This window comes from Synergistaceae bacterium, assembly GCA_017450125.1.
In the GTDB taxonomy this organism is placed as follows: domain Bacteria; phylum Synergistota; class Synergistia; order Synergistales; family Aminobacteriaceae; genus JAFUXM01.
In genome coordinates this window covers 1-57,671 of record JAFSWZ010000040.1, presented here as the reverse complement: position 1 = coordinate 57,671, position 57,671 = coordinate 1, and the positions used below count along the sequence as shown (strand labels likewise).

The window sequence follows — 57,671 nt, the reverse complement described above, 5'->3', positions numbered from 1 at the left end:
CGACAAGAAGGAAGGCATCATCTACGGTACTCCCAAGAAGGCGGGACCATTCAACATAACCGTGAAGGCCAAGAACAAGGCCGGCGAAGAGACAGTCCAGCTCTCCATCGTAATACTGAAGGCTGACGACTCGACCGGAGACGATAAGGAGGCTGAAGATGACGAGGGCGACACCTCTGAGAGCACAGGGCAGACTAACACCCCCTCTAACACGGGCTCAGCACCCACAGCTGATACCCCTGACAGCGGCAGCACGTCAGACGCTGTCTACACAAGGCTGTACCTCCTTAGCGGGGACGAGAAGCTCGAAGGTTATGTGCCTGTAGAGGCCGGTGAACCTCTCACGTTCGAGATAGGGCAGTGGCAGGACGAATACGGCCGTAATATTGAGGTCTCAGATGTCGCTGTGTTCGTCAATGACGAAGCCGTGAGCGCGGACATCTCGGAGGACGGAATCTTCACCCTCCCAGCTGAGGCAGTCAACGGAGACTTCATAGTCTATGCTTCGGCTCATGCAGGAGAACGCGAGTTCAGGACGCTCGAAATCAGCGCGGCAGCCGGTGAGCAAGAAAGCTACGTATCCGCTTCGTCGGCGGGTAACGGTGAGCCTGCTCCATCATCACATGGCGGGTGCAGTGCTGGCGTGTTCGGCGTTGCAGGATTGATTTGCGCGGGAATATTCTTGTTCGGAAGGAAACCACGTTAATCAGCAATAACAGCCCGGAGTCATAAGGCTCCGGGTTTCTTCATAATCAGCCCAGAATGTTCTCCAGACCCTCAGCGGAAATCTTGTGCTTCTCAGCGTAACCCGTAAGAATAAGCGTCAACGCTCCGTCTCCCGTAACGTTGCAGGCCGTCCCGAAGGAGTCCTGAAGAGCAAAGATCGTGAGCATCAACGCTGTTCCAGCCTCGTTGAAGCCGAGAACTCCCGTAATCAGTCCCAGCGAAGCCATTACCGTACCGCCAGGAACTCCCGGAGCACCGATCGCGAACACTCCCAGCAGAAGGCAGAACAGTATCATGTTGCCCATCGTCGGATAAGTCCCGTAGAGTATCTTCGAGATCGCCATCACAAAGAACGTCTCAGTCATTACAGAGCCGCAAAGGTGAATGTTCGCGAATAACGGAATGCCGAAGTTCACCATGTCATCACGAAGCGTAGGCTCAGACTTCCTTGCGCACTCGAGGGCAACTGACAGAGTTGCCGCGCTCGACATTGTCCCGACAGCAGTCATGTACGCAGGGCCATAATTCTTGATGATGTTGAAGGGGTTTTTGCCGGAATACACGCCCGCGATGAAGTACAGCAGAGCCATCCAGATATAATGCCCGGCCATAACGATAAGGATTATCGCGAGGAACACGGGGAACTGCTTTGTGATTGAGCCCTCGTACGCAAGCCCGCAGAAAGTCGTTCCGATAAGCCACGGCAGGACAGGAATCAGGAATCTCGTTACGATGCTCAAGACTATCTTCTGGAACTCCTCGAGAACGTTGATGATGTACTTGCTTCTGTTCCACGCCGCCGCAAGTCCTACGGTGATTGACAGGAACAGCGCGGAGATTACCGGCATAATCTGCGGAATGTTGAGTTTGAAGACGACATCAGGAAGACTCTTCAAGCCCTCGACTTCCGTTGCGATGTTCAGGAACGGAATGATCGAGTAGCCAGCGAAAGTCGCCGCGAATGCCGCACCGATTGACGAGACATAGGCCAGCGTCAACGCAAGAAGAAGCATTCTTGAGGCGTTGCTGCCAAGACGGGTGATTGACGGAGCAACGAAACCGATGATGATTAACGGTACGCAAAAGTTGATGAACTGCCCGGAGATGAAGCGTATGGTTACGATGATGTTCAGGAGAGCGGTGCACAACGCACTTCCCTCCATAGAACTGAGGCCGAGACCGGCAAGTATGCCCAGCACAAGTGCCACGATGAGCTTGAAGGGCAGGCTTGACGTGAAAGAGTTACTGCTCATGAGATAGATTACCTCCTGAAAAAATATATTCCTGAAAGTTTACACCATGAATCAAGATTTACAGGCACGAATCAACATCAACACGGTCTATCATGACGTTCAAGATTTCCCTGTCAGTGTCCTTCATGCCTACCTTGCCGATATAGCCCATGTTCCTGATGGTCTCCTCCACGTCGTCTTCAACGAAACCTTCTCCGCCCCTGAACTCGTCATCGTTCATGCTCATGTAGTGCGCGAGAATCGCCGCGTGTACTGATGACGCAATCTTGGCCGCACAGCTGGGCTTCGCTCCGTCGCAGACGATTCCTCCGACGTTGCCGAGTGTGTTGGTGATTGTTCGCCCGACACTGGCATAGTCCCCGCCCGCCATGTAGGTTATTCCTGCGCCTGCACCTGCCGACGCGCTGACTGCCCCGCAGAACGCCGACAACGACCCTATGAAGTGCTTGATGTATATGCTCACGAGGTTGCTCACGGCCAAACACCTCAATAACTTATCCCGCGAAATCCGCCACTGTTCAGCGTACTCGACGACGGGCATTGTTACGGTGATTCCCTGATTGCCGCTCCCTGAGTTGATGATTACGGGAAGAGGACAGCCGCTCATTCTCGCATCACTTCCTGCGGCGGCACGGGCACACGCGCACGAGCGTACGTCATTCCCCCACGTCTCGATGATGGTTTTGCCGATACACGCGCCCCACTTGTTGTCCAGCCCTTCCTGAGAGATGCGGGAGTTGTACTCAATCTGACGTGTCAGCAGCTCTTCAACGTCCTCAATGTTCAGGCTGTCGGCGTAATCCAGAATCGTGCACAGCTTCATCTTGCTCCTGTCCGCTGATGATGAAGGAACTTCCTTCTCTGCCGGAGCTTCCTCGAACACCGTAACTCCGTCCTTCTCGATGCGCGTAATGTCAGTGTGATGGTTCTCAATCCTAACCGCTGCTGTGTGCCCGTCTCCTTCTGCCGTAACCTCAATGTAGAGATTCGGCACGTCCTCAGCCAGCGACACATCGCAGAATCTCTCGCGCACAAGTTTCCGTGTGAGTGCCCGTGCTTTGTCGTCAGCACACGCAATCACCTCTAACGCCTTCTCCGCGTCCCCTCCGACTGCTCCGAGAATCGCCGCCGCCTCAATGCCTTTCTGCCCGCCTGAGTTCGGGACAATTACGCCCTTAACGTTCTTGATGATGTTTCCCGAGCACGACACGTGAAGATGCCGGGCTTCCACTCCGAGAACGGAACATGCCTTCGCGCTGGCGTAGGCTATGGCGATAGGCTCAGTGCATCCCATTGCAGGGACAAGCTCCTCGCGCAGAATCGCCGTGTAGTTGTCGTAAAGCTCCCTCGAAATCATGATTACCCTCCTTAATTTGTGCGAAACTGTCTGATAAGTGCCCGCAATTATATATCACTCAATCTTGACAATGCAGGTTGCATATACTATCCTTGCGCAAGTTCCAAGACAAGAAGGGAAAGATTATCAGTTGAGGCTTTCGACAACAGCACGCTACGGACTGCGCGCAATGTCTGATCTGTGCACACACTCGCGGAACTCCGAGCCCGTGCCGGTCAGCGACATAGCATCACGCCAGAACATCCCGCTAAACTACCTCGAGCAATTGTTCGGCAAGCTCCGCAGAGGAGGACTCCTCGAGAGCGTCAGAGGTGCTCAGGGAGGCTATTTGCTTGCGCGTAAAGCTGACGAAATCTCGATAGCTGATATTCTGCAGGCATTGGGCGAACCGTTCATCTTCGGGTCATGCCAGACGGAGAAGGGCTGTGAGAACGCTCCGACGTGCCCGACGTTCACACTGTGGCGGAAGGTGAAGGGGTCGGTTGATGAGATTCTCAGCAGCACGACGCTTGAAGACATTGTAGACGAGAGAATAACCCTTCTAGAGAACATCAGCACAGACCCTGAACGCGAGGAAGTCAGGGAGAGAGCAATCAAGGCATCAAGGGAGGAAGAAGCATAAATGTTCGTATATCTTGACCACACGGCAACAACCCCGACAAGCCCGGAAGTGTTATCGGCAATGATGCCGTACTTCGGCGAATGGTTCGGCAACCCGTCGAGCGTGTATTCATTCTCGCGGCAGAGCAGGACAGCAATCGAGAAGGCTCGCGGCCAAGTCGCCGCCGCACTGAACGCAGACCCGTCGGAGATATTCTTCACGGCATCAGGGAGCGAGGCCGACAACTGGGCGTTGAAGGGAACGCTTGACCGTGCACTCCTGAAGGGCAAGAACCACCTCATTACGACTCAGATTGAGCATCACGCAATTCTTCATACGGCCGAATACCTGCACAAGTACAGGGGCGTTGAGGTAACGTATCTTCCTGTGGACAGCGAAGGCAGGGTCAGCGTCGAGGACGTGAAGAACGCAATCACCGACAAGACCGCGCTTGTGTCCGTGATGTTCGCGAACAACGAGGTAGGTACGATTGAGCCCGTCGCGGAGATAGGTGCGCTGTGCAGAGAGAGGAAGATACCCTTCCACACCGACGCAGTTCAGGCCGCCGCGCACCTGAAGATTGACGTTAAAGCAATGAATATCGACATGCTCTCGATGAGTGCACACAAGATGTACGGCCCTAAAGGTGTAGGAGCGTTGTACCTGCGCAAGGGCGTGAACCCCGAGAACTTCATTCACGGCGGGGGGCAGGAACGTCATCGCAGAGCGAGCACAGAGAACATTGCGGGCATAGTGGGATTCGGCACGGCGATGGAGATTCTCAGCGGAAGGCTCGAGGCGGACAAGGCCATTAATTCAGCGCGCAGGGACAGGCTTATTGCGGGGATATTCGAGCGCATTCCTCACGCAAAGCTGAACGGAGCAACGGGAGACCTCCGGCTTCCCAACAACGTGAACTTCAGCTTCATCGGCGTTGAGGGAGAGACGCTGCTGCTTGACCTCGACGCTAAGGGAATCTCCGCCTCAACAGGAAGCGCGTGCTCATCGGACAGCCTTGACCCGTCGCATGTTCTGCTGGCACTGGGGCTGAAGCACGAGATGGCTCACGGGTCGCTGAGGTTCACGCTCGGGAGGCTGACGACGGATGAGCAGATAGATTACGTGCTTGAGGTTCTGCCGGAGATAGTTGCACGGAGACGCGCAATGTCGCCGTTGTGGGAAGATTATTTGAAGGGGGAAAAGTAGATTATGGCACTGGATTACAGCCAGAAGGTAATGGATCACTTCATCAACCCGCGCAACGTCGGGGAGATTGAGAATGCGGACGGAGTCGGCGAGGCGGGCAACCCCAAGTGCGGGGACATCATGAAGATATACCTGAAGGTCAACCCTGACACGCAGATTATCGAGGATGTGAAGTTCAAGACGTTCGGTTGCGCTTCGGCAATTGCTTCGTCGAGTATGGCGACGGAGATGATTAAGGGCCGCACCGTGCAGGAAGCATGGGATCTCACCAATAGCGCAGTAGCTGAAGCACTGGACGGGCTTCCGCCGATAAAGATGCACTGCTCTGTCTTGGCCGAAGAGGCGATACACACGGCACTGAACGATTACCGAGCCAAGCACGGGATGGAGGTTATCCCGATGGAGCACCACGACGAAGACTAATCATCACTCAGGGGGACGGTCTAAGGTCTGTCTCCCTTCTTTTATCTGTGGTAAGATACCTGCATCCCATACGCAGGAGGAAATTCATTGATGAATCTTACCAGCGATGTTGTTTACGGTTCTGTTCTGGCAAATAACTCCCCGCCTCCTCTCAGCAAAGGCACTGCCTCAGTGATTCTCAGCGGCAAGCATTCTGGCAGAGAGTCATCCTTCGGGCTCACTGATGATATCCTCAGCCGCCACATCCTCCTGTTAGGCGGGACAGGCACGGGCAAAACTAATCTCTTCTACCACATTGTCCGGCAGCTCAAGGAGAAGATGACTTCATCCGACGTGATGATGATCTTCGACAGCAAAGGAGACTTCTGCGACAAGTTCTACGACCCCAAGAAAGATTCAGTAATCGGCAACTCCGCCAAGTACAGGCAGGCCTCCGCAAAATGGAGCATACACAACGAAATCACCGCAGACGGCTGGGACAACGTCTCAATCTCCCAGAACGTACAGGAAATCTGCAAGTCATTCTTTGCCCGGCGAATGGAGAACAACAACAACCCCTTCTTTCCCGCCGCCGCCTCTGACCTTCTCGGTGCACTAATGATTTCATTCATCAGGAAGGGCTTGAAGTTCACCAACGCCGACCTGAAATACGCCCTCGACACAATGACCGCAAAAGACTTCCACGACACGTTCTCCGCCCACAAAGACCTTCAGACAATCAGCACGTACATTGACCCCAGAGCCGCTAACCAGTCGCAGGGCGTGCTCTCTGAAGTGTACAGCACGATGCGCGACATCTTGACGGGAGTGTTCGCCGACGCGGGGGATTTCTCGATGCGGAGGTTCATCCGCGCGAAGCAGGGACGAACTGTCTTCCTCGAGTATGACCTAGCGATAGGTGATGTCCTTGCGCCGGTGTACTCGCTGCTGTTTGACCTCGCACTCAAGGAAGCATTGGGACGCACGAAGTCGCAGGGCAACGTCTACCTTATCGCCGACGAGCTTAAGCTCCTGCCCAGACTACGCCACCTCGACGACGGAATCAACTTCGGGCGCAGTCTTGGCCTGAAGATACTCGCCGGGCTTCAGAGCATCAGGCAGCTCGACGCGATTTACGACAAAGAGGCTCAGGCACACAACGCAATAGCAGGCTTCTCGACGGTTGCGGCCTTCAGGTCTTCAGACCCGAATACCCGCGAATACGTCAGCGGAATGTTCGGGAAGAATGCTGTTGTTGAACGCCTCGAACATGCCGACGGGACAGCAGAGTACAAGCGTCATGACGGTTTTGTGGTCGAGGACTGGGACATAATTTCGCTGGAGACCGGCGAAGCTGTGGTGGGTATGCCTGAGATTCCGCCGTTCCGCTTCAAGTTCAAGGAGTACAAGTAACATGGATATCTTTGAGAGAGCGATAGATTCCTTCTTCGGCATAGCTTTTGGTGTAGCAACTAAAATAGTCGGTGCAACGTTTTTAGGGGCGTTCACTGTTCTGCGGAAGACTTTATCCCTGTTCCAGGACGGCAAGAGGATACGCCGCACAGCACGAGCCAGCAAGAACAATCGCGGAGTGCGTGTCTCATCTTCTGTCGACAAGAATGCTATCTGCCTCAACGATGACCCGAAATTCGACGACACAGAGACCGTTACTGATAAGGACGCTGAACCTGCATTAGACTACCTGAAAGGAGACAGCAAACTTCCCGAGAGCGTGGTGGTTTCCGGCGGAACAGAGGCGGACAGGTGCAGGACTCTGATGCCGTTCATCTATAGGTCGCAGACCAGCAATATGCCGCTCGTGATAATCCACAACTCCGACTCCACGCTCGAGTCAATGATTGCCTCCAGCTGCAAGGTACACGAGATAATCTCGGCGAAAGGGCTTTACTGCGACATTTTTGCCGGGCTGATACCTGATGACATTGTGAGGCTGATCTCTGACACCATCGGCGAGGATAATGGCACAGAATCTCTCTTGCGCGCGCTGGTCAATGTAGTACTCACAAAGCGGCCTGATGCGTGCATAGAGGACATCGCTTCCTTCCCGCTCGGTAAGCTCAGGGACGGGATAATACGCCTCAACGCTTCGGGAGTGCTGACGAAGAAACAGTATTCTGACTGGCTCGAGGATTACGACGCAGGTTCAGGGGCGAGAGTGTCATTGCGTACGTTCCTGACGAACTTGGCCGATGACTTCAGGCATGTATTCGGCGCAAAGAGAGCCGGACGCTCAAGCATAGTGCGCACGCTGAACCACAACGGAGCTGTGATGATAGACATCGGCAAAGGCACTGCAGAACTCGCCGTGAAGCTGCTCATCAACTACCTTCTTCTTCTAGACAAAAATCACTGTAACTTCAACTTCATCATTGATGATTTCTACATCGCGAAATTCCCGGAGATCAGCGACATCATCAGGGGCAGGACGTACGCTATCAGCCACAGTGATTTTGCCGCGTCATTGTCGTTGTCCCGCTCGAAGTACACTCACGAGAACAACTCCGACGAACTGTTCCGGGACTTGACGCACGATGCAGGGGTTGTGTGCGTTTTCTGCCACCAGAGCGCGGACTCCTGCCGCAGGTGGTCGGAGTATTTCGGCACATACAGGAAGATAAAGACACAGCGCGAGCATTCGAGTTCCGGCGGATGGGCAAGCTATAACCCTGCAGAAAGCCTCAGCGAGCAGGAACATGACTTGCCGCGAGTCAGGGGCAGGAGCATAGAGAGCCTCCCTTCCGGTGTGGCGTGCGTTTACAGGAAGGAAGGAATATTCATCGGCAGCATCTAGCACAAGCAAAGGAGCTGAATTATCGATGTGTGAAGAACAGGAAACATCGGCTGTTGACCCCGTGCAGGCCGAACCAGTCCCGCAGGTCGCGGAGGAGAAACCGGCGGAAGATACGATGATGCAGCACGTGTTCACGGAGCTGAGGGAGATTCACAAGATATGCCAGAACTTCCAGGCCGGAAGAATACGTGCCGCAGAGTCAGAGCTCGAGAAGTACCGCGATATCGACAGAGGCCGTGCGTTCGACGACATTCTCAGGGACATAGCGCGGATATACGTTGACCACGAGAGCCTTCCCGCCTCGATAGAGGACGAGACACTGCGCAAGAGAGTGGGCTACATACTGCTTGACGTTCTGCAGGTGCTGGAGTGTTACGGCGTTCACCCGCAGAAGAGCGAACAGGGCAGTGAACGCAAGCTCCGTCTGACTCACGTTGTGGGTTACGAGGACACGGAGGATCAGGAACTTCACGGGAAGATTGCGGAGAGTGTGCAGACGGGTTTCTGCAGGGAGAATCACCCGATAATACAGGAGCTCGTGAAGCTCTACAGGAAAGTGAACTAATCAGGAAAGGAAGCGTTGAACATTGGCAGAGAAAGTTTTCGGTATTGATTTAGGGACGACGTATTCAGTTATCGCGACGCTGGACAACAACGCCAAGCCGGAAGTGTTCGAGCTCTACAGCGAAGAGGACAGGAAGATAGCTTCTGCGGTGTACTTCCAGCCCGACGAGACGGGACAGCAGCCTCACTTCCAGATAGTCGGCAAGGAGGCCAAGAAGATGGCGGCTTCTGAACCAGACAGAGTTGTGCAGTTCGTGAAGCGCGAGATAGGCAAGGAAGACGTGAGGTATTCATTCGACGGCGTGGACTATGACCCTATCACGGTCTCGTCGCTGATACTCAAGCGCATGAAGCAGGAGGTCGAGGAACAGGGCTACCCTGTCAGCAAGGCAGTAATCACGTGCCCGGCGTATTTCGGCAACGCGGAGAAGACAGCAACCCGTCAGGCAGGAGAGATAGCGGGGCTCGAAGTCCTCGACATAATTCACGAACCTACAGCGGCGGCACTGAATTACTGTTCGCACGAGTTCAGCGAGAACAGGAGAATAATGGTCTACGACTTGGGCGGAGGCACGTTTGATGTTACGCTTCTGGACTTCTCCGTCGATGAGTTCGGGGGCAACGCACAGATAGTGATTCTGGACTCTACGGGCGACGACAGGTTAGGCGGCGTGGACTGGGACAAGATGATGGAAACCTACATCAGCGAGCTTTATGCCGACGAGAACGGCATCAGCACCAAAGACATAGACGCGAGGACAACTGCGCTGATAAAGGCACAGTCGGAGGAAAACAAGAAGAGGCTCTCTCTTCTGCCGACCCTTAGCATAAACGTCGGAACAACGAGAATCACCATAACTGCAGAGGAGTTCCGCGAGCGCACCAAGACTCTTGTTGAGAGAACAACAACGTTCGTCAGCCAGCTTCTGGGGAAAAACGGCCTCAGTGCAGACGACATAGACACAGTGCTTCTCGTCGGGGGCTCAACGCGTATGCCGATGGTGCAGGATGCCGTCAAGGCAATGTTCCCGGAGAAGGACAGCGGAAGCCTGCGCGTGAGGGTAGAGGATCCTGATTATGCGGTGGCGAAAGGTGCGGCGATTGCTGCGGGCATGAAGTACATCGAGAAGTTCAAGGAACGCACGGAGGAAGTAGATACCAACGGTGGCGGCGGCGATGATGATACGGTGCGCGGCCTCATCGAGGCATTCGGTGAGGGCGGAACTATTGAGGTTGCGGATATACTTTCGCGCTCGTTCGGCCCTGCTGTGCTTGTGCCTGCTCCCGGTGCTCCCGGCGGCAAGGAGCTGATGATCGACAACCTGCTTTTCATCGGAGGCCCGTCGCCCGCAGAGGCAGAGGAGACGTACAAAGTTGCTGAAGACAACCTGCCGGAACTCACAGTGCCTGTGTTCGAGAACATCAGCAAGGACGAACGCTACGTTACTCCTCCGTTCAACAAAAAGGGTGAACCTCAGGCGACAGACCCGACGCTCAAGGTGAAGCATCTCGGCACTGTCATCCTGCCTCTTCCTGCGGGAACTCCTAAGGGCGCGCCGATACTGATACGCTTCAAGTGCGGCTCTGACGGTCTCACTGTGTACGCGACCAATGTTACGACGGGCGAGACGGCCGAAGCCAGCTTGAGGTCAGAGTTCCTCAAGACGCGGGAGCAGGTGGAGAGCGACAAGAAACTTATCGGACGAATCAACACATCCGGCACAGTTCAGGGGTAACAGGTCATGCCAATATCGATCGGCATAGACTTAGGCACAACGTATTCTGCGGCAGCGTACGTCAACCCATCAACAGGCCGCCCGGAAATCATCCCCAACCCCGACGGCAGGCACATAACACCGTCGGTGATTCTCTTCGAGGAAGGCAGGCCGATTTTCGGGAGCGAAGCAGAGGAAGCGTTCAGGCTCGGGCTTGGGGGATGTGCGGCGACGTTCAAGCGCAGCATGGGGAAGAACGAGACCTACTGCGCAATAGACGGCAAGGATTACACGGCCGAAGAGCTGTCGTCAATGCTCCTGAGGTACATCAAGGAGTACGCCGAAGCAGGCACAGGCCAAGAAATCGCCGACGCAGTCATCACCGTTCCTGCCTACTTCTACTCTGTGGAGCGGGAAGCAACCCTCAACGCCGCGCAGGAGGCAGGGTTGATTGTCCGCAAGATAATCGATGAACCCAACGCCGCCGCAATCTCCTACGGCCTTAACCACTGGCGCGAGAACGCGAATATTCTCGTCTACGACTTGGGAGGCGGAACGTTCGACGTTACCCTGACGCACATGCAGAAGGACGGCGAGCTTCAGGCCATTGCGGTTGCCGGAGATCATTTTCTCGGCGGGCGGGATTGGGACGAGAGGCTTTCGGAGCTCATTGCGGACAAAGTTTCTGCCGAGACGGACAAGGACATAAAGTCAGACTTTCGGGCAATGAGGACAATACGCGGTCTCTCTGAGGGCGTGAAGAAGAGCCTCTCGCAGCTCATGAGCGTGAACGCTGTGGTATCCCTGCCGGTCTTGGGGAATATCACTGTGCAGGTAACACGCGCAGAGTTCGCTTCGGCGACGGCAGACCTCCTCAAACGCACGGGTGATTTCTGCCTGTCCGTGCTAGATAAGGCGCAGGTCAGCGTGAACGACGTTGCTGATGTCCTGCTGGTCGGAGGCTCTACGAGGATGCCCGCTGTCTCTGAGCATCTCGCGGGAATCTTCGGCAAGAAGCCCATTGCCCACGTGAACCCGGATGAGGCGGTGGCACTCGGTGCGGCGGTTCAGGCTGTGAAGGAGAATCCCGTGTACTCGCGCGTGTCGTTCGTCGTGAAGGACGGCAGGAAGGTTACTGAGAGAGCGCAGTTCACTGGCCTAGTGAAGCCTGAGAGGAGGCTCTCGGGTCTCGAGGTAATCTCCGTACGCGAGACCACAGCCCACGCAATGGGAATGATAGCAGTCAGCCCCGACGGCACAAGATACATCAACGACATAATCATACCCGCCGACCACCCCAGACCAGTAAAGGCAGCAAAAGCCTTCTCGTTCAGGACAACGTCGAAGAAGGCCGCCGATATGGAAATCTATGTTCTTCAGGGCGACAAAGAAGCTCCGCTGGAGAACAAGGTAACGTTCAGGTACGTAGTTACGGGGATACAGCACAACCCTTCGACGAGGGGCAAGACCACAATCCGCGTGCAGTACACCTACGACAACAACGGGATAATTCACGTTGAAGCGCGTCAGGACAGCTCCTCCGTGAACCTTCCAATACGCCGCGAGCCCGTCCCTGAAGACATGTCGAAGTTCTCGAGTCCCGTCGAACGCACGGAAGACCCCGAGCCCGAGACACTGAATCTCGTTATGGCGGTGGATGTGTCGGGAAGCATGTCCGGCGAGCCCCTGCAAGACGCTCAGGACGCGATGTGCGATTTCGTTGACAAGCTGGACTTAGAGTATACGCGCGTCGGAATTATGGCCGTCTCTGACCGTACAAAAATAGTCTGCAGGCTGACGGACGACAAGAGGCAGTGCCTCAGAGCCATAAAGTCCATAAAGTGCGGGCAGACCGGCTACGGAAACTCGGCACATCCTTTCGGGGAAATAATGGACGTTCTTGAGGACGAAGAAGGCCGGAGGTTCGCGATAGTTCTTGCTGACGGCGTGTGGTCGGATCAGAGCAGGGCAGTGAAGGCGGCGAGGCAGTGCAACCGTGCAGGCATAGACACGGCGGGCATAGGCTTCGGTGAAGCGGACATAGACTTCCTGCGAGATATTTCGTCGGACGACGCAAACGCTGTCTTTGTGGAGGGCTCGGGAGAACTCGGCCACGCTTTCGGGACAATAGCGCAAAGTCTCGGAGAGAGTGCGTCGGTGAAGGGCGGAATATCCGGCACAGAAGACGCTGACACATGGGAGGACTGATGCGGAATGCCGGACTATGACTTCTTCGAGCTTACCGGCGTATCACTTGAGGAGGAGAGTGAACAGGCCGTAAAGTCAGCGATAACCCGCAAGGACAGGGAACTCGGCGAGGCGATGAGCACTTCCGATCAGGACAAACGCCGCGAGGCAGAAGCACAGAGGAAGTTCCTTAAGGATAAACGTGAAGAGATGTTCGGTGCTGGCGCGAAGTTCAAGCCGGTGTTTATTGCGATGGTCAAGGCACGTGTTGCGTTCCTGAAGAAGCGTCTTGATGCGAGGGTGAAGATAGAGGCGGCGGCGCGTTCGGTGCGTACTGTTACGACAGGGAAGCTCAAGAGCATACGGAACAACACTGCTGTGAGCGGAGGGCTTCCCCTCGAGGAAATACGGGCTGTGTACGAGGCAAACGGTTTCACGGTCGAGGAGAGTTCTGCTCAGGCCAAGCTGCCGAAGTACCCGACGAACATCGAAAAAATTTACAGTGAGCTCGAGAAGTTCCGCGCGAAGGCAAAGGCTGCTGAAAGCGTAACGGATCTGTATGCTTTCGTGGCGTACATCTCCGATGACATTGCTTCTGCCGCAAGTTACAGGAAGTATCCCTTGAGCCGTCTCAAGTCGGTGTGTGAAGACTACCAGAGGAAATACACCTTGCTTGAGGACGGGACAGCCGAGAAGCTGGCGGCCAACATTGCGGGTCTGGCGGCATCGCACGTGTTCGACAGCGAGGAGCACAGGAAGAGCTATGACCTCTACATACTCTACAAGTCGCCGAACCTTCAAGAACTCTTTACTTACATGAGGGAGCTTGATGATGCCGACAAGAGAGACCCGGAGATCGCCGATTTCTGCATCAAGACGATAACAGCCGTCTTCGGGGACAGTGATATTGCTCTCGCGCTGTACAACTCCGAAGCCCGCATCGTCAATAATCCTTACGTCCCGTCCAATCCTGTCTTCACGGTAAGGTGCGCGCACTGCCGGACTGTGTGCGAGTTTCACAGCGTCGCCGAAGCCCGCAAGCTCAACAGGTGCACGAACTGCGGGGAGAAGCTCTACAAGCAGTGCCCGAAAGGACATTACGTGCTGCTTGACGCGGACACGTGCCCGGACTGCGGACATGTTTTCCCTGAGGCGATGCTCGCTGAATGCCACAGGGATTTCGCGTCGGTTGCCTCTGCCCCGCAGGTACAGAAGGTCAACATGTGCCTTGACATCCTCACCAGATGCGCAGACTTCAAGCCCGCACAGGATTTTCTGTCGCAGACTCCTCCTCTGCCGTGCGCAAGTCTTTCCGCCTCAGCAGACGACGAGAACGTCGCAGTCTCACTCACCTGGAGGCCGACTGGAGAACACGGCGTGAAGTATACCCTCGTCCGCAGAAAGGGAAACCGTGCGCCATCAGCTCCCGACGACGGGGAAGTCATCCTCAGGGGCTCGCTCGAGCTCTCGTACAGGGACAAGAACCTCGAATCGGGCGCGGACTACAGCTACTCAGTGTTCGTGCTTCGTGCGAGGCTGTATTCTCCTCCGGCAAGCGCGAACGTCAGCGTCTTGTCAGCTGTCTCCAACGTTCAGCACACGCAGAGCGGAAACACTCTCCGCCTCTTATGGACACAGCCGAAGAACTGCTCGGGAGTCCGTGTCGTCTGCCAAGCTGGGAACGAAGCTTCCGTTGTCTTGGCCAGATCAGCGATGAACAGCATAACCGTCGATAATGTGAAGTTCGGGAAAAGATACTCCTTCTCGCTGACTGTATGTTATGTATGGGAAACCGGCAAGAGCAGAACCGTGCGCTACGACGTGATACCCACGCCGGAAATCAGGCCGTTCACCATTTCGGCGGCGCGCGTCTCGGATAACGTGTACCGTCTCTCGTGGAGCATCATTGAAGGCGGGGCGGACATTCAGATACTTTCCGGCGATGAAGTTATGGGGAGTGCGCGTTCAGAGATGAGGAGCTGCCAGCTTAGGCTTCAGCCCGACAGGTACTACGTCCTCAGGGGCGCAGTGTCTTCGGGCGGAAAAACTCTCTACAGCAGCAACAACGTCGAGATAAGCACGTTCTCTGCGTGTACGGTTGATGCCAGCGGGACGGAAGTAACCGAAGAACCCGCGCCCTCAGGGGCAACGAGCACAGTCCACATAACGCTTGCTGTGTCGATGCGTCGCAGGCCTTCGCTGAAGAAGTTAGTGTACTTCGTGAGGACTGACGGGACATGGGCGAGCGAACGTGATGTGTTCTCGCAGGCCTCAGCCCTGCAGACAGTCAGTGCCGAATCCGTGCTGAACAGCGGCACTCTCAAGATAGACTTTGGCGTGGGGGCTGATGACAGCTTCAACATAACGCTGTTTGCTGTGTATGAGGCAGAAGGCCGTGAGGTAGTTTCCGCGCCGTGCAGGACGACCGTAAACCGTCCCCTGAACGCAAACGTGTTCTGCAGTGTGTCGCGCTCATGGTTCAAGAACGTGCAGTTCAGCGTCAGGGGTGAAGCCAACAGGCCGGTAAGACGCTGGCCGGGCTTTGTGGTGTGCGTGTCGTCGGACGGAAGGCCTCTCGTGAACTACACCGACAGCAACGCAGAGGCAGTCCTTGAGGCTGAGCCGGTTACGCCGCCGAAGCCCTCGAAGCATCTAGAGCAGACCTTCGAGATCACGCGCAAGCTCCCTAAAGGCACGAGGCTTTATCTGTTCTGGCGGGAGTTGAGGCCGGGAGAGAATTTCGTGTTCAGGTACGACAGGGGCTTCAACGGAACTGTATAACAATCACGGAAGGAGAAATATTCATGGAATTGCTGCAAGATTTATTTGGGCTGGTGATCAGCGGCGGCAAGGGGCTTTTCGGGCTGTCGAAGCGTCTGCTCAACGTAGTTATGAGAGTCCTGAACATCGGAGACGCGAACAGCTTTACGTGCCCGTACTGTATGCAGAAGTACAACAGGAGCGAGATACGGCACATCTGTCCTGACTGCGGAACAGAAGCACATCCGGGAAGATTCACCACCAAGTCAGTGAAATGCGCAAACCCCAACTGCGGAGGCACAGCCACTCTCAGAGTATGTCCTGTAGAAAGCTGTAAGGCAGTGCTTCCTCCAGAAGTGCTGGACACGAAGAATCTTCCTTTCAGCATCGTGGGCATGATAAGCTCCGGCAAGACCAACTACATCACCGTTATGCTCGAGGAGCTGAGCCGCTTTCATGGTATCCCGCTAAGTCTGGCAGCAGCCGATCAGCGAACCTTGCAGATTCACGAGAAGAACAGAAACACTGTCTACAAAGGCTATCCCGTAGAGGGAAATGCAGGAGGCTCAATAATCACGCAGATATGGATGATAAAGAACCTCAGCCAGCGCAGGGGCAGCACTGTACCGGCCTACACCTTCACGATTTTCGACGGAGCAGGGGAAAACTACGAGCAGAATCTTTCGCCGTCATCGCCGGTCTGCCGTAACATCAGAGCCTCGAAGGCAATCATCCTGACCCTCGACCCGCTCATTCTGCCTAAAGTCAGGGAAATAGTCTCGGATGAGGCGCGCATAGCTTCACTCGGAGGCACGGACAGCGAGGCCAAGAATCCCGTGAACATCGTAAATGACATGGCGAGGTACTTGCGCAGTGCTTACGACATCAGCACCGACAAGCTGCTTAACGTGCCTGTCGCCGTAGTGCTGACGAAGTTCGACATCGTGCTGAATCACCCGTCTTTCGCGAACGGTGCGACCGTCAAGAGTACCTCGCTCCTCACGGACAGTTACGGCCATGTGAACGAGGGGGAGTTTGCGGCAGTGGACAGGGAGATTCGCGACTGGCTTATGCTGATAGGCGAGAGAGCGTTCATCACAGCACTGGAGGCGAACTTCAAGGACATGCGCTTCTTCGGGGTATCGAGCTTCGGTTCTGCGCCTGACGCGAGGAATTACATCGCTGACATCAGGCCGCACAGAGTTCTTGACCCGGTGATGTGGCTGTTCAAGAGGTCAGGATTTGTTGACTGAGGAGAATAACGATGTTCTACGAACTTATCTACACGCGCTGCCGGAACGGTATCGACATCCTCAGCGGGAAACCAATAACGAGCGAGGGCTACAAGGTTTACGCCTGCAGTCCCGAACTCCTTGCGCAGAGCGGTTTTGTTGACGCAGAGCTTCTCCTCAACGCCGCGCAGGCAAAACAGTCATACGCTGATGTTTACTCCGATGCGGACAGCGCAAAGCCCTTCATGGATGAAGCATATCTCTACTGCGTGCCGGACTTTGGACAGAGCTTCATAACAGAGTTTCACCCCGTGCACTATGACCCTGAACGCGTGGGGAACTACACCAAGAAGCCGGGCAACTTTCTGAACCAGATTTTTGCGGGGGACTTCGGAAACTTCTACGCGTGGGAACTGTTCGGTGATTCTTCTGTGTGGAACGCAAAGCTGAACGACGAACCCTACTACTACTCCGTGAATCCTGCGCCTCTGCCAATGAGAGAGCTTGTGCCATCGGGGAAGGGTTACACGCTCGACGACATAAGGGAGTTCATCGCGGGCGGCAGGACGGAACTGCTGAAGAAGGCTGTGTCGTTTCTCATTGCGCAGTACGCCCTGAAGCCGGAAGAACGCAGATACCTCGTGATACGTGAGGCCTGCTCGCGAAACATCGAGCTGTGGATTGCCGCGATAGAGTGTGCGTTCTCGCCGCGTATGTCTGCGGGACTGCCTTTCGCGACGCGGCTGGACAATTACCCGTCCTCCAACGTCTACACGGTCAGGGCTCTTGACGGCAAGTACCAGCCCATGATGAACTTCCAGGACCCCAGCCAGCGCATGAGGTTTCGGGCGATGATCGTCGGCGTGAACATGCAGGACAACAGCAACAACGGGCCGGTGATGGCGTTTGCGGCGAAACAGTTTGCGGTGCTCGACGGAGTGAAGATGACTGCGGAGTTCGAGGCAGACACGGGCGCGGGGTACTTCGGCGCGATAACGGGCTTCGACAGCGAACACAGAGAGTTCTGCGCTGGCTTCCTGCAGGCACTGGACATACGGCATCCCTCGCCTGACATGCCGGAACTCTACGAGGCTTTCTGCGGCCTCAAGAACGTTGATGCTCTCACCTCACGGGAACTTTCCGCAGTGGTCGGGAGCTTGTGCAGTTACGGCCTCGCTGATACGCCGGAGGCACGCCGAATCTACAGCACACTTAGGGACAGCTTCGTGCGGGTGGCGGAGCAGGACTTTGACGCTGCCGTTCTCTTGGCCGAATGGGTTGAGCGCAACTCCCGCACAATGAACGACGGCACAGCACGGGAAAACCTCTCTTCCGCGATGTGCGCTCTTGTCCGTGAAAACATGTTCAGCGGCAGGCACGAGCTGCTGGAGCACATACTCTCAAGCAGTTTCGGGAAGGATGCTGCGGCTGTTGCTGTTTCAGCGGAGGCACTGAAGAAGTTTGTGTCGTCGGAGATTGCGCCGCCGGAAGGTCTGTACTTCTGCAAGCTGTTCAACAAATGCGCACGAATGACGGAACACAAGATTACGCAGGATGAAACTAGGGCGTTGGTCTCGCGGTGCATAAGCCTGTGTGCAGAGAAGCGGGACAAAGAAGCGATGTCGGGGCTTATGGACTTCCTGAGCGGAAAGGACGGCAACCGTGCCAGAGCAAGGGATATGGTTTTGACCTGCGCGGGCGGCAAAGGGGAATTTGTGGTGAACTTCATCCTTGACGAAGAACCTGCAATCTGTGCGTCGTTCGCTGAGGCAGTGAAGTTCTGCGGACTGCTCGACGATAAGGGGCTCGGCGATTTCGCGGGCAAGGTGCTTGGCAGGGGCATAAAATCGGCCAAGAAAACCGACGAGCTCATAAGGTTCGCGGAGGAGATTCGTGCGTCCGTGCGTCTCTCTGAGGCGGAGAAGACAGCATTGTTCACGTCGATGGACAGCGACAGATTCTGCAGGGTCTTCATGTCCCGGAAGTTCAGCGCGGACGAGGACAGCGCGTACATGTACAGCCTGATACTCAGCAGAACGGCCTCGAGGGAGCTTCTGTTTGACGTGGTGTATGAGCTTGTCAGCAGCGTGAAGAAACGTCCTGAAGACTGGCTGCGTTTTCTCGCGTACTCGTCGAAGGCTCACAGGGACGAGGCGGTTAATGTTGTGGTTGACGTGCTCTACGAGATGTCCAGCCCGGAGAAAGCCCTCTCGCAGCTCGACAAAGCTACTCCGCGCAAGGACAGAGCCGCGTCGGACATGTTCGCGGACATAGAGGAGCTTGCTACGAAGGAGCTCAAGCGCAGGCCGAAGAAGGGACTGCTGGGTAAGCTGGCAGGGTTATTCATGAGGGGTGAACAGGAATCGTGAGCAAGAAATCTGATGATGAGGCATTAGGGTTTCTCGGCTTCATTGTTATTGCTATTGCCGCTATCATATGGTTCATTGTGCATGTAGTGCTGCCTGCGCTGCTCGTGATAGGAGGAATTGTTGCCGGCATAGGCGTACTGTTTGCACTGTATACGGCCGGCTATGTTTTCTGTCATGCTGTGTCTGCCAGCAGAAACCCATATGCTTATTACTCAGACCCTCACCCTCACGCTCCCGGCGTAAAACGCGGATACTTCTTCGGGCCTGGATTAAAGCAGCTCGAAATGATATGGTCAGCTTCAAGTGCAGGTATGGGGACTGCGCTTCAAGAAATAGGACGTATTGCGGAAAGAAACTTGCACTGGGAAGATTTTTTCCTGCATGACCTCTGGATATATTTATTCTGGCTGGCATCGGCCTTGTCCTTGTACCTGTTCGGGTACGCTTTCGCCCTCATCTTCTGCGCATTGCTGTCGGTGGTGCTTGGCGCAGGGTGGCTACTGTTCTTCGCGGGCTATATGCTGCTCAGGCTCTCGGACAAGACCGCCCTCCTCCTCAACGCCATAGACAACCCCTGCCCGAAATGCAAGCGCAGGCGAGTTCCTCTGTTTGTGTGCCCGAAATGCGGCACTCTCCACAACCTCCAGCCCGGACCGTACGGCATTTTCCGCACAAAGTGTTCATGCGGAGAGCTCCTCCCTACGACGGTCTTCAACGGACGGAACGATCTTGTTGCGGTGTGTCCGCTGTGCAACAGCCCCGTTGAAGGTTACGCACAGCACTTCGGGATTCAGGTGGTCGGCAACACCAGCGCGGGCAAGACGACATACCTTGCGTCGTTCTTCCACGAGTACTTTCGCCGGATACCTTCTCACATCACGCACACCTGCAATCCGCAGAGAGCCTTCCAGACGCTCGAGGGTGCGTACAACAGCGGGAACAAAATCTCCGGCACAACAGAACTCAACGCCGGAATGTACAGCATCAAGCATGAGTTCTCGATGCACGTGCCCTACCTGCTCAGCATGTACGACATAGCGGGCGAGGCCTTCCAGAACATAACATCGGCGGACTACCTTCAGCTCCAGTTCGAGTACGCAAAAGGCATAATGCTGATGGTTGACCCTGACGCTTCACCGTCAGAGACACACGCGGCGATCTCTGCCTTCTGCTCCGAGCACAAGAAGCTGAAGAGCCTGACGACCTCGCAGATGAGCACAGTACCTGCGGCAGTCGTTATCACTAAGGCAGACAAGTTCAGCGCGGAACTTTCGGGCGGGTTGCAGGACGAGGAGGTGTGCAGGAGGTTTCTTGACGCTCACGGCTTCAGGAGCGTGGTTAATCTCATTGCCGCGAACTTCACGGACACGCGCTATTTTGCCACGACAGCGACTGGTCATGAGCTTGACGGCAGGGCGTACAGTCCGTCGGGGGTGCTTGAGCCTGTGATGTGGCTTCTTGGCGAGGGAAAATCCGTCCTGCCGCGAATCATCGACAGCGGGGTTAATGCTTTCGACAAGATGAAGTTTGCGGTGAGGAAGACTGTTCCGTTCATCATGCCTGCGCTGGTGATGTGGTTATTGCTCTGGGGAATCTCCAGCATTTCGTGGGGAAAGATTATGCCGACAGCAAAACGGCCGCTTGTTGGCAGTGCGTCAGTCCAGCGTGCTCCCGCGAGACAGCCCTCGCCAGCCGCGACTCCTCTGCAAGTTCCGGCCAAGACTACGGGGAACAAACAGGTGAAGAAGGACGCGCCAGCACGGAAGCTGAAGCTGTCGACGCTCGGCACGAAGGTCAACGTCAGGAAGAGGCCGGACATCAACGCTGCCTCTATTGCTGTGCTTGAAGAGGGAGTGCCTGTAGATGCAGGCGAACCCGCTCAGAGGGCCGACGGCGTGTGGTACAAGGTTACGCTTCCGGGCGGTGCTGAGGGATGGATACGCAGTGATCTTCTTCAGCATAGGATAGGCGACAAGGGAGAGCACGGAGGAGTCCTTATGCGTGTAACCGGCGACGAACTGAACCTGCGCGAAGGGCCGGGCACGAACTATACTTCTATCGGGAAACTCTACGTCGGACACCTCGTCGAAGTCATCGGGCAAAGCAAGGCGTGGCGCAAGGTATGCACCCAGACGGGGAAAGTCGGCTGGGTTCACAGCAAGTATCTTGGCCAGCGCAGAAGATACTAGGAGGGAGATAACGTTATGGCAGACATCAGCCATTTCGGTTACGTCAACGCATCGAGGCGGCTTGTGGACGGGCGGCTTCCTGTGAGGTTCATGTACCGCGAGAAGACGGGCGATGATGACCAGTACAGCGGCTGGGTGTTCATGTCCGGCACAGAGGATCAGGAATACGCGGACAACCCGGACAACATAGGCATCTACGACATCAATACTATCCTGAACATCGACAAGACAGTCTTCCCGTACCTTGACGCGGCTGAGGGAATGGCCTTTGAGCGCGAAGAAGGGACGGGGACGTTCAAGGTCAGCAGGGATTTCGGGTTTGAGCCGGAGAAGGAGTGATGAGGGATGAAACTTCACAGGCCGTACATCCGCAAAGAAGTACGTGAGAAGGTTGAGGCGAAAGGTAAGAACAAAGACGGTAAGTTTGTTGACGCTTATTCAGGAAAAGTGATAGAGGGCAAGCACCATCTCGGGCACAAGTACGGGTGCGAGAACGCCAGAGCAATACGCTGGGCAGAGGAGCAGGGATTGACGCAGAAGGAGTTCAACGACCTCATGAACAACCCTGACTTGTACCAAGTTGAGGACGCAGGCTCTAACATGTCGCACAAACATGAGATGAAGGGCAACGACTTTGACTACAGCGAACTAATGAACAACCTCAACAGGGAACAGGTCAAAGAATTTACCTCGAACAAGGCGAAGGACTGCGACAAGTTCACGGTGAAGGAGAGCGAGGTTCAGGAGAGCCAGCAGTCAGCAGAAAGTATGGAGGCACAGCCAGCACAGGAAGCGACCGGCACTTCTGAGGGCTGGGGTCAGGGCTGGGGCGAGACTTCCGGCGAAGGTCAGGGAGAATCTGCCGGTCAGTCAATGTAGCAGCTCACCTGATGCTTAGCTGCTGCCTGACTTCCTTCATCAGGACTTCAATCCTGCTCCCGCGCGACGGCCTCACCCAGCGGTACTGCTCTACAGGCTTCACGTAATCCCGCGCCGTCGTCCCGTCAGTGTAGAGGTTCAGCGTCCGCAGGTGAATATACGTCCCTTCCGACAAGTCAGCAACATACACCAGCATACACGGCCCGAAATCCTTGCCCTTCACCGCACGGAAATTCGGGTCGCGCTTCATCATCGAGTTTGTCCGCGCCGTCGGAAGCCACACGCTCACGAACGAAGCTATTGACGACACAGGGTCATAGTCGATATTGCCGGTCTCAAGGTACATCTCATAGCTCTCGTCCCTGCGCACGAACTTCAGCCCGTAATCCTCGTAACTCTCCGCTTCCGTCCGCGTACCGTTGAGAGCTCTCGCAGGTTTGTCCTTCGCCTCATCCAGAAACTTGGCCAGAACGTTCGGCGCAATCGCAAAATTCAGGTTCTGCCCGTCCGTCCGTAACTTCGTCGGCATACCCACAACCTCGCCTTTAAGGTTGATGAGTGCTCCTCCGCTTGAACCCTGCGAGATCGGCGCAGTGAACTGTATGATGTTGTTGTTCTCGCGGAAAGCCGAGATTATTCCGTTCGACACAGTTCCCTCGTAGCCTCGCGGGTTGCCCACCGCCATAACTGCCTCTCCCTGTCGCGGAAGCACGGGACTTATCCGCAGAAACGGTGTAGCTGACTGTGCGTTCACCTTGAGGAGCGCAATATCCTTCGCCGTGTCGTAATCCTTCAGCAGAGCAGACTGCGGCCTGCCTTCCGTCATGGTAACCGTTATCCTCGAGGCTCCGCGTATCACGTGCCAGTTCGTGAGGATATCGCCCTGACCGCTAACGAAGAATCCGCTCCCTGTCCCGACATCAGTGCGTATCATCACCATCGACGGCATCACGCGTTCAACGAGGTCTGCGTAGTCGGGAAGTGCCGTGCTCTGTGCTAAACCCTGCGGACGGCGCGCCTCTGCTGCCTCGCGCAGCCTCTCCACCTCGTGAAGAAGCCTCTCGTAGTCCTGTGCGTGAACTGCATCAGTGGAAGGCACGGGCTTGACGCTAGGAGTCTCGGAGTACGTCAGCCAGATGAACCCGGCAAGACACAACGCAGCTATTGTCGTCGTCGCGGCAGTAACCTTCAGGAGCGTGCCGGTGCTGCGATCTTCTCCGCCTCCGTCTGCTCCGTAAAGCTCGTCGTATGTTTCCACAAGACAGGTGTATGCCTCCTCAATGCTACGCCTCATCCTCCGGGCTTCTCTGTGTTCGGGGGTATCTGTGCTGAAGCGTCGCGGGTCATATATCGAGAGCTTTGTCTTGTAGTTACGCTCTATCCTGTCCATGTCCAAATCTTCATCATCGAGGGAAATTCCCAAGTACAGGCAGGCTTCCTCAGGGGTCATCAATTCATCACGTCCTCCGTCAATCGGGATGGCTTATTATAGCCGATAGAAATACTCTGTAGAAATTATGCCCGCGCGTCTACAATATGCGCATCACATTTCTTACGTTCCAACAAACTTTACACACTCAGGAGGAATAGCATTCATGAAAAAGTTTGCGTTATCTCTCGTTGCAGTGATGCTTCTTGCGTCCTGCGCATTCGGTGCTGAAGTCGTCAAGGCCTATACCACGATGGAAGAGCCTCTGGCTAAAGCACTGTTCGACGCGTTCGAGGCCGAAACGGGCATCAAGGTTGAGTGGGTACGTCTTTCCGGCGGCGAAGCGATTGCACGTCTCGAGGCTGAGAAGGCTAACCCGCAGGCGAGCATCTGGGTCGGCGGAGTCGGAACTCAGCACATCGAGGCCAAGCTGCGCGGTCTGTCCACGCCTTACCGTTCGCGCGTTGCGTCCTCAATCCCCAACAGGTACAGAGACCCCGACAACTACTGGACGGGACTATACGTCGGACCTATAGCCTTCTGCATGAACACCGAGCGCGCGAAGGAGCTCGGCCTCACGATGCCGAAGAGCTGGGCTGACCTCCTCAAGCCGGAATACGCCAAGAAGGTACGTGTTGCGCACCCCAGCACCAGCGGGACAGCCTACAACATGATTACGACGGTAATCCGCATCAACGGCGGCGACGAGGACAAGGCGTTTGCGTACTTCAAGGACATGGCAAAAGCAGTCGAGCAGTTCACGCGTTCAGGTTCTGCGCCCGGAAAGTCCTGCGCACTGGGCGAAATTCCGATAGCGATCGGCTACCTTCACGACCAGATTAAGCTCAAGAAGGAAGGCGCGAAGCTCGAGATAGTAATTCCCGAAGACGGAACAGGTTTCGAGACCGCGTCAATGTCCATCCTCAAGGACGGCCCTGACCCCCTCAACGCGAAGAAGCTCTATGACTGGGTGCTCGGCCAGAAGGCTATGGACATAATCGCGCGCTGGTACGTTATTCCGCTGTCGAAGCTGGCAACTCCGACCGACACGGGATTTTCTCTCGAGAAGATGAACCTCGTCAATCAGGACGACCAGTGGGACGCGGCCAACAAAGAGCGTCTGCTTGCACGCTGGAATCAGGAGATATCCACTGCTCCCGAGAAGTAGCATCTGTGATTCACGCCCTCCGTTGTGATGATGGGGGGCTGTATTTTTCATTAAGAAGGAATAAAAATGAGCGAGAACTACAAACCGTTAGGTATGAAGTGGCACAACTTCTTGATTTACTTTGCCTTGTGGACCGGAGGAATTGGGTCATTCGTCTCGGCGGCCTATATTTTCTGCGGCATGCACTACGGGAACGTGAAGGATCGTGTCTACGCGGCATTTCCGTCGTTGCAGTTTGTTGACGTTGCCTATGCTGCTGCTCTGGCTGCTCTCGGTGTGTACTGCATTTACGTCAGATACCAGCTTGCAGGCTCGGGAGTGGGCTTCATAATCAACAGGACTTACTACAACAACCGCAAAGAGTTATTCGTGAACTAATCTTCACCAGCAGGGAGGTATGGATGTGAATAAACGAGTTATCAATTTCCTGCTCACGATTCTGTTCGTGGTGCTCGTTGGCGCGTGGGTTTATACCAGCGTCCGTGATGAGTTCCTGAAGCAGAGCAGAACCAGTCAGCGCAGGACAGTCGAGACAGTCGCGGCGGGCTACCCTTCCGGCGATGATGAGGTCAGCGAGTGGCTGAAGCGTCTTGCCGAAGAGGCTGGAGAATACACCGTTGCTCTTGTCCGTGAAATCCCGATGCCCGGCGAGAAGCTCAATGAGACTCCTCTTGGCGACCCGGAACTTGCGAAACTCACAGAGGAGCTTGCGACTGACCCTGAGTTCTCCAAAGGTTTCGACAATGCCGCGTATGAGGAAATCTACAGGAGCGTTAAGAACTGGAAGGTTGGCGCGAAGGAAGAGCAGGCTTTGTTCTTTGCCCCTGCCGTTGACCTGAAGACGCACGACGTTGAAGGCGCGCTGGTGTTCGCGTTCAGCACTGAGGGCGAACAGGGCTTCATGCGGATGATGAACACTCTGTTCTTCGGGGCGTTCGTGCTGTTCGTCGTCGTAATCTGGCAGCTGATGATGAGCAGAGACCCTATCGTCGGCTTCGCGCTCGCGGGGCTGTTCCTGATGACGCTGACGTTCGTAGCATATCCGCTGTTCGAGGCACTGAGGCTGTCATTCTTGGAGAACGGCAAATTCTCTCTCGGTGTCTGGAAGACTATCCTGAACTCCGAAGGCTACATGTCCGCATTGTGGGGAAGCCTGAAGCTCGGATGCTGGACGGCGACATTCTCGACGCTTGTGGGATTCTTGTTCGCGTTCGTTGTCGCACGTACAAACGCACCCTGCAAGAAGCTCATCTCCACAATGGGAGTCCTCCCCGTAATCTCGCCTCCGTTCTCCTTGACGCTGTCGATAATTCTTCTGTTCGGGAACAACGGACTGTTCACACGGTGGCTTCGTGTGATAGGGCTGAACTTCTCGATCTACGGACTGCCCGGCCTCGTGCTCGTGCAGACAATGGGAATGTTCCCGATAGCGTTTCTGACGTTGAGCGGAGTGCTTCAGGCCATCGACTCTACGTTTGAGGAAGCATCGCTGAACTTGTCCGCAACACGCTTCCAGACCTTCAGCAAAATAACACTTCCGCTTGCTGTTCCGGGACTGCTGAGCGCGTGGCTTCTGGTCTTCACGACATCGCTTGCTGACTTCGCGAATCCCCTGCTCTTGGCCGGAGACCTCAGAGTGTTATCACTCGAGAGCTACATTGAGGTTACGGGAATGAACAGGCTCGGGCACGGCGCGGCTCTGTCGATACTCCTGCTGCTTCCTACACTTACGGCGTTCCTCGCGCAAAGGTTCTGGGTCGCGAAGAAGTCATACGTTACAGTTACGGGCAAGCCTTCAGGACGCATAACCGAGCTGACGACTCCGGGTGTTAGACGTTTCCTTGTGGGAATAATCTTCGCGATAGTGATATTCCTTGTCCTGCTGTACGGAACGATTTTCGCGGGATGCTTCGTGAAGAACTGGGGCATTGATTACACGTTCAGCCTCGAGAACATCACGGAGGCTCTGACGCGCTCGACTGATGCACTGCTCGACACCGTAACCCTTGCGGCGATAGCAACACCGATTGCGGGAATTGTGGCGATGATTGCGGCACTGCTGATTGTCCGCAGAAAGTTTCACGGCAAGAAGCTGCTTGAGATGCTGTTAATGACTCCCTTCGCTCTTCCCGGCACACTGCTGGGCATAAGCTACATTCTGGCCTTCAACCACGCGCCGATAATCCTCGTCGGTACTGCGGCAATAATCGTCATCAATTATGTTATCCGCGAGCTTCCCGTCGGAATTGAGGGAGGAATAGCGTCGCTGAGACAGATTGACCCGTCGATAGAGGAGGCGGCTACAGACTTGGGAGCGGATCAGGCTACGGTGTTCAGGAGCATAGTGCTTCCGCTGGTGCGTCCTGCGTTCCTGTCGAGCCTGTCGTATACATTCGTGCGCTCAATGACGGCAGTCAGCGCGGTAATCTTCCTGATTTCGGCAAAGTGGTATCACATTACTGTGTTAATCTACAACTTCTCGGAGAACCTGCGCTTCGGACTTGCGAGCGTGCTGTCGACGGTGTTAATCATCATCGTGTTCGGAGCATTCGGAATCATGAGGCTGTTGGTGCGTGAGAACAGCAATCTTGCGAAGAACGTAACGTGAACAGAAAGGAGAAAACAAAGTGGCGAGCAGTAAATCTAAGTCAGTAACGTTTGACAACATAAAGAAGATATTTCGTGATCCGCAGTCGGGGCAGGATGTTGCGGCCGTTGCGGGAGTGTCCTTCAGGCTTGAGCCCGGCGAACTCGTAACGCTGTTAGGGCCTTCGGGCTGCGGGAAGTCAACCATCCTGCGTATGCTCTCAGGCTTCGAACAGCCGACGAGCGGCCGCATTCTCATCGGGGACAACGACGTAACCACGACTCCCCCGAACAAGCGCGATACAGCAATGGTCTTCCAGAGCTACGGCCTGTTCCCTCACATGAACGTAGCCGAGAATGTCGGTTACGGCCTGAAGCTCAGGAAGGTAGCACAGAAGGACATTGACGAGAAGGTACAGAGATTCCTCGAGATGGTCGGTCTTGGCCAGATGGGGAAGCGTCCGCCTTCGAGGCTCTCGGGAGGACAGCAGCAGAGAGTCGCGCTCGCGAGGTCTCTAATCGTCGAACCGTCAGTCCTGCTTCTCGACGAGCCTTTGAGCAACCTTGATGCTCTTCTCCGCGAACAGATGCGCGTAGAGATCCGCCGTCTCCAGAAGTCGCTCGGTATAACAGCAATGTACGTTACACATGACCGCGTTGAAGCAATGAGCCTCTCCGACAGAATCATAGTGATGAAGCTGGGACACATAATCCAGATCGGAACGCCCAGCGACATTTACCGCGACCCTGTAGATACGTTTGTTTCCGGCTTCGTGGGAAAGGTAGCGTTCTTCCCGTGCGAGGTTAAGGGCATCGATTCGTCGTGCCACGTCGAGATTAAGGGTCAGAGGTTCGAAGCTCCCCGCTGGTCCGACAAGCTCAAGGCTGGAGATAAAGCGTTGGTGATGGCACGTCCCGAGTCCCTGTCTCTAGGTGAGCCCGGCGCGGGTGTCGAGGACGGAGTCGTAACCGCAAACATCTATCTCGGCAACAGCGTAGAAACGTGGGTAAAGACGGACTTGGGGAATGTTCTTGTGCAGATAGACAACCCTGACGTGAAGAAGATTTGGGGCGAGGGCGAGAAGGTGTCTCTGTCGTTTGACCCTGTGTTGACGAAGGTTCTTGTGGACGACCTCGAGCAGGCATGAGTTATCTTACTCCCTCAGAGACAGCAGACTTCACCGTCAACGTCGGCGCAAAGAAGGCTGCTCTCTCCGTCGTTCAACAGTTCGTGCTGGGAGTCTTGGCCGGAGCGTTCATCGCCTTCGGAGCTCAAGCCTCAAGCATGGTCTCTCACGCAATCTCAAGCCCAAGCACCGCCAAGCTCATCGGCGGACTGATTTTCCCCGCAGGCCTAATGCTCGTCCTAATGGCAGGAGCAGAACTCTTCACCGGCAACTGCCTCATGATTGCCGCGCTCATGGAAAGGAAGATTACTCTCTGGCAGCTGCTCAGGTCGTGGGCTGTCGTGTATCTCGGTAACTTGGCCGGAGGAGTCCTCGTCGCGTTCCTCGTGTACTGGTCGGGGCAGCTTGATTTCACCGGCGGACTTCTCGGGGGCTTCACGCTGAAGGCTGCGGCCGGGAAAATTGCTATGCCGTTCGCGAGGGCGTTCGTTCTCGGCGTGCTGTGCAATTGGCTTGTGTGCCTCGCAGTGTGGATGTCTTTCGGCGCGAAGGACGGAATCAGCAAGGCAGTGTGTGCGTTCTTCCCGGTGTGGGTGTTCGTCGCGTCGGGGTTCGAGCACAGCGTCGCAAACATGTACTACATTCCAGCCGGTATTCTGGCCAAGTGCACGCCGCTCTACGTCAGCAAAGCCCTCGAAGCAGGAGCCTCGCAGACCTCGATTGACGCGCTGAACTGGTGCAGCATGTTCGCGGACAACCTTCTTCCTGTAACTCTGGGCAACATTCTCGGAGGGGCAGGGCTCGTCGGAGCTGTGTACTGGTTCGTCTATCTCAGAGGAAGAAAGTCCTGATGCCGATGAGAAAAACAAAGCCTCCCTCAGCGTTGAAGGAGGCTGTTTTTGTTGTCATGGGATTACAGTGTCCGCCCGAAAAATTCCTTGAGCTTGCTGACTTCCTGCTCAACGTACTCGGGAACATAGTACGTCTGGATGTGAAGTGCTCCGGGTATCAGGAATAATTCCTTGTCGTTTGTGCCTGTCGCCTTCTCTATTGCATCCTCGCTGAGGTAGAGGGAATCAGCGGCACTTCCCGCCATCATCAGCAGTGGTACATTAATCAGCTTGAGGTTGTCCGTTGCGTCCCAAGTCATGAGTGCGGCGAGGCTTGAGCGCGTGTACTCAAACGTTGAGTGAGGGTGCCTGTGCGTCTTTCCGTAGTACTTCATGCCCTCGCGGTAAAGGTCGTTCGGAATCGACTCGATGTATTCATCGGTGAGAGCATCAAAATCTACCGTCCCTGATGCCGCTTCTTCGCCCCTCGCAAACGAAGCCTGCGCCAGCCTCTCCTGAATGTCCTTAATCTGCGTGCTCATGTACCCTTCGCGCCTGACCCTGCCCGTGTTGAACATGCTCAGCGTTGCGACCGCCTTTGCGCGCTTCTCGCTCTTGGCCGCGTTGATGGTGTAGCCGCCTCCTCCGCAGATACCCAGCATCCCGATTCTCTCGGGGTCAACGCCCGGGTAAATCATCAGCAGGTCAACCATCCCGTGAATGTCCTCAGTCCTGAAGAACGGAATATCCGTGTGTCTGGGCTGTCCTCCGCTCTCACCCTGAAACGCCGCATCAGCCGCAACCGTGATGTACCCCAGCTCAGCGAGCCTCTGCGCGAACAGTCCCGAAACCTGCTCCTTAACGCCGCCGTTGGGATGTGCGACGGTTACTGCGGGATACTTCTTCGACGGGTCATAGCCTGCGGGAGTGTAGACGTTTGCCGCTATCGTTATGCCGTTGAGCTCGTAGGTTATCGGGTGAATGTTGACCTGACCCTCGACGTTGGCGGTGATTGCGCCCCCGTAGACCAGCCCCCAAGCGTTGGCGTTGTGGGTTTTCGGCTCGCGGGGCGAGAAGGACTTTACCGGCATGATTGACAAGTGCATGAATGTATGCCCTCCTTTAAGGGAAATTTGTACGCGTAAATATATGTTGCGGTTGTTAGTGTCTGTCCAGACTGCAGGCACAAGGCAGAAGGTGGCTGATGTATTCCGCCGCGCCGGAAAGCACTCCGTCATAGAAGCCCTGCTTGCCGTCAATGTACTTCACCGCCTCCTTCATCTCGTCAATCTGGCTCTGCAGCCTCTCTCTTGTCCGGGCAAGTATAGCCTGACGTTCGGGAATGCTGTCTCTGCCCTGAAGGCACAGTGTCATGTACTCCTTCATGTCGGCAATGCTCATCCCGCACTTCCTGAGCTGCCGGAGGCTCTTTATCCATGCTATGTCGTGCTCGTCGAAGATGCGGCGGTTAATCTTGTCGCGCTTTACGTTCGGGACAAGTCCGGCGTTGCAGTAGAACTTGAGGCCTTGATAGGTCATGCCGGTTTCGCGGCAGGCTTCCATCATCGTATAAATCACAGCCATCACACCCCGTAAAAGTATTTGAGCGTTAGTCGCAACCTATTGCTAAAATTCTAACACCCGAACTAAACATTAATCCAACAGGAGGAGAAGTGATGGAGTGCATAATCTACATTCACGGTAAGGGCGGCCATCCTGACGAAGCACGGTACTTCCGCAGGCTGTACGATGGCTGCGAAATCATCGGGCTCGACTATCGCGGCACGACACCTTACGACACGAAACCCGAAATCATAGCTGAGTATGAGTCTCTGAGCAGAAAGTTCGGGCGTGTCTCGGTGATTGCCGTGAGCATCGGAGCATACTTCTGCATGAACGCGCTGAAGGGGAAGGACGTTGCGCGTGCGTTCTTCATCTCGCCTGTCGTGAACATGGAGAAGCTGATTGCTGGCATGATGGCCTATGCAGGAGTCAGCGAAGCGGAACTTGAGGCCAAGAAGGAGGTTGACACGGAGTTCGGCGAGAAGTTGTCGTGGGAGTGCCTGCGTTACGTTCGGGACAACCCGATCGAGTGGACGGCTCCGACGTGGATTCTTCACGGGGAGAAGGACAACCTGATTCCAGTGGGGAGAGTTCGTGAGTTTGCGCAGAAGCATAACGCAGAATTGACGGTGATGCCGGGAGGAGATCACTGGTTTCACACGGACGAGCAGACGGCATTTCTTGATGAGTGGTTCAAGAGGTGCATCAGCAAGGAGGAATGACAGTGAAGAAGGTTATTGTGGTGCTGGTGCTGTTGTCGCTGGCACTTCCTGCGCACGCAATCGACATCGCGAAGCAGGGTGTATTCTCTTCGGGCGGGACGGTAACAGAGCCGCTTCCGGGAGAGTTCAACGTTGCGGAAAACTGGCTTGACTTCACCCGCGCAGGAAACACAGCGCATGTTGATCACGCAAACGTTTTCTATCAGATTCCTGCAGGGGAAACCAAGACCCCGATAGTATACCTTCACGGTTACGGGCAGACAAGAACAGGCTGGCAGAGTACGCCGGACGGACGCGAGGGCTGGAGCGACATCTTCTTGAAGAAAGGAAGAGCAGCGTTCCTCGTTGACCAGCCCAGACGCGGTGCGGCAGGCTCTACCGTCAGAATCGTGAACAACGAGCAGGATACCCGCGCGAACGGAACAGAGTACAATCCGGGAGATCAGGCATGGTACACACACTTCCGCATCGGTCGCGGAACACCGAACCGCTACGAAGGAAGTCAGTTCCCTGCAGGAGAAGAAGCGTTAAATCAGTTCCTGCGCCAGATGACACCTAACACGGGAAATTATGACGTAGTAGTTTTCGGTTCGGCTTTGAGCGCAGTGCTGTCTGACGTTCGCAGGATGACCGGCAAGAAGGCAGTCTACATCACACACTCTCAGGGAGGACGCGTCGGCTGGCAGACAGACACGGAGAACATGGCGGCAATTGTAGCAATAGAGCCGGGCTTCGCTCCTGAAGTCGGAAGCGAGACCTACAAGAAGTTTGTTGCGGCGAAAGTCCCGATGGTCTTCTACTTCGGCGACTACATCGATAACGGCCCGGAGGACATCAAGAGTACTGCATTCTGGAAGAGCGTACTTGACCAGTGCCGGGATTTCGCGAAGCATTACAATGAAGACGGCGGAGATGCTACAGTCATATATCTTCCTGATGAAGGAATAACGGGCAACAGTCATTTCATGTTCCAAGAGCTGAACAATAAGGAAATAGCAGACCACATAGAGAAGTGGCTAGAATCAAGGGGGTTGTAAATCATGATACGCAAAATTTTAGCAGGTTTGTTTGTTGTGCTGGTGCTTGCCGGCTGTGCGGGAGCAGAGATTCAGGCCGGGCCGGGCATCGCAGTTGTCGACGTTGAAGGCGGAAAACTTCAGGGCTACATCCGCAACGGTATCTACACCTATCACGGAGTCCCTTACGCTCAGGCAGAACGCTTCATGCCCCCGACGAAAGTTCCCGCGTGGGAAGGCATCCGTCTCGCCCTGACCTACGGCACAATGTCCCCGCAGGACACCTCGCGTGAAGGAGACATCTTCCCGCCTCATTACTTCTGGCCGCACTGGGAACCCCGCATCCTCGCACAGAGCTTCAGCTGCCAGAACCTCAACATCTGGACACCCGCCCTCGACGACGCGAAACGTCCCGTAATGGTCTGGCTTCACGGCGGCGGACACATGATGGGAGCAGCTACGGTTGAGGACGTGTACGACGGCGAGAACCTCTCCCGCAAAGGTGATGTCGTCGTTGTCTCTGTGAACCACAGGCTGAACCTTGAAGGCTTCCTGAACCTCTCAGCTTACGGCGAAAAGTACAAGGATTCATTTAACCAGAGCACGCGCGACATCATCGCGGCTCTCGAATGGATACGCGACAACATCGCAAATTTCGGCGGAGACCCCGCGAATGTTACCCTCTTCGGACAGTCAGGAGGAGCAGCAAAGATTATCACCCTCATGGGAACGCCGTCAGCTAAGGGGCTGTTCCACAAGGCAATTCTCGAGAGCGGTGCAACTGAGAACTCAGGCATGACCTTAACGCCAGCAGACACGAGCCGTTACGTTACGGAACTCACGCTGAAGAATCTCGGCATTGCTCCTGAAGAGGTCGACAAGATTATTGATGTGCCTTATGCGGAGTTAGCCGCCGCATCGAACAAGGCATTAGCTCAGGTCGCGGAGGAGAAGAACATCATCAATGCACTCGGCCGCAGGTCGCTCATGTGGTGTCCTGTGGTTGACGGTGAATTTATCCCCGAGAACCCCGCCGAGACTAAGTTCACTGACCTCGCGAAGGATATTCCCCTCATCGTAGGCTCATGCCTCAATGAATGGGTGTCAATGCCGCTTCTTGCTGACATGGCGAACACTCAGAGCGACAACAAGAACTTCTGGGACGACGCGAAAGTCGGCGAGATGCTCATGGCGAAATACGGCGACAAGTCCGACGCAATCGTTAATGCGTTCCTTAAGGCTTACCCCTACAAGACGAAGGCTGATGCTCTGTACGTCGACTCGTGGCTCCGCACCCGCGCAAAGAAAATCGCGGCACTCAAGGCAGACCAACAGGGCGCGCCGGTCTTCACGTACGTATTCACGTGGGAGACCCCGATAATGGGCGGTTACGCTCTGGCCTATCACTGCTCAGAACTGCCCTTCGTGTTCAACAACGTTGCTTTGTCGGAAATGGCGACGGGCGGCGGAGAGAGGGCACAGGCACTCGCTGACAAGATGAGCCAGGCATGGATAGACTTTGCGCGCACCGGCAATCCCGGCTGGGAAGCGTACACCCGCGAGAACGGAGCAACAATGCTCTTCGACGACAAGCCTATAGTTACGCATCATCATGACGACGTGCTGATGAATATTCTCGTGCCGGATTATGTGTACTAAGAATGTTATTGCTGTCCTGCTCCTGCTCGCTGTGGGCGGGACAGCTTCTGCCTTCGGGGCAGTGAACGCGGACACAAAGATAGCTGACGTGATTAACATGTTCCCTGATTACGGGCGGCTACTCTTCCCCGTTAATGACAGATACTATCACGGCGACACTCTCGGGACGCTCGGCCTCACGTGGTACAGCAACATAAAGCCTTCACGCACCGTTGACATCGTGAACTACCTGCTTGGTGAAGTGAACGAGGGGCGGCAGGTCTTCTACCGCATATACCCTGATGATGACCCGAGAGCCAGAAACACCGGGCTGTTCTTCTTCAGGGGGAAAGCGGGCGCGAAGTTCGCGGTCTGCAATGCGGGCGGAGGGTTTGTGTTCGTCGGGGCAATGCATGATAGCTTCCCTCACGCGCTCGAGATTTCTCGGAAGGGCTACAATGCTTTTGCGCTCATCTACCGTCCAGACACAGCATGTGAAGACCTCGCACGTGCTATAGCCTTCATACATGACCACGCAGAAGAACTCGGCGTTGACGTTAAGGGCTATTCGCTCTGGGGAGGAAGCGCGGGTGCAAGGATGGCGGCATGGCTCGGAAGTTACGGCACGGAGTCCTTCGGCGAGAAAGCGTACCCCAGACCTTCAGCCGTGATAATGCAGTACACAGGCCTCAGCGAGGTTACCGGCAGCGAACCGCCGACGTATAACTGTGTGGGAACGGAAGACGGCATAGCTCCCTATCAGGTTATGCAGAGACGCATCAACGCCATCAAGTCCAGCGGCACGGACACGATGATAGAGGTATTTCCGGGACTGTCTCACGGCTTCGGGTTAGGTGAGGGCACAATTGCTGAAGGATGGATCAATAATGCACTGTCATTCTGGCTGAAGCAAAGGTGATAATATTCACGTAGAGGTGATGTATTGATGTCAAACCTTTTCGGAATATCACAGCTCGGTAACTTCCGGGCTTCACTGGATGAACGCTCACAGCAGGGCTTAGCCTCCGCCGTTGAACGCATAATCACTGTGAAGAAGAACGGCGGCCGTGTAATGGTTGTTACTGGTTCAGGGCCGAACATTCACGAGGGAGTAACAACCCTCATTGCGGAGCTTATACGCGCGGGGATAGTTGATGCTGTCTCGACGAGCTCGGCTGTTGTTGCCCACGAAATGGCGGGCTCGCTCGACAGGGTTTACCGTGTTGACGCAGGGGCTCTCGGTATGGACATGGCCAAGATGCCGCGCGGTGATGTGTTCGAGTTCACGTGCCTGACTGATGACGAGATTGCTGCCCTGAAACGTGAAATGCCCCTTGATGATGACCTGCTGGCTCGCGGGGCTGCTCTTCCTCACGTAAACGAGATAATCAAGGCCGCCGGAAACATGGCGTATCCTATGGGCTTGCGGACAGAGAGGCTTGCGCACGAAGTGTTAAGTTTGGCGAGGATGTACGGGCTTCCGTTCGAGACTGTTGCGGGCTGGGGTTGCGATGAACATACGATGCTCGGTGCGGCGGCACGGAGGGGAATACCTGTGCTGGTTACGATTCCCCAGCTTGTGGGCGGCGGTGCTGTCGGAATGTCCATCGGCGACAGTATCCCGGTCTCTGAACGCTCAATGAGAATCTCACGTATGCTGGCCTCGTGCGATGTGATTATTGAGAGTGCAGTAGCGTTGACGCAGGAGATTCACGACGGGCCGTTTGAGTGCTACACGGGGCACGGTATCTGGGCATGGTGGAGCGGTCAGAATACGTACAACCTGCGCGAGAAGTCGTTAATCCGCATTGACCTTGACGAGAATTTACGGCGTGCTGTCGAGCTCAACCAGACTGTACAGGAGGCAATCGACAAGGGACTGCCCAAGACGAAGGCGGCCAAGATTCCCTTCAGGATGGAGATGAGTGCATTTGCGCGCCATGAAGGCAGCATCCCCATCGTCGGGGACATCGGGAAAGTCTGGCCGGTTATCGCGCACGATGTTGCTGAAGGGCTGGGAGTGGAGCTGGGGTTCTTGTCGGCCTCGCAGGACACGCCGGAAGGTCAGGAGATGCGCGAATGGATTGTGGAGAACGTCAAGCCCCTCGACCGCGCAACGATGCTTGACTGCGCAAAGAATTACGCTATTCACTAAAAAATATCCCCTCAGCGTTGAACTGGGGGGATTTGCTGTATTTAGCCTCTGTACACGAGAGGAATCAGGAAGCCTTCAGCTACCTCGTCCGCCATCGCCTTGCCCTCAAGAATCTCGAGCAGCTTCAGCGCAAAGAACGGTGTTACCGCAGGGCCTTTCGCTGTCGTGATGTTGCCGTCCGTCTCCACAATGTGAGTTCCTATGCGTGCGCCCTCAAGATGCTTCTCGAGGCCGGGATAGCAGACCGCAGTCTTACCCGCAAGAACTCCCGCCTTGCCCAGTGCCGCAGGAGCAGCGCATATCGCACCGATGAGCTTGCCTTCAGCGTGGTACTTCTTCACGAGCTCCTGCAAGCCCTCGTGATCCTTGATGTTCAGCGTTCCGCCGGGAAGTATCAGCATGTCGAAACTTTGAGCCTTCACCGCGTCGAACATCGCATCGGCACATACGGGAATCTTGTTCTTGCTGACCACTTCTTGGCCGGACATCAGGGACACTGTCGTTACGACCACGCCCCCGCGACGCAGAATGTCTACCGTCGTGAGTGCCTCTGTCTCCTCGAAACCGTCTATCAGGAAAATTGCCGCTGTCTTCATGAACAGTTCACCTCGTTAATCGGAATGCCTTAATTGTAGCACAGACGCGCCGGTCAACAGTTATTCCTGCTGAGTTGGGGTGATGCCTTCAGCCATGTACTGAGCACCCAAAGGAAGCCACGAAATACAGCGTTCAAGACACCTCATGAAGCTAACCTGCTTGGGGAAAAATATCATGTACCTCACTTGTATTTCCCTGAAGCCCGCCGACTTCAGCAGTTCCCTGCATTCCGAAAGAGCAAGCATAGTAGTCCGTGCTGAGCTCGTCGAGGCTGCTCGTGAAAAGATTAGCCCCTGTCCTGAGCTCTGGTGGAATTTTCCTGAGGGTTGCCCTTGAGGGCGGAAGAAAGGCTTTCATTAACTAGTTGCGAGTAATCCTGTGCAAAGGCATCAAATTCGGTTCGTTGTTCGTTGTTCGTTAAAAATTTTCCCCCAGCCCGTGAGACTGAGGGAAGAATTGCTGAATACCTGTCCCTTACTCCGGCTGAACGTTAATCCCGCGTTCCTCGTCCGTTCCGGGAATGAGCGAGTCGCACAGTGCCGCGCAAAGTCCCGCAACAGCCATCGGTGTCTTCAGCACTGCCCAAGCCATTCCGCCGAGCGTCTGCATGACCTGCGAGCTCTCGGGGTTCATGAAGATTGCCTGATTGGCTTCAACCCAGCCGGGCAGGCCGAGTGCCATCAAGAACGCGAACCCTACAATTAATATATTCCTCTGGCTCGACATGTCAGCCCTCATCAGAACCTGAATACCCATTGCACCGATTGTGCCGAACAGCGCGATGTATGCACCTCCGATTATCGGTGAAGGCATCGTCGCAATGAGTGCACTGAGCTTGCCGATGAAGCTCATGAGGATGAGGATTACCGCTCCCGTGCGGACAACTACCCTTGATGCAACGCCGGTCAGCCCGATAAGTCCGATGTTCTCGGTGTAAGAGGTTGTTCCGACTGAGCCGAACAGTCCCGACAGTGCACAGCACAGGCCTTCCGCGCCGATGCCCCTGCTGATTGTCGCGGTGTCAGGGTCAGCAACTCCCGACGCGTACGACACAGAGTGGTAGTCGCCGATGCTCTCAATCATTGTCGCGAAGAACCCCGCAAGCAGTGCAGTTACCGCCATTACGCTGAACTTCGGAGCTCCCCACGGCATTATGAGCCCCTTCAGGTCCGCGAAGCTCGAGAACCTGAGCCATGAGGCCTCGTTCACTGTGTCAAGGCTCACGTATGCAGGATGTCCGGGCGCGAATACACCGCTCATCGAGAGGCCAAGACATGCGCAGTAAGTCAGGACGATCGCGAGGAGTATGGCGAAGATGTTGATGTACTTGTTCTTGATAACGAGGCTGAACACGAAGATTAACAGCACAACTCCCAGCGAGGCAGGCCAGTACTTGGCCGCGTTGCCGCTGATTGCTGTGTCGTAGAGCGAGAAGCCGATTGCCATGATGACCGGGCCGATGACTACGGGAGTGATGACCTTGCGGATGACTCCTACGATTCTGCTGTAGCCGATGACCGAGAGGATTACTCCTCCGACTATCAGAGCACCGGCCATGTACTGCATTATAGTTTCTGCTCCCTGCGCCTTGTAGAGAGCTACGACGGTCATTACGCTGGGGATAAAAGAAAAGCTCGATCCCTGAACGATTGGTAGTCCTGAACCGAGCTTCTTGCTTGTCTGAATTAATGTCGCTACTCCCATTCCGAAATATACGCAGGAGATTAACGATGCTATTTGCAACGGGGTCATTCCCATTGCGGGACCGAATATGAGGGGAACCAGAGTCGTCGCACCGAAAAGCGTCAACACGTGCTGTGCTCCTGACAGAAGCATTATGAGGAAGGGGGGCTTGTCGTTGATGCCATAAACCATATGTCTGGCCATGATGTACCTCCGTAAACTAGATTTTTATTCCAAGCGGGGGATTTTACGGTGAGAATAACTTTTTGTCAAGTGAGAGCATAAGTTTAACGGCAGGATTCTTTTACGTGTGCATACTGCTATAATACGCGCATCCCAAATTTTTAGTGAGGTGCGTTTTTATGAAGCAGTGTTTTATTCGTTCACTTGCTGTTGTGCTGTTCGTCTCTTTGTTCGCCGGAGCATGTTCCGCCGAACCCGTAAAAACCGCTATCGTTACTTCACCTAATGACGTTCACGACGGCGGCTTCAACGAGAACAACTATAACGGAGTGCTTCAGTTCATCGAGACCAACCCTGACTCGTCCTACACGACAATTCAGGACAAGACCGGCGACCCTGCCTCGTGCGTAAAGACCGTAGAGGACATCGCAGCAGACTATGACGCAATCGTGTGCGTGGGCTTCCAGTTCTCGGGCATCTCCGAACTCGCAGAGGACAACCCTGATGTGAAGTTCCTGCTTGTTGACACTTGGCCGGCAAATTCCGACGGACAGGAAATCGAGGTCAGCAACATCAACGCTATGAAGTTCAAGGAGCAGGAGGGCGGATTCCTCGCAGGTCTCGCGGCGGCACTCTCCACTAAGACGAAGAAGGTTGCTGTCGTGAACGGTATAGCTTTCCCAACGAACGTGAATTACCAGTACGGCTTCATGTCTGGCGTGAATTATGCCAATAAGCATTACGGCACGGACGCGCAGATTGTGGAGCTCGCTTCATACTCAGGGACTGACGTAACCGGCAAGCAGGTCGGCGGAAACTACGTCGGCTCGTTCATCGACCAAGCTAACGGAAAGATAGTCGGACAGGCATTAATCCGTGAGGGCTGTGATGTAATCTTCGTTGCGGCAGGCGGTGCCGGAATGGGAGTGTTCACGGCGGCAAAAGAGGCTAAGGACGTGTACATCATCGGCTGTGATGCTGACCAGTTCGACGACGGCAGGAACGGAGAAGCTAACGTTATCCTGACGAGCTCGCTGAAGGTCATGGACAAGAACGACGCGAGAGTGTTAAGGGATGTTGCGGCGGGGAACTTCAAGGGCGGCAACTTCCTGCTTGGTGCGGCAGAGGACTCGATAGACTACGTCAAGGCAGAAGGACGGCATCAGCTCAGCGCGGACGCAATCACGAAACTTGACGCGGCACTTGCACTCATGAAGGCCGGCAAGATTCTTCCTGCTTCCTTCTACTCCGGCACAATGCCCGACAGCTTCGAGGGACTTGACGCGGAATGAGCGAACCCATCGTAGAGTTCCGGCACATAACGAAACGTTTTCCCGGCATCGTCGCGAATGATGATGTCTCGCTCACAATCAACAAGGGCGAGATTTTCGCGGTGCTCGGCGAGAACGGTGCGGGCAAATCCACGCTGGTGAGTATGCTGTTCGGAATGTATGAGCCTGACGAAGGGGAGATATATATTCGCGGCCGTCGTGAGCGGATTAACTCCCCGCGTTATGCTACGAAGCTGAGTATCGGCATGGTGCATCAGGAGTTCCGCCTTGTGTCGAACTACACCGTTACCGAAAACATAATACTTGGCCAAGAGCCCCGGAGCAAGTTTCTGGGGCTTTTCCCTTGTGTAGACATCAAGAAGGCCAATGCGGACATCGCGGAACTTTCCGAGCGTTACGGCCTCAAGATTAACCCTGAAGACATCATCGAGAACCTCAACGTAGCTTCACGTCAGAGGGTAGAGATTCTGAAGATGCTTTACCGCGAGGCGGAGATACTCATCTTCGACGAGCCTACCGCAGTCCTAACGCCTCAGGAGATAGAGTCGTTCCTAGACATCGTGAGGGGGCTTCGCGACAACGGCAAAACTATCATTCTCATCACCCACAAGCTCAACGAGATCAAGGCAGTCGCGGACAGGTGCGCAATCCTGAATCACGGCAAGTTAGCGGCAATCCTCGACGTGCCTTCAACCTCAACCGACGAGATGGCACGGCTCATGGTTGGACGCGAAATCTCCTTCACTACGGAGAAGAAGCCCGCATCGTTTGGTGATGCTGTGCTGAGTGTTTCGGGAATGAGCGTGAAGAGCATAACGGGCTATGAGGCAGTGAAGAACGTCAGCTTCGAGATTCATTCGGGCGAGGTGTTTGCGGTTGCTGGAGTCTCCGGGAACGGGCAGAACGAGCTGGCCGACGCAATCGCGGGACTAATGCCCTGCGCAGGAGGAAGCATCACTCTCAACGGACAGGACATTACCCGCGCAGGTGTGAGGGAGCGCATCGAGGCAGGAATAGCGTACATCCCTGAGGACAGGCACAACGTCGGGTTAGTGCTGGACTTCACGCTTCGTGATAACTTCCCGCTTCGCCTGTACTACAGCCCTGAGTTTTCGCGCAAAGGAGTAATCAGCGAGTCGGCCTTCAACGAGCACGGCCAGAAGCTGCTGGAACGTTACGACATCCGAAGCAGTCAGGGCGGAGCAACGATAACCCGTTCAATGTCCGGCGGAAACCAGCAGAAGGCAATCATCGCGCGTGAAGTCGACATGCGGACACCGTTAATCATCTTCATGCAGCCGACACGAGGCCTCGATGCCGGAGCAGTGATGAACATTCACAGGCAGATTGTCGCCGAACGGGACAGAGGAGCGGCGGTGCTGTTAATCTCCCTCGACCTCGACGAGATTATGGACTGCGCGGACACAATCGCCGTAATCTACAACGGAAGCATCAACAAGATAGCTCCCGCGAGTGAATTAACTGTAGATGATATAGGCCTGTACATGATGGGGGTGCGGAAATCATGAGGAAACTTTTTCTGTCCTGCCTCGCAATAGTGATAAGCCTTCTGTTCGGAGCGTTAATACTCTTTATGATGGGCAAAGACCCGGTAGCCGCATACATGAACCTTCTGCAGGGCTCGGGCCTGATGGAGAAGGCGAAGTACGCTGGCCGTCAGAGCATGTTCACGGACTTCATGAGCTTCATTGACGCGATGACACCGATGATTTTTGCGTCCTTGTCGGTTGCGCTGGCACTGAAAGGCGGGTTCTTCAACATCGGAGTGAGCGGGCAGATGATGGCGGCGGGAATAACTGCACACATTCTTGCGGGCTTCATCCCGTCAAGAATCGTTGTGGTGCTTGCGGGATTCTTGGCCGGTGCGTTAATCGGTGCACTCATCGGCTGGCTTCGTTACCGCTTCAACGTCAGCGAGGTGGTCAGCTCGATAATGCTGAACTCTATCTTGATGTACCTGATAACGTTCTACATCAACACGTTCTACATTAATCCTGTATCGCGTCAGAGCAAGTCCATTGTTGACGCGGCACGTCTGACGATTTCGGGCTTCCGATGGGAGAAGCTGAAGGTGGATATTACGCTGGCGTTTCCGCTGGCGATTGTTACGGCTCTTGTGCTACAGTGGGTGCTGAACCGGACGACTTACGGCTACGAGGTCAAAGCTGTGGGCCTCTCACCGAAGGCGGCCTACTACGCGGGGATGAACGTACAGCGTACATCACTGCTCACAATGACGTTCTCGGGAGCACTTGCGGGGCTTGCGGGAGTGTCGTACTTCTGCGGTTACTTGGCCGCGATTCAGCCGGGCGTAACTCCGTCAATGGGCTTTGACGCAATCGCAGTATCACTTCTCGGCGGAAATAACCCCGTCGGATGCGTTCTTGCGTCGTTCCTGATAACGATAATCTCTAAAGGCACGGTGTACATGAGCTCGCGCCAGCACATCGAGCCGGAGATAGCGAGCCTGATAACGGCATTCATTCTGACGTTCGCGGCGTGTTCTGCCGTTCTGGACAGGAAGAGGAGGAAATAACCATGCTGGACATGATAATTATTGACGGGCTGGCGTTCTCACTTCCGCTGTTCATAATGGCGATCGGCGGAATATACAGCGAGAAGAGCGGCATCACCAACCTTGCGCTTGAAGGGTTTCAGGGTTTCGGTGCGTTCACCGGCGCGCTGGCTGTGGTGTGGCTGGCGGGGATATTCGGGCCGAGTTCGCAGGTGCCGTACTACGTGGGGTTTGTGTGCGCAGTAATCGGCGGTGGAATGTTCGCGCTCCTTCACGCGCTGTTGTGCATACGCTTCAAGGCCGACCAGGTCATCAGCGGAGTTGTGATGAACATTCTTGCGATGGCCTTAACGAGCTTCCTGACCAAGAGCATCAACGCTTCACTGTTCGGGAGCACAGCCAACAAGTTCACGCTGGGGGCGAGCACACGCCTGACTGTTCCGGGACTGAGTGATATTCCTGTTGTCGGAGCGGTCTTCAGGGACATCTACCCGTTCGAGATCATCATTGTGGTTGTGGCTGTGGTGATGTGGTACGTGCTCTACAGGACGGTTTACGGAATGCGTCTCCGTGCCTGCGGGGACAATCCGCACTCTGCGGACGCGGCAGGAATTAACGTGTACGCCGTGAGGACTGTTGCGGTGTTCATCTCGGGGTGTCTGTCGGGAATAGCGGGGCTTGCGTTTGCGTATTCAGTGAGTGCGAACTTCTCGCCGGATATTTATCTGGGCTACGGGTATCTGTCTATTGCGGCGTTGATCTTCGGGAACTGGTCGATTCTGCCGTCGCTCGGCGCGTGCTTGATTTTCGGTTTTGCTCGTAGCGGAGGTGCGGCAATCATCAATCAGCTCGGGCTTCCTTCGGGGTACAATGACCTTGTGAGGATTCTGCCGTATGTCTTGACGCTGTTACTGCTGGTGTTATTCAGCAAGCACAACAGGTCGCCGCGTGCTCTTGGCCAAGTGTACGACAAGGGACAGCGTTGAGAATGCTATAATGCCTTCATTCACGCAACAATTCTGTTCAAGAGGGGGAAACATCACATGCCGTTGCACATAGTAACCGAAGCCGAACGCTGCCTGAACTGCAAACGTCCGCTCTGCCAGGAAGGCTGTCCTGTCCACACTCCTATTCCTGAGATAATCCAGCTCTTCAAGCAACACAAGCTCATGGAAGCCGGAGAAAAGCTGTTCGCCAACAACCCGCTGTCCGCAGTCTGCGCGGAAGTCTGCAACCACGCTAAGCAATGCGCCGGCCACTGCATACGCGGCCGAAAAGACAGCCCCGTACACTTCTCCAGCATCGAGAAATACATCTCCGAAATGTACCTTGACCGTATGTTCGTCTCAGTTCCCGTTCACCGCAAGAGCCAGAAAGTCGCCGTCATCGGTGCAGGACCGGCAGGAATCACCGTCGCTGTCCTTCTTGCGCGAGAAGGCTACCCTGTAACAGTCTTCGAGTGGAAGAGCAAAATCGGCGGCGTAATGCAGTACGGCATCCCGGAGTTCAGACTCCCGAAGAGTATGCTTGACCGTTATGAAGCCCGTCTCAACGAGATGGGAATACAGATCCGCCTCAACGCCACAATAGGAAGCATCCTCATGATTGACGACCTCTTCAGGGACGGATACGCATCAATCTTCGTCGGGACAGGCGCGGAACTTCCCCGAACGCTCGGCATCAAGGGAGAAAGTTTCGGGAATGTACATTACGCGATGAACTACCTCGCGAACCCGAAGGCTCACCATCTGGGTGAACGTGTCGCGGTCATCGGCGTGGGCAATGCGGCGATGGATGTTGCCCGCACGGCGCTGCGCAACGGAACGCGCTACGTAACTCTGTACGCGATGGGCAAGGAGATTGCGGCGAGTTCGAGCGAGGTTGCGTACGCTGAGCTTGACGGTGCGGAGATTGTTACGGGAATGCAGGTGCAGGAGATTACGGAGAAAGGGCCTGTGTTCTGCAGGACGATTTACGGCGAGAACGACGAGATTATAGGCCACGAGGACGAGCGCATACAGGTTGAGGCGGACTCTACGATAATATCCATCAGCCAAGTGCCGCGCGGAAAACTTGTGCGCACAACGAGCGGGCTTACTGCGGCGGAGAACGGCCTCCTCATCGTCGACGATAACTACATGACCACGCGTGAGGGAGTCTTTGCGGCGGGAGATGTAGTTACTGGAGCTAAGACGGTTGTTCATGCTGTCGACGGAGCGAAGAAGGCAGCGGCGGCAATGATGGCCTTCATGGAGAGCAATCAATAACACGATGCCCCCGCAGACTTTACGCGGGGGAGTTTTCTTCTAGTGCCTCAGTGAGTTTTGACCTTAGCGCGTCAATCCCCACCCTGTCAATCGTGAACTTGAAGCGTTCGCCGGGCTGTGCGTTTTCGCGGAAGAAACTTATTGCGGCATCACAAACCCTAAGCAGTGCTTCCCTGTCCGTTATGAAGGGTAACAATGCTTCTCCCCTGTTAATCGTGTTCCCGAACAGTCCGCCGAAGTACACGCAATATCCTTCTTGAGCCTCGAACGCTCCGGCCGGGCAAACCCTCGCGCACTTTCCGCAGCTTACGCATTTATCACGGTCAACAATAATCTTCCCGTCAGCGTCCGTGATTGCTCCTCTGCGGCATGACTTCGCGCACTTTCCGCAATGCACGCACCCTTCACCGATCCATTCCGGGCGTATTCCCCCCTTGATGCCGAGATCGTTCTCCTCAGCTTTCAGGCAGTTGTTGGGGCAGCCTGTAACTCCCATCTTGAACTTGTGGGGCAGATCTTGGCCGTAATAACGTTCATGCAGAATACAGGCGATACTCTGAGTGTCGATGCAGGCATTGCCGCAGACAGCGTTACCCTGACAGGCCGTTATCGTGCGGACACGCGGGCCGCTTGCTCCGGGAAACACTCCTCCGCGCGATAATTCTTCCTTCACGGCATCTATGTCATCGTACTCTATATACGGTATCTCGATGCCCTGACGCGATGTCAGGTGTATCCAGCCCCTCCCGTATTTCTTGGATACTTCTGTTATTACGGCTAACTGTTCTGCTGTTACGTGGCCTCCTGTTATTCCCAGCCTCAGCGAGAAATACTCAACCGGCCGCTGGCGCATGAAGCCGCCCTTCTTCAGTGATGCGTAATCTATTGCTGGCATTGTCTTATCCCCTCTCTAAATCATTGCTCCATGTCCTGAGACCGTCTCAAGTTCAGGAGCGTCATCATGTTTCTTCAAGGCCTGCGATGCTTCTATTCCCGACAGAGTCAGAAGCTCTATGCTGTTCACGTACTCCCTGCTGTCGTGCCGTCCAGCTAACGTCTTGAGTAACCTTCCGTCCTTGAAGAACAATACTTGCGGAACTCCGCGAAGCCCGAAGCGCGAGAACAATTCACGTTCCTCAAGGGCATTGACACCCGCAAAAATGAGGTTGTAATTCCTGCTGAGGCCGTCGAGCTTCCCTGATACTTCCTCGCATACAGCACAGCCCGTTTTGTGGAAGAAGATTACTGCAGCCTGTTCGTCGTCGTAAATCAATTCATCAAACTCATCCTGTGTAAGGTCATTCATCACTGAGCCTCCATAATCTGATACACAGCCGCACCCTCGCAGTCGTGCGGAACTCTCACATTGAGCAGTGCCGAGATTGTCGGCGCAAGGTCAACCTGACGGATTACCCTTGAAGTTGTGAAGTTCTGCTTTATCCCCCGCCCGATGCTATGAACACCGGCGTTACTGATGTCCCGAAATATCCCCCTGATGTGCTCAGACCGTCGCCGTGAAGCCTGTTGTACCCTTCCTCAACGGTGAAGAATATATCCCCGCATTCACTGCCCCCGAGTCCAAGTGCTATGCTGTCCCTGTTCCGCAACGCCAGCCCTACAACCCGCTTATGTGTCCGCTTGTCTCTGTAGCTGTAGAGGTCGGAGATAATCTGTTCTTCAAGAGCATATTTCTCTGAAGGCTCAACGATGCCGAATTTGTCCCTGCCCTTAAGGTTTATGTAGATGTAGTTGCTGCGTATCTGGACTGCACGCGTCTTCTCCCAGTCGACAGCGTCAATCTCTTGGCCGTTCGCGTCCTTCTTCAAGACTGTGTAGCCCAGCTCCTTCATGACACCGAGATTCAGCCCGCCGTACTCGCCTATGTCAGGAGGAATGTTCTCGCCGACAATCAGTCCGTGATCCGAGACGATAAAGACAGTCCAGCCTTCATCGAGGAAGTCCAGAAACTCGCCCAGATATTTATCAGTCTGAATGTACACCTGCTCAATGAACGGCTGATAGATTTTCTCGTCGGTGTACTCCCATTCCGGCAGGGTCTTGGCCAAGTGCCAGAACTGATGCCCCGCGCAGTCTACGTTGTGAAGGTGCGTGAAAACTGCCCCGTAATGTTCGGTCTCGATGAGATGCTTGATGCTCTGTGCCTGCCAGCGGTTATAGACTTCCCAAGAGGGCAGGAAGACTTCACGCACAAGGTTCGAGTCTTCGCCGCCGATTAAGCTCACGGGCGGAGGAGAGTCCGGCAGGCGTTCAAGAAGTTCCGGCGGACTCCAGAGGGTATTATTCGTGGTGTCGAGCGCGTTGCTCACCCACAGCCTGAGCTTTGAGCCGTCCTCTGCAAGTTCAAGCAGCTTGTATGACCTGCTGCAGGGCTTGGTGATTCCGTTCTTGCTTGCCTCGTCAATTATTCCGCTCGTCATCTCGCCGACGTGAAGTGTAACGATGGGTTGAAGTGCCTTCTTGTTCTTGTAGATTCTGACCTCCGAATAAGCCCCGCCGTCCTTGAGGATTAATCCCACGCGCCGCTGAGTTCCTCCCGACAGTAACAGCACGAACTCCAGCGCGTCATCACCAGTCTCAACGTTCCAGCGTTCGGCCTTCTTTATGGGACTGCTCACAACGTCATAACCTACCCTCGCGCCTATCATGATTTCCGAGTCCTCGAGACCGTGAACGTATGTGCGTATCTCTCTGCCGCTTCTCGCCTCGTCGCCCCACCATAATTCCATCATCTCATCATCAGAATTGCTGGGTATCAGTGCTTCAACGTTATCGATTATGCACCCGACACCTGCAGGCCTCTCTGCTCTGGGAATGTACTTCAGGCTGTCCGTGTCCTTAGATGCTATGATGACTTTCTCCCAGTCCATCTGCGCGATTCCCATGTTCACCGAGCCGGGCTGTGTGCCGTCAACAACATGAAGGTTCTCACTCGCTGAACTCGGCGGCCAAGACGAACCGGGCCAGTGCCACACGAGAGTCTTAATCCCTGCTTCAGCCGTAACGTTCCAGATCTGCTCGGCTCTGCAGAAACGCTAGTCCATGTTGTACACTACGGCATCAAGGCTGTCGGGGGACTGCCGCCAGTAACACGTTATGCCGTGCGTCGCCGGGTATGCTCCTGTCGCTAAGGTGGTCCAGCACGGAGGGGTGATAGTAGGGAGTGCACCGAGCATGTCGAGATTCTCACGGGCTGAACCGCGCTCAAGAAACTCCTTGATGTTGGGGAGCTTGCCCTCATCAAGAAGCCTCTTCGTCGTGTGCTGATCCATGCCGTCGATACCGAGCACTAAAATTTTTCGTCTGTTCATGTTATCCGGCAAGGCTTGCAATCTTGATGTCCTCTTCGCTCTGAATCATCGTTATGATGCTTTCGCGGACTTCCTTATAGCTTTCGGCGTTGCGGATGTCCCATGCGTTGTATTCCCGTCCGTCGCGTGTCAATGGGTTGGGGTAATCCGCGTGTATTCTTCCGGGCCCGGCCTTCATGATTAACAGCCTGCGTGAGAGCAGCAACGCTTCATCCACGTCGTGTGTGATGAACAGGAAGCACTTTTTCGACCTCTGCCAGATCGAGCGTATGTGCTCCTGCATCTTCTCGCGGGTCAGTGCGTCAAGTGCGCTGAAAGGCTCGTCGAAGAGCACGACTTTCGGATCAGGGGCTAATGTCCGTGCGATAGTTGCCCTCTGCTTCATTCCGCCCGAGAGCTGGTGAGGGTATTTGTCCACTGCGTCCTCAAGCCCGACAAGCTCGAGGTAATGTTCGACGATTTCCCTGCGTTCCGAAGCCGGAAGCCTCTTCAGCCTCAAGCCAAATTCTACGTTCTTGTACACCGTAAGCCACGGAAACAGGTTCTGCTGCTGGAAGACTACTCCGACATCACTTGAAGGCCTCGTGAACTCCTGCCCCCTGAAGATAACCTGCCCCGAACTTGGCCGGACGTAACCCGCCATAATGTTCAGCAGTGAAGTTTTGCCGCACCCGCTCGAACCCAGAAGGCAGATGAAATCTCCGTCGTACGCGTCAAGGTTGATATCCTTGAGTGCCTGAAAATATCCCCTGCCCTGCTTGAAGTTCATATCGACTCCCTGAAGGCTCAGTAAAGGCTCTTCACTGTGTATGCTGCCCGTCTTTATCATGGCTGTTCCTCCTCTTACTCGTATAGTTCCGTCAATATTGCACGGTTGATTATGTCCTGCTCAGGCTTCTTCACCACACTGTGCTGGTCGTACAGAAATTCTCCCGTCGCAAAAAGTACGCTCTGAAGTTCTCCGCCCTCACGGAAATATTCAGGCTGTTCGGATTTGTCCTTGACGATGATTTCATTCATGGCTGTCAACGCGTCCTTAACCGGCAGGCCAAGACCTTTAGCCATGAGACCGGCGGCGGCTTCCTGATTCTCCCTGTATGAATGCACAGCCTCATCAAGAATGTCTATGTACTTCTTCACGATGTCAGGATATACCGCGTAGAACTTCGTGCTCACTATGCCTATCTCTGCTGTAAGGCCGCCGACTTTTGCCGCCTCTGCAGAACTTATCAGCTGCCTTCCGTCTGCCTCTATGAGCTGGGACTTCACGGACTCCCACGTATAAGCTCCGTCGATGTCTCCCCTGTGCCATGCCGCAAAAATATCCGGCGGGGTCATGTCGTAGAGCGTGAAGTCTGAGACCTTGAGGCCGTTAGCCTTGAGGACGTTCAAGAACGCGAAGTGCGAAGTTGTCCCGAAAGGTACGGCGATTTTCTTGCCCTTGAGGTCAGCGATTGATTCGATGCCCGAAGACTTCTTGACTATCAGCCCCTCGCTCTCGCCTATAACATCGTGAAGGTAGAACACCTTGAACGGGTAATTGTTGATGATGCCCATTACTGCCGGAGGAGTGCCTATAGTTGCGAAGTCCAGAGAGCCGGACTGCATGGCCGTCAGAATATCCGTGCCCGACTGAAACTCGAGCCATCGTATCTGTATATCGGGGAACGCCTCAGACAATGCGCCTGTTTCCTTCACCAGAAGCTCGCCGTTCGGGGATTCCCAGTAGCCCATTGTGATCACTTTCGGCTGTGAAGCTGCCTGTGCCTGTCCTGCAATGACAAGAACTAACAGCAACGCTAAAACCTTTACCGCTTTCATAGTTGTACCCTCCTCAAAATTTATGCTGTCTCTCTCTGCCATGGCGTGGCAAGAAGAATAAGACGGCGTAATACAAGGTCGATTAATATTGCGATGAGTCCCATGATGATTATTCCGAAGTAGACGGTCGGATAAAGAATGTACTTGCTCGCGTCAAGCACCATCCAGCCGATGCCCGAAGCCGAAGCTACCATTTCTGCGGCAACCAGCGTCGCATAAGCCACGCCGACGGCCGTGCGAAGCCCCGTGAGAATATCCGGCAGTGCAGACGGGAATATCACCTTGAAAAACAGCGTGAAACTGTCAGCCCCGAGCGAACGTGCTCCGTTGATTCTGTCTCTGGGTATTCTCTGTACACCGAACACCGTCTGAATGAAGATGGGTGCAAACGCGCTCAGGAACAGCAGGGCAATTTTCGACTCGTCCCCTATTCCGAGCCAGAGGACTATCAATGTGTTGTAGGCAAGCGGAGGAAGTGCACGGTAGAACTCTATGAACGGGTCAATTACCGCCAGCACAACCTTGCTCATTCCGCAGACAAGCCCGAGAACTGACGCGGCTATGAATGCCAATGTTACGGCGATAAACAGCCTCTTCATGCTCGCCCCTATGTGGTAGAGCAGAGAATAGCCCTTGTACCCGTCCTCCAGCGTCTGAAGGAAGGCATCTTTTACCGACCCGATTGACGGAATGAATACGGGGTTGAACCAGTTTAAGACGCTCCCCAGCCACCACAGAAACACTAATACGAACACTGAGCCTATAGATATGAGGCCGTATTTGTGCTTCTGAATGAAGATTAATGTTTTGTCCAGCATTAAGATTTTTTCTCCTCTCTGATGTCGAGCCATATCCACAGCCAATACATTACGGCTCCCCACACAAGGAACAGCAGAATTATCACGATGCTCGGGAACTGCGATATGTAATACACTTTATCCGTCCATTTCTCGAAGCCCGGCATATCTGCGTAGTAGTAAGCTCCCGCCCCGAAGTCCAGCGAGTCATCAAGCCCTATGTTGTGAATCATGATGTATATCGTGCACACCACCGACAAGGAGAGCACCAGAGCAGAAATTACTTCTGCCCCGTGCCTGCGTAAACCGTTAATCATTTTCCTAGAGTGCAATGCTGGGGAGCGGGAAGAATTTTCCTGAGAGGAGGAGATACACTGCCGCAAAGGTCAATACGATGTTGAAGAACTGTCCGACGATGTAGAGGGTTAATGCTTTGCCAGAAGCAAGGCTGTCCTTAAGCTCCCTGAAGTTGGTATTGAGGCCGATGCTCGTAAATGCCAGCACAAACGCCCAGTTCTTGTACTGGTCAAGCACCTTGTTGATTGCGCTGACGTTTGCTTTGTCGGCCAGCGGCAGGAACACGAACGATGCGATTATAGATGCCGCGAAGAAACCGAGAATGAATTTCGGCAGGCGCGTCCAGATGTCCGCCGCAGTAACTTCACTCTTCGAACCCTGCTTCCTCTCGACTCTTGTAGCGAAGAACACAGCCACCGCAAACGCGATGAACCCTATCAGTATGTTCTGTATGGACTTCACGAGTACCGCCGAAGTCTAGCCAAGCTGTCCGAGTGCCGTACCCGCAACCGTAACTGCTCCTGTTGAGTCTACAGTCCCGCCGATGAGCGCGCCGCCCATGAGTTCGCCGAGACCGACTGCACGGATGATTACCGGCTCGAACACCATCATTAATATCGTGAAGATTATCGAGATTGAGACCGCCAGCGATAACTCTTCCTTCTTGGCCTTCGATGCGGCTGCTGAGGCTATGGCCGCACTTGTTCCGCAGACGCTCGTGGCTGTGGCTATCGTGATGACGAAAGGCTTGCTGTCAATCTTCAGCACGCTTACTCCGAACCACCACATGAACAGTATCACTATCGGCGTAACTACCCACGCGATACCCAGACCGTAAAGCCCGAAGTTCACGATGTTCGAGAACAGAACCGAGAAGCCCATTATCACGAGTCCTGCCTTGATGTAGTACTCGGTCTGCGCAGCATACTTCAGCCATTCGGGAGTCCCTGTTGTGTTGGCGATTACGAGGCCGACTATCAACGCAAAGAATGCCCACTCAAGATAACGATTGAAGGTGTATTCCGCGCTTATGAGCCTCACAAGAACCGACAGCACGAAGAGTACCGTGAAACCTGCGAGGAACTTTGCGGGATTCTCCTTTTTGAGGGCTGCCCCGAGCGTGAAGAGCACCGCCAGCACTACGTACGTCCGCAGTCATTTCGTGTACAGCCCTGAGGTGAACTGCTCAGATAAACTTTTGCCGTTGCCCCACGTCGAGAAAGTCGCCGCAGAAAAATCGAAAGCTCCCGTCAATACGCTGTATGCTCCAACTGCGATAATGATGAACCCTATCCAGTTAGCTAGGCCGTCTTCTGAGCTCCAAAGACTGCTCAGCTTGAATTTTGTACCAGACAATTTGTATCACTTCGTTCCTGAAAATTTATAGCATACATTTTAGGTGTGAATTAAAATCTGTCTAATACGTGCCACGAATACCAAGCTATAAAGTTTTGCTATTTTTCTGCTCCGAGATAGGCTCTTATCTTCTCGATGTACTGTTCTCCGATCCTGCTAAGTATTGTGTTTTCGCGCGTGATGTAGCCGACTTCCATGATGCTGCTCTCGTCGACAGACTCTGCCTCGAACGGAACAGCAAGGTAATCGTTGCCGTTGAGCTCCGTGCAGATTATCCCGGAACATAACGTGTAACCGTTGAGGCCCTTCATGAGGTTGAGCATGGTTGCGCGGTCGTTGGCCTTGATTGCGCGGGAATATTCGCGGGTGCTGAGTATCTCTTCAGCGTAATAGAATGATGAAGTGTCGCCCTGCTCGAACGACAGGCAGGGGTAGTTCTGGAGCTCCTCGAACTTTATCGATGAGTTTTTTGCGAGCGGATGTCCGGCCCAGAGGTACACATACGCACTACAGGTTATCAGGCGGTGGAACTCTAGGCCTGAAGCACGGAGCAGCTTTGTGATTGCGGACTTGTTGAAGCTGCTCAGGTAAAGTATTCCGATTTCGCTTTTGAGGCTGGCTGTGTCGCTGATAACGTCCCGGGTCATTGTCTCCCTGATGGCAAAATCATAGTTGAGCGTGTCATATTCCTGCACGAGTTCGACGAAGGCTTTGACCGCAAAAGAGTAGTGCTGCGTCGAGACCGCAAATTTCTTCTTGATGGTCTGCGGGCTGCTGAACCTGTCAATGAGTTCCTGATACTGGCTGCAGACCTGACGCGCATAAAGAATGAACTCCGAACCTTCCGGCGTGAGAATTACTCCGCGTCCCGTCCTGTGGAAAATCTTGAAGCCGAACTCACGCTCCAGTTCCTGAATCGAGCTCGTTAATGACGGCTGAGCCACATATAGGATTTCGGAAGCCTTGTTGATTGAACCTGCCTCGCTGATTTTGACTGCGTAGCTGAGCTGCTGAAGTGTGGCCATGAAGATAAACCTCCTGTTACGGTATGATAATTTGCGGAGTATTGTAACATGCCCAAAAAAAATCCCCCAAAATGACAATTGAGTGTCATTTATTAGGGGGATTCCTACGTTACTGCTTTTACTTTCCAGAAACGATTTCCTTTATCTTCATCAGCCTGCTTAACGTCGAGCGATCCTGCTCGTCGAGCTTCATGCTGATGTAGCGTATCGTCTCCACAAGGTTCGGAATCATCACGTATTCCAGCGCGTTGACCCTGCGTCTTGTGCGCTCAATCTCTCCTGCCATGAGCCTGATGGCCTTCTCCTCTGCGGCCAAGTGCAACAGCCTTCCTATGAGACTGCTGAACTGTTCCAGAGCCGCATCAAGCAGAAGAGGTACGTTCACGAAGCCGTAATTCACCGGGCTTCCTTCCTGCTTAACGTCGTATTCAGGAACCATTACGCTCATGACGTTGCGCCACTTCACGGACAGCGTGGACTTCGCGCCCGGAAAGATGAGTGCCTGCTCCAGAATCTCGGGGGTAGTCTGAGCGCGCGAGAGCACAAACGTTCCGTAGCACTCCGCTAACTCCTTCTCGACTTCCTCCCGCAACTCCTTGCCGGCCTTTGCCTTCTCCAAGAACGCCTTGATTAACGCGTCCTGCTTGTCCTTCAGGAGCTTGTGCCCGCGTCTCGCAACCGCAAGCCTCTTCTTCAGACGCGACAGCTCCATACGGTTGGGGTTGACGTTGATGCGTGCCATCGGTCAATCCCTCCCTTACGCGTCGGCCTTCTTGCCCTCAAGCAGCGGCTTTAAGTACTTGTCGATGTATGCGTCGCGGATACGCTTCAGTTCCTTCACAGGAATCATCGTGAGCAGATCCCAGCCCAGCTGTAACGTCTCCTGAATCGTCCTGTTCTCGTACTCGCCCTGACGTACATACTTGTCCTCGAAGACATCCGCGAACTTCGCAAAAGCCTTGTCCTCGTCCGACAGAGCACCTTCGCCGAGAATTACCGCAAGTTCCTTCGCTTCCTTGCCGCGTGCATAGGCCGCGAAAAGCTGGTTCATAAGGTCTGCATGATCCTCGCGGGTCTTGCCCTTGCCGATACCCTTATCCTTCAGACGTGAAAGCGAAGGCATAACGTCAACCGGCGGATAAATTCCCTGACGGTGAAGGCTTCTGCTGAGGATTATCTGTCCCTCAGTGATGTAGCCCGTAAGGTCAGGAATCGGGTGCGTCTTGTCGTCTTCAGGCATCGTGAGAATGGGTATCTGCGTGATTGAACCGCTCTTGCCCTTGAGACGGCCTGCACGTTCGTACATCGTCGCAAGGTCTGTATACAGGTAGCCAGGATAGCCGCGACGGCCGGGAACTTCTTTGCGTGCCGCAGAAATCTCACGCAGAGCCTCGCAGTAGTTCGTGAGGTCGGTAAGAATGACGACAACGTGCATGTTGCATTCAAACGCAAGGTATTCCGCCGCAGTCAGTGCGATACGAGGAGTTGAGATACGCTCAATCGCCGGGTCGTCGGCCAAGTTGATATAGAGCACTGTCCTCTGAAGCGCGCCCGTCCTCCTGAAGTCCTCCATGAAGAACGACGCTTCCTCGAACGTTATACCCATTGCCGCGAACACAACCGCGAAATCTTCATGTCCGCTGATAACCGTTGCCTGACGCGCAATCTGTGCCGCCATACGGTTATGGGGAAGTCCTGACGCTGAGAATATCGGGAGCTTCTGCCCTCTGACCATCGGGTTAAGGCCGTCGATCGTCGAAATTCCCGTCTGAATGAACTCCGAAGGGAAGTCGCGCGAGAACGGATTCATGGGCATACCGTTAATGTCTATGTTCTGCTCGGGGATAAGCGGAGCTCCTCCGTCGATGGGCTCGCCGCGTCCGTTGAAGACTCTTCCGAGCATGTCCTTCGACACGGGAAGCGTCAAGACCTTGCCCAAGAAACGAACCTTCGCGTCCTCGTTCTCTATGCCTGAAGTGCCCTCGAAGACCTGAACAAGTGCCCTGTCCTTCTCTATCTCAAGAACTTTTCCCCTGCGCTTGTCTCCGTTCGCGAGGGTGATTTCTACCAGCTCGTCATAACGCACATCCGCAGTCTTCTCGACCATCATCAGCGGGCCGGAAATGCTTGATATTGTCCTGTACTCTCTAGGCAGCATTGTTATCACCTCCGACAGGTACTATTGCACTAATCTGCTCCTTGATGGTATCCTCGAGCTTGTCGATCTGCCCGATGTCCTTCTCCTCAAGGTAGCGCATTCTTGCAATCTGCTCGCGTACAGGCAGGTTGAACAGCTTGTTCATCGGCGCGCCCTTCCTGAGTGCGTCAAGCCCCGCATGGTGGAAAGCTACGATAGTCTTCAGCATCTTGAACTGCTTGTCCATAGAAGCATAAGTATCTATCTCGTGGAAAGCGTTCTGGTGCAGGAAGTCTTCACGCAGAGACTTGGCCGTCTCCATTACCATACGTTCATCACGCGAAAGGGCATCGATTCCGACGAGCCTCACTATTTCGTTGAGCTGTGATTCCTGCTCGAGAAGGCTCATCGCCTCGACGCGGAGGCTGCTCCACTGGTCGTCGAACTTCTCGTCCCAGTACGGGTCAAGCCTCTCCGTGTAGAGCGAGTAGCTGTTCAGCCAGTTGATTGCGGGGAAGTGCCTCTGATACGCGAGGTTAGCATCAAGTCCCCAGAAGACTTTGGTAACGCGCAACGTGTTCTGCGTAACGGGCTCGGACAAGTCGCCGCCGGGAGGTGAGACTGCCCCGATAACGGTAATGCTTCCTTCGCGGCCGTCCTTGCCGTTGACGATGCAGCGTCCAGCTCTCTCGTAGAAGCTCGCAAGACGTGTGCCCAGATATGCGGGGTAACCTTCTTCGCCGGGCATTTCTTCGAGACGGCCGGACATTTCGCGGAGAGCTTCTGCCCAGCGCGAGGTGCTGTCTGCCATAAGTGCCACAGAGTAGCCCATGTCGCGGTAGTACTCTGCGAGCGTGATTGCTGTGTACACGGAGGCTTCACGTGCGGCGACGGGCATGTTCGACGTGTTCGCAATGAGGGTTGTGCGCTTCATCAGGGGCTGGCCGGTCTGCGGGTCATCGAGTTCCGGGAACTCAAGCAGAACGTCGGTCATCTCGTTTCCGCGTTCGCCGCATCCTACGTAAACCACTATCTGAGCCTGCGCCCACTTCGCGAACTGGTGCTGTATAACAGTCTTCCCTGAACCGAACGGGCCGGGCACGCACGCTGTTCCGCCGAGTGCTACGGGGAAGAACGCATCAACGACTCTCTGTCCCGTCGTCATGGGAACGTTCGGCGCAAGACGTGTCTTCACGGGACGCGGACGGCGGACAGGCCACTTCTGGAGCATCTTCACTTCATGCTTCGTGCCGTTGTCGTCGATTACCGCTATAACGTCCTCGACTGTGTGCTCGCCCTTCTCGATCTTGGCCACTTTGCCCTTCACACCGTAGGGCACCATGATTCTATGTTCGACTACTACGGTCTCCTGAACCGTTCCGAGAATGTCGCCAGCAATGACTTCCTCGCCGACCTTGACCTTCGGGGTGAAGTCCCATTTCTTTTTGCGGTCAATCGCAGGTACGCTGATTCCCCTCGAAATGTAGGGGCTCTTAGCTGCTATCTCGATAAGTTCGAGCGGCCTCTGTATTCCGTCGTAGAACTGCTCAATGATCCCCGGGCCAAGCTCAACGCTCAGAGGTTCTCCCATCGACACTACTGGTTCGCCGGGCATAAGGCCGGATGTTTCCTCGTAGACCTGTATTGATGCCTTGTCGCCGTTTACCTCCAGTATTTCGCCGACGAGTCCGAGTTCGCCGATGTGCACAACGTCCTGCATCGACGCGCCCTCCATCCCGCCAGCTACGACAAGAGAGCCGGAGATCCTCTCTATTACTCCTTTAATTTCTTTCTTCTCAGGCATTTAATATCTCCCGCCTCCTAATTTACCGTTCCGCAAAAATATCCATACCTACGGCCTTTTC

General features: G+C 54.8%; 53 protein-coding genes (1 of these 53 running past the window's edge). 30 read left to right on the top strand and 23 right to left on the bottom strand.

Features of this window, described 5'->3' with window-relative positions:
* A protein-coding gene (locus tag IJT02_09710; protein ID MBQ7545202.1) for a putative Ig domain-containing protein crosses the window boundary here: on the top strand, nucleotides 1–706 show its 3' end. 2,798 nt of this gene lie to the left of the window's left edge; only the last 706 of its 3,504 coding nucleotides appear in the window; its start codon lies beyond the left edge, outside the window; its stop codon occupies nucleotides 704–706.
* Nucleotides 707–752: 46 nt separating this feature from the next.
* On the opposite strand, the gene IJT02_09705 is transcribed toward IJT02_09710, so the two are convergent.
* Nucleotides 753–1,979, bottom strand: coding sequence for a cation:dicarboxylase symporter family transporter (locus tag IJT02_09705; GenBank protein MBQ7545201.1), 1,227 nt, complete (start codon nucleotides 1,977–1,979; stop codon nucleotides 753–755).
* Between the two features lie 58 nt (nucleotides 1,980–2,037).
* Complete coding sequence (locus IJT02_09700; GenBank protein MBQ7545200.1) at nucleotides 2,038–3,336, bottom strand: serine dehydratase subunit alpha family protein; 1,299 nt, start codon at nucleotides 3,334–3,336, stop codon at nucleotides 2,038–2,040.
* A 70-nt stretch (nucleotides 3,337–3,406) separates the two neighbouring features.
* Between IJT02_09700 and IJT02_09695 the strand changes: the two genes are divergently transcribed.
* The 14 genes from IJT02_09695 (at nucleotide 3,407) to IJT02_09630 (ending at nucleotide 22,252) form a co-directional block, all read left to right on the top strand.
* Entirely contained in the window at nucleotides 3,407–3,958 is a 552-nt protein-coding gene (locus IJT02_09695) for an Rrf2 family transcriptional regulator (GenBank protein ID MBQ7545199.1), read from the top strand.
* On the top strand, nucleotides 3,959–5,143 hold the full coding sequence (gene nifS / locus IJT02_09690) for a cysteine desulfurase NifS (protein MBQ7545198.1): 1,185 nt from the start codon (nucleotides 3,959–3,961) through the stop codon (nucleotides 5,141–5,143).
* A gap of 3 nt (nucleotides 5,144–5,146) precedes the next feature.
* The gene (gene nifU, locus IJT02_09685) at nucleotides 5,147–5,566 is read left to right on the top strand and encodes a Fe-S cluster assembly scaffold protein NifU (GenBank protein MBQ7545197.1); all 420 of its coding nucleotides are present in this window, start codon (nucleotides 5,147–5,149) and stop codon (nucleotides 5,564–5,566) included.
* Between the two features lie 87 nt (nucleotides 5,567–5,653).
* Nucleotides 5,654–6,958, top strand: a complete 1,305-nt coding sequence (locus IJT02_09680) for a type IV secretion system DNA-binding domain-containing protein (protein ID MBQ7545196.1) — start codon at nucleotides 5,654–5,656, stop codon at nucleotides 6,956–6,958.
* A 1-nt stretch (nucleotide 6,959) separates the two neighbouring features.
* Complete coding sequence (locus IJT02_09675; protein ID MBQ7545195.1) at nucleotides 6,960–8,357, top strand: hypothetical protein; 1,398 nt, start codon at nucleotides 6,960–6,962, stop codon at nucleotides 8,355–8,357.
* A 25-nt stretch (nucleotides 8,358–8,382) separates the two neighbouring features.
* Nucleotides 8,383–8,922: a hypothetical protein gene (locus IJT02_09670; GenBank protein MBQ7545194.1), complete on the top strand. Its 540-nt coding sequence runs from the start codon at nucleotides 8,383–8,385 to the stop codon at nucleotides 8,920–8,922.
* A 22-nt stretch (nucleotides 8,923–8,944) separates the two neighbouring features.
* Nucleotides 8,945–10,657 carry an Hsp70 family protein gene (locus IJT02_09665; protein ID MBQ7545193.1) on the top strand — a complete coding sequence of 571 codons (1,713 nt, stop codon included), beginning with the start codon at nucleotides 8,945–8,947 and terminating at the stop codon, nucleotides 10,655–10,657.
* A 6-nt stretch (nucleotides 10,658–10,663) separates the two neighbouring features.
* Entirely contained in the window at nucleotides 10,664–12,844 is a 2,181-nt protein-coding gene (locus tag IJT02_09660; GenBank protein ID MBQ7545192.1) for an Hsp70 family protein, read from the top strand.
* A gap of 6 nt (nucleotides 12,845–12,850) precedes the next feature.
* A complete protein-coding gene (locus IJT02_09655; GenBank protein MBQ7545191.1) occupies nucleotides 12,851–15,604 on the top strand; it encodes a hypothetical protein in 2,754 nt (917 codons plus the stop codon).
* Between the two features lie 23 nt (nucleotides 15,605–15,627).
* Nucleotides 15,628–16,836: a hypothetical protein gene (locus tag IJT02_09650; protein ID MBQ7545190.1), complete on the top strand. Its 1,209-nt coding sequence runs from the start codon at nucleotides 15,628–15,630 to the stop codon at nucleotides 16,834–16,836.
* An 11-nt stretch (nucleotides 16,837–16,847) separates the two neighbouring features.
* Nucleotides 16,848–19,184 (top strand): hypothetical protein, encoded by a 2,337-nt coding sequence (locus IJT02_09645; GenBank protein ID MBQ7545189.1) that lies wholly within the window; start codon nucleotides 16,848–16,850, stop codon nucleotides 19,182–19,184.
* Nucleotides 19,181–21,373 carry an SH3 domain-containing protein gene (locus tag IJT02_09640; GenBank protein ID MBQ7545188.1) on the top strand — a complete coding sequence of 731 codons (2,193 nt, stop codon included), beginning with the start codon at nucleotides 19,181–19,183 and terminating at the stop codon, nucleotides 21,371–21,373. Before IJT02_09645 ends, IJT02_09640 begins: the two co-directional genes overlap by 4 nt.
* 15 nt (nucleotides 21,374–21,388) lie before the next feature.
* The gene (locus IJT02_09635) at nucleotides 21,389–21,712 is read left to right on the top strand and encodes a DUF2185 domain-containing protein (protein MBQ7545187.1); all 324 of its coding nucleotides are present in this window, start codon (nucleotides 21,389–21,391) and stop codon (nucleotides 21,710–21,712) included.
* A 6-nt stretch (nucleotides 21,713–21,718) separates the two neighbouring features.
* Complete coding sequence (locus IJT02_09630; protein ID MBQ7545186.1) at nucleotides 21,719–22,252, top strand: HNH/ENDO VII family nuclease; 534 nt, start codon at nucleotides 21,719–21,721, stop codon at nucleotides 22,250–22,252.
* 4 nt (nucleotides 22,253–22,256) lie between these two features.
* Here the strand turns inward: IJT02_09630 and IJT02_09625 are convergent, their stop codons facing one another.
* Nucleotides 22,257–23,705: a trypsin-like peptidase domain-containing protein gene (locus IJT02_09625; protein MBQ7545185.1), complete on the bottom strand. Its 1,449-nt coding sequence runs from the start codon at nucleotides 23,703–23,705 to the stop codon at nucleotides 22,257–22,259.
* 142 nt (nucleotides 23,706–23,847) lie between these two features.
* Between IJT02_09625 and IJT02_09620 the strand changes: the two genes are divergently transcribed.
* The 5 genes from IJT02_09620 (at nucleotide 23,848) to IJT02_09600 (ending at nucleotide 29,413) form a co-directional block, all read left to right on the top strand.
* On the top strand, nucleotides 23,848–24,849 hold the full coding sequence (locus IJT02_09620) for an ABC transporter substrate-binding protein (protein ID MBQ7545184.1): 1,002 nt from the start codon (nucleotides 23,848–23,850) through the stop codon (nucleotides 24,847–24,849).
* A 66-nt stretch (nucleotides 24,850–24,915) separates the two neighbouring features.
* Nucleotides 24,916–25,227, top strand: coding sequence for a hypothetical protein (locus IJT02_09615; protein MBQ7545183.1), 312 nt, complete (start codon nucleotides 24,916–24,918; stop codon nucleotides 25,225–25,227).
* Between the two features lie 19 nt (nucleotides 25,228–25,246).
* Nucleotides 25,247–27,457 carry an iron ABC transporter permease gene (locus IJT02_09610; GenBank protein ID MBQ7545182.1) on the top strand — a complete coding sequence of 737 codons (2,211 nt, stop codon included), beginning with the start codon at nucleotides 25,247–25,249 and terminating at the stop codon, nucleotides 27,455–27,457.
* A 19-nt stretch (nucleotides 27,458–27,476) separates the two neighbouring features.
* On the top strand, nucleotides 27,477–28,583 hold the full coding sequence (locus IJT02_09605) for an ABC transporter ATP-binding protein (protein ID MBQ7545181.1): 1,107 nt from the start codon (nucleotides 27,477–27,479) through the stop codon (nucleotides 28,581–28,583).
* Nucleotides 28,580–29,413, top strand: a complete 834-nt coding sequence (locus tag IJT02_09600; protein ID MBQ7545180.1) for a formate/nitrite transporter family protein — start codon at nucleotides 28,580–28,582, stop codon at nucleotides 29,411–29,413. The genes IJT02_09605 and IJT02_09600 overlap by 4 nt, the downstream gene beginning before the upstream one ends.
* A gap of 62 nt (nucleotides 29,414–29,475) precedes the next feature.
* Here IJT02_09600 and IJT02_09595 read toward each other — a convergent pair whose 3' ends face one another.
* Together IJT02_09595 and IJT02_09590 are read right to left on the bottom strand one after the other, a co-directional pair.
* Nucleotides 29,476–30,498, bottom strand: coding sequence for an alpha/beta hydrolase (locus IJT02_09595; GenBank protein MBQ7545179.1), 1,023 nt, complete (start codon nucleotides 30,496–30,498; stop codon nucleotides 29,476–29,478).
* A 55-nt stretch (nucleotides 30,499–30,553) separates the two neighbouring features.
* Complete coding sequence (locus tag IJT02_09590; GenBank protein MBQ7545178.1) at nucleotides 30,554–30,970, bottom strand: MerR family transcriptional regulator; 417 nt, start codon at nucleotides 30,968–30,970, stop codon at nucleotides 30,554–30,556.
* Between the two features lie 98 nt (nucleotides 30,971–31,068).
* Here IJT02_09590 and IJT02_09585 point away from each other — a divergent pair, with 98 nt between their 5' ends.
* From IJT02_09585 to IJT02_09565, 5 genes are read left to right on the top strand one after another with little or no spacing between them, the layout of a single operon-like run.
* Nucleotides 31,069–31,677, top strand: a complete 609-nt coding sequence (locus IJT02_09585) for an alpha/beta hydrolase (GenBank protein ID MBQ7545177.1) — start codon at nucleotides 31,069–31,071, stop codon at nucleotides 31,675–31,677.
* A 2-nt stretch (nucleotides 31,678–31,679) separates the two neighbouring features.
* Nucleotides 31,680–32,714, top strand: coding sequence for an alpha/beta fold hydrolase (locus IJT02_09580; GenBank protein ID MBQ7545176.1), 1,035 nt, complete (start codon nucleotides 31,680–31,682; stop codon nucleotides 32,712–32,714).
* Between the two features lie 3 nt (nucleotides 32,715–32,717).
* Nucleotides 32,718–34,352 carry a carboxylesterase/lipase family protein gene (locus tag IJT02_09575; protein ID MBQ7545175.1) on the top strand — a complete coding sequence of 545 codons (1,635 nt, stop codon included), beginning with the start codon at nucleotides 32,718–32,720 and terminating at the stop codon, nucleotides 34,350–34,352.
* Nucleotides 34,342–35,250 (top strand): alpha/beta hydrolase, encoded by a 909-nt coding sequence (locus IJT02_09570; protein MBQ7545174.1) that lies wholly within the window; start codon nucleotides 34,342–34,344, stop codon nucleotides 35,248–35,250. Before IJT02_09575 ends, IJT02_09570 begins: the two co-directional genes overlap by 11 nt.
* Before the next feature lie 27 nt (nucleotides 35,251–35,277).
* A complete protein-coding gene (locus IJT02_09565) occupies nucleotides 35,278–36,486 on the top strand; it encodes a hypothetical protein (protein ID MBQ7545173.1) in 1,209 nt (402 codons plus the stop codon).
* A gap of 41 nt (nucleotides 36,487–36,527) precedes the next feature.
* Here IJT02_09565 and IJT02_09560 read toward each other — a convergent pair whose 3' ends face one another.
* From IJT02_09560 to IJT02_09550, 3 genes are all read right to left on the bottom strand, one after another.
* Nucleotides 36,528–37,082, bottom strand: a complete 555-nt coding sequence (locus tag IJT02_09560) for a DJ-1/PfpI family protein (protein MBQ7545172.1) — start codon at nucleotides 37,080–37,082, stop codon at nucleotides 36,528–36,530.
* Between the two features lie 60 nt (nucleotides 37,083–37,142).
* A complete protein-coding gene (locus tag IJT02_09555) occupies nucleotides 37,143–37,328 on the bottom strand; it encodes a hypothetical protein (GenBank protein ID MBQ7545171.1) in 186 nt (61 codons plus the stop codon).
* A gap of 229 nt (nucleotides 37,329–37,557) precedes the next feature.
* Nucleotides 37,558–38,970 carry a purine/pyrimidine permease gene (locus IJT02_09550; GenBank protein MBQ7545170.1) on the bottom strand — a complete coding sequence of 471 codons (1,413 nt, stop codon included), beginning with the start codon at nucleotides 38,968–38,970 and terminating at the stop codon, nucleotides 37,558–37,560.
* Nucleotides 38,971–39,128: 158 nt separating this feature from the next.
* Here IJT02_09550 and IJT02_09545 point away from each other — a divergent pair, with 158 nt between their 5' ends.
* The 5 genes from IJT02_09545 to IJT02_09525 are packed head-to-tail and all read left to right on the top strand — an operon-like array spanning nucleotide 39,129 to nucleotide 45,044.
* Nucleotides 39,129–40,241 carry a BMP family ABC transporter substrate-binding protein gene (locus IJT02_09545; GenBank protein ID MBQ7545169.1) on the top strand — a complete coding sequence of 371 codons (1,113 nt, stop codon included), beginning with the start codon at nucleotides 39,129–39,131 and terminating at the stop codon, nucleotides 40,239–40,241.
* Nucleotides 40,238–41,770, top strand: a complete 1,533-nt coding sequence (locus IJT02_09540; GenBank protein ID MBQ7545168.1) for an ABC transporter ATP-binding protein — start codon at nucleotides 40,238–40,240, stop codon at nucleotides 41,768–41,770. The genes IJT02_09545 and IJT02_09540 overlap by 4 nt, the downstream gene beginning before the upstream one ends.
* Complete coding sequence (locus IJT02_09535) at nucleotides 41,767–42,798, top strand: ABC transporter permease (GenBank protein ID MBQ7545167.1); 1,032 nt, start codon at nucleotides 41,767–41,769, stop codon at nucleotides 42,796–42,798. The genes IJT02_09540 and IJT02_09535 overlap by 4 nt, the downstream gene beginning before the upstream one ends.
* A 2-nt stretch (nucleotides 42,799–42,800) precedes the next feature.
* Nucleotides 42,801–43,763, top strand: coding sequence for an ABC transporter permease (locus IJT02_09530; GenBank protein MBQ7545166.1), 963 nt, complete (start codon nucleotides 42,801–42,803; stop codon nucleotides 43,761–43,763).
* Nucleotides 43,764–43,820: 57 nt separating this feature from the next.
* Entirely contained in the window at nucleotides 43,821–45,044 is a 1,224-nt protein-coding gene (locus tag IJT02_09525) for an FAD-dependent oxidoreductase (GenBank protein ID MBQ7545165.1), read from the top strand.
* A gap of 19 nt (nucleotides 45,045–45,063) precedes the next feature.
* Here the strand turns inward: IJT02_09525 and IJT02_09520 are convergent, their stop codons facing one another.
* The 15 genes from IJT02_09520 to IJT02_09450 all read right to left on the bottom strand — a co-directional run bounded on the left by IJT02_09520 (nucleotide 45,064) and on the right by IJT02_09450 (nucleotide 57,610).
* The gene (locus tag IJT02_09520) at nucleotides 45,064–45,939 is read right to left on the bottom strand and encodes a 4Fe-4S binding protein (protein MBQ7545164.1); all 876 of its coding nucleotides are present in this window, start codon (nucleotides 45,937–45,939) and stop codon (nucleotides 45,064–45,066) included.
* Between the two features lie 15 nt (nucleotides 45,940–45,954).
* Nucleotides 45,955–46,350, bottom strand: a complete 396-nt coding sequence (locus IJT02_09515) for a thioredoxin family protein (GenBank protein MBQ7545163.1) — start codon at nucleotides 46,348–46,350, stop codon at nucleotides 45,955–45,957.
* A 130-nt stretch (nucleotides 46,351–46,480) separates the two neighbouring features.
* Nucleotides 46,481–48,037 (bottom strand): alkaline phosphatase family protein, encoded by a 1,557-nt coding sequence (locus tag IJT02_09510; protein MBQ7545162.1) that lies wholly within the window; start codon nucleotides 48,035–48,037, stop codon nucleotides 46,481–46,483.
* 60 nt (nucleotides 48,038–48,097) lie between these two features.
* A complete protein-coding gene (locus IJT02_09505) occupies nucleotides 48,098–48,373 on the bottom strand; it encodes an alkaline phosphatase family protein (GenBank protein ID MBQ7545161.1) in 276 nt (91 codons plus the stop codon).
* Between the two features lies 1 nt (nucleotide 48,374).
* Nucleotides 48,375–49,202, bottom strand: a complete 828-nt coding sequence (locus IJT02_09500) for an ABC transporter ATP-binding protein (GenBank protein ID MBQ7545160.1) — start codon at nucleotides 49,200–49,202, stop codon at nucleotides 48,375–48,377.
* A 14-nt stretch (nucleotides 49,203–49,216) separates the two neighbouring features.
* A complete protein-coding gene (locus tag IJT02_09495) occupies nucleotides 49,217–50,194 on the bottom strand; it encodes an ABC transporter substrate-binding protein (GenBank protein MBQ7545159.1) in 978 nt (325 codons plus the stop codon).
* Between the two features lie 20 nt (nucleotides 50,195–50,214).
* The gene (locus IJT02_09490; protein ID MBQ7545158.1) at nucleotides 50,215–51,012 is read right to left on the bottom strand and encodes an ABC transporter permease; all 798 of its coding nucleotides are present in this window, start codon (nucleotides 51,010–51,012) and stop codon (nucleotides 50,215–50,217) included.
* Nucleotides 51,012–51,308, bottom strand: coding sequence for a hypothetical protein (locus IJT02_09485; GenBank protein MBQ7545157.1), 297 nt, complete (start codon nucleotides 51,306–51,308; stop codon nucleotides 51,012–51,014). The genes IJT02_09490 and IJT02_09485 overlap by 1 nt, the downstream gene beginning before the upstream one ends.
* A gap of 4 nt (nucleotides 51,309–51,312) precedes the next feature.
* Entirely contained in the window at nucleotides 51,313–51,750 is a 438-nt protein-coding gene (locus IJT02_09480) for a putative sulfate exporter family transporter (GenBank protein MBQ7545156.1), read from the bottom strand.
* A 15-nt stretch (nucleotides 51,751–51,765) separates the two neighbouring features.
* Nucleotides 51,766–52,428 (bottom strand): putative sulfate exporter family transporter, encoded by a 663-nt coding sequence (locus IJT02_09475; protein ID MBQ7545155.1) that lies wholly within the window; start codon nucleotides 52,426–52,428, stop codon nucleotides 51,766–51,768.
* Nucleotides 52,429–52,443: 15 nt separating this feature from the next.
* Nucleotides 52,444–52,644 carry a hypothetical protein gene (locus tag IJT02_09470; protein MBQ7545154.1) on the bottom strand — a complete coding sequence of 67 codons (201 nt, stop codon included), beginning with the start codon at nucleotides 52,642–52,644 and terminating at the stop codon, nucleotides 52,444–52,446.
* A 98-nt stretch (nucleotides 52,645–52,742) separates the two neighbouring features.
* Nucleotides 52,743–53,669, bottom strand: coding sequence for a LysR family transcriptional regulator (locus tag IJT02_09465; protein MBQ7545153.1), 927 nt, complete (start codon nucleotides 53,667–53,669; stop codon nucleotides 52,743–52,745).
* Nucleotides 53,670–53,787: 118 nt separating this feature from the next.
* A complete protein-coding gene (locus IJT02_09460; GenBank protein ID MBQ7545152.1) occupies nucleotides 53,788–54,411 on the bottom strand; it encodes a V-type ATP synthase subunit D in 624 nt (207 codons plus the stop codon).
* Between the two features lie 15 nt (nucleotides 54,412–54,426).
* Complete coding sequence (locus tag IJT02_09455) at nucleotides 54,427–55,827, bottom strand: V-type ATP synthase subunit B (protein ID MBQ7545151.1); 1,401 nt, start codon at nucleotides 55,825–55,827, stop codon at nucleotides 54,427–54,429.
* Complete coding sequence (locus IJT02_09450; GenBank protein MBQ7545150.1) at nucleotides 55,817–57,610, bottom strand: V-type ATP synthase subunit A; 1,794 nt, start codon at nucleotides 57,608–57,610, stop codon at nucleotides 55,817–55,819. Before IJT02_09450 ends, IJT02_09455 begins: the two co-directional genes overlap by 11 nt.
* Nucleotides 57,611–57,671: the final 61 nt, after the last annotated feature.

Bases quoted from the DNA above. Each gene is read 5' to 3' on its own strand.
- IJT02_09460 (MBQ7545152.1), bottom strand. From the start codon at position 54,411: ATGGCACGCATCAACGTCAACCCCAACCGTATGGAGCTGTCGCGTCTG.
- IJT02_09630 (MBQ7545186.1), top strand. From the start codon at position 21,719: ATGAAACTTCACAGGCCGTACATCCGCAAAGAAGTACGTGAGAAGGTT.
- IJT02_09455 (MBQ7545151.1), bottom strand. From the start codon at position 55,827: ATGCTGCCTAGAGAGTACAGGACAATATCAAGCATTTCCGGCCCGCTG.
- IJT02_09610 (MBQ7545182.1), top strand. From the start codon at position 25,247: ATGGATGTGAATAAACGAGTTATCAATTTCCTGCTCACGATTCTGTTC.
- IJT02_09540 (MBQ7545168.1), top strand. From the start codon at position 40,238: ATGAGCGAACCCATCGTAGAGTTCCGGCACATAACGAAACGTTTTCCC.
- IJT02_09495 (MBQ7545159.1), bottom strand. From the start codon at position 50,194: ATGAAAGCGGTAAAGGTTTTAGCGTTGCTGTTAGTTCTTGTCATTGCA.
- IJT02_09505 (MBQ7545161.1), bottom strand. From the start codon at position 48,373: ATGAACAGACGAAAAATTTTAGTGCTCGGTATCGACGGCATGGATCAG.
- IJT02_09545 (MBQ7545169.1), top strand. From the start codon at position 39,129: ATGAAGCAGTGTTTTATTCGTTCACTTGCTGTTGTGCTGTTCGTCTCT.
- IJT02_09595 (MBQ7545179.1), bottom strand. From the start codon at position 30,498: ATGCACTTGTCAATCATGCCGGTAAAGTCCTTCTCGCCCCGCGAGCCG.
- nifU (MBQ7545197.1), top strand. From the start codon at position 5,147: ATGGCACTGGATTACAGCCAGAAGGTAATGGATCACTTCATCAACCCG.
- IJT02_09670 (MBQ7545194.1), top strand. From the start codon at position 8,383: ATGTGTGAAGAACAGGAAACATCGGCTGTTGACCCCGTGCAGGCCGAA.
- IJT02_09600 (MBQ7545180.1), top strand. From the start codon at position 28,580: ATGAGTTATCTTACTCCCTCAGAGACAGCAGACTTCACCGTCAACGTC.
- nifS (MBQ7545198.1), top strand. From the start codon at position 3,959: ATGTTCGTATATCTTGACCACACGGCAACAACCCCGACAAGCCCGGAA.
- IJT02_09560 (MBQ7545172.1), bottom strand. From the start codon at position 37,082: ATGAAGACAGCGGCAATTTTCCTGATAGACGGTTTCGAGGAGACAGAG.
- IJT02_09450 (MBQ7545150.1), bottom strand. From the start codon at position 57,610: ATGCCTGAGAAGAAAGAAATTAAAGGAGTAATAGAGAGGATCTCCGGC.
- IJT02_09530 (MBQ7545166.1), top strand. From the start codon at position 42,801: ATGCTGGACATGATAATTATTGACGGGCTGGCGTTCTCACTTCCGCTG.
- IJT02_09550 (MBQ7545170.1), bottom strand. From the start codon at position 38,970: ATGGCCAGACATATGGTTTATGGCATCAACGACAAGCCCCCCTTCCTC.
- IJT02_09635 (MBQ7545187.1), top strand. From the start codon at position 21,389: ATGGCAGACATCAGCCATTTCGGTTACGTCAACGCATCGAGGCGGCTT.
- IJT02_09515 (MBQ7545163.1), bottom strand. From the start codon at position 46,350: ATGAATGACCTTACACAGGATGAGTTTGATGAATTGATTTACGACGAC.
- IJT02_09565 (MBQ7545173.1), top strand. From the start codon at position 35,278: ATGTCAAACCTTTTCGGAATATCACAGCTCGGTAACTTCCGGGCTTCA.
- IJT02_09695 (MBQ7545199.1), top strand. From the start codon at position 3,407: ATGCAGGTTGCATATACTATCCTTGCGCAAGTTCCAAGACAAGAAGGG.
- IJT02_09555 (MBQ7545171.1), bottom strand. From the start codon at position 37,328: ATGCTTGCTCTTTCGGAATGCAGGGAACTGCTGAAGTCGGCGGGCTTC.
- IJT02_09485 (MBQ7545157.1), bottom strand. From the start codon at position 51,308: ATGATTAACGGTTTACGCAGGCACGGGGCAGAAGTAATTTCTGCTCTG.
- IJT02_09655 (MBQ7545191.1), top strand. From the start codon at position 12,851: ATGCCGGACTATGACTTCTTCGAGCTTACCGGCGTATCACTTGAGGAG.
- IJT02_09650 (MBQ7545190.1), top strand. From the start codon at position 15,628: ATGGAATTGCTGCAAGATTTATTTGGGCTGGTGATCAGCGGCGGCAAG.
- IJT02_09500 (MBQ7545160.1), bottom strand. From the start codon at position 49,202: ATGATAAAGACGGGCAGCATACACAGTGAAGAGCCTTTACTGAGCCTT.
- IJT02_09520 (MBQ7545164.1), bottom strand. From the start codon at position 45,939: ATGCCAGCAATAGATTACGCATCACTGAAGAAGGGCGGCTTCATGCGC.
- IJT02_09700 (MBQ7545200.1), bottom strand. From the start codon at position 3,336: ATGATTTCGAGGGAGCTTTACGACAACTACACGGCGATTCTGCGCGAG.
- IJT02_09620 (MBQ7545184.1), top strand. From the start codon at position 23,848: ATGAAAAAGTTTGCGTTATCTCTCGTTGCAGTGATGCTTCTTGCGTCC.
- IJT02_09465 (MBQ7545153.1), bottom strand. From the start codon at position 53,669: ATGGCCACACTTCAGCAGCTCAGCTACGCAGTCAAAATCAGCGAGGCA.
- IJT02_09585 (MBQ7545177.1), top strand. From the start codon at position 31,069: ATGGAGTGCATAATCTACATTCACGGTAAGGGCGGCCATCCTGACGAA.
- IJT02_09575 (MBQ7545175.1), top strand. From the start codon at position 32,718: ATGATACGCAAAATTTTAGCAGGTTTGTTTGTTGTGCTGGTGCTTGCC.
- IJT02_09675 (MBQ7545195.1), top strand. From the start codon at position 6,960: ATGGATATCTTTGAGAGAGCGATAGATTCCTTCTTCGGCATAGCTTTT.
- IJT02_09490 (MBQ7545158.1), bottom strand. From the start codon at position 51,012: ATGCTGGACAAAACATTAATCTTCATTCAGAAGCACAAATACGGCCTC.
- IJT02_09645 (MBQ7545189.1), top strand. From the start codon at position 16,848: ATGTTCTACGAACTTATCTACACGCGCTGCCGGAACGGTATCGACATC.
- IJT02_09705 (MBQ7545201.1), bottom strand. From the start codon at position 1,979: ATGAGCAGTAACTCTTTCACGTCAAGCCTGCCCTTCAAGCTCATCGTG.
- IJT02_09535 (MBQ7545167.1), top strand. From the start codon at position 41,767: ATGAGGAAACTTTTTCTGTCCTGCCTCGCAATAGTGATAAGCCTTCTG.
- IJT02_09525 (MBQ7545165.1), top strand. From the start codon at position 43,821: ATGCCGTTGCACATAGTAACCGAAGCCGAACGCTGCCTGAACTGCAAA.
- IJT02_09660 (MBQ7545192.1), top strand. From the start codon at position 10,664: ATGCCAATATCGATCGGCATAGACTTAGGCACAACGTATTCTGCGGCA.
- IJT02_09570 (MBQ7545174.1), top strand. From the start codon at position 34,342: ATGTGTACTAAGAATGTTATTGCTGTCCTGCTCCTGCTCGCTGTGGGC.
- IJT02_09615 (MBQ7545183.1), top strand. From the start codon at position 24,916: ATGAGCGAGAACTACAAACCGTTAGGTATGAAGTGGCACAACTTCTTG.